Source organism: Acinetobacter tjernbergiae DSM 14971 = CIP 107465, assembly GCF_000374425.1.
Lineage (GTDB): Bacteria > Pseudomonadota > Gammaproteobacteria > Pseudomonadales > Moraxellaceae > Acinetobacter > Acinetobacter tjernbergiae.
Genome location: NZ_KB894376.1, coordinates 1 through 57,671, shown reverse-complemented (window position 1 = coordinate 57,671; position 57,671 = coordinate 1). Strand labels below are relative to the sequence as shown.

47 protein-coding genes and 1 pseudogene (1 of these 48 running past the window's edge) are annotated in these 57,671 nt (G+C 39.2%); 30 read left to right on the top strand and 18 right to left on the bottom strand.

What is annotated here, in order from left to right:
• From C502_RS0115755 to yccS, 3 genes are all read right to left on the bottom strand, one after another.
• Positions 1 to 1,345: the 5' portion of a PepSY domain-containing protein gene (locus tag C502_RS0115755; RefSeq protein WP_018679755.1), read on the bottom strand. It extends 1,193 nt beyond the left edge of the window; the window shows 1,345 of its 2,538 coding nt (coding positions 1–1,345); its start codon is at positions 1,343 to 1,345; its stop codon lies beyond the left edge, outside the window.
• A gap of 158 nt (positions 1,346 to 1,503) precedes the next feature.
• Positions 1,504 to 2,088, bottom strand: a complete 585-nt coding sequence (locus C502_RS0115750; RefSeq protein WP_018679754.1) for a YcxB family protein — start codon at positions 2,086 to 2,088, stop codon at positions 1,504 to 1,506.
• A gap of 79 nt (positions 2,089 to 2,167) precedes the next feature.
• Entirely contained in the window at positions 2,168 to 4,342 is a 2,175-nt protein-coding gene (yccS, locus tag C502_RS0115745; protein ID WP_018679753.1) for a YccS family putative transporter, read from the bottom strand.
• A gap of 143 nt (positions 4,343 to 4,485) precedes the next feature.
• On the opposite strand from yccS, the gene C502_RS0115740 reads away from it, so the two are divergent.
• A complete protein-coding gene (locus C502_RS0115740) occupies positions 4,486 to 5,703 on the top strand; it encodes a multidrug effflux MFS transporter (RefSeq protein WP_018679752.1) in 1,218 nt (405 codons plus the stop codon).
• A 20-nt stretch (positions 5,704 to 5,723) separates the two neighbouring features.
• On the opposite strand, the gene C502_RS0115735 is transcribed toward C502_RS0115740, so the two are convergent.
• Entirely contained in the window at positions 5,724 to 6,431 is a 708-nt protein-coding gene (locus C502_RS0115735) for a nitroreductase (RefSeq protein WP_018679751.1), read from the bottom strand.
• A 420-nt stretch (positions 6,432 to 6,851) separates the two neighbouring features.
• Between C502_RS0115735 and C502_RS0115730 the strand changes: the two genes are divergently transcribed.
• The 5 genes from C502_RS0115730 to sbmA all read left to right on the top strand — a co-directional run bounded on the left by C502_RS0115730 (position 6,852) and on the right by sbmA (position 13,765).
• The gene (locus C502_RS0115730; RefSeq protein WP_018679750.1) at positions 6,852 to 8,189 is read left to right on the top strand and encodes a DcaP family trimeric outer membrane transporter; all 1,338 of its coding nucleotides are present in this window, start codon (positions 6,852 to 6,854) and stop codon (positions 8,187 to 8,189) included.
• A gap of 205 nt (positions 8,190 to 8,394) precedes the next feature.
• Positions 8,395 to 9,624 carry a sodium/glutamate symporter gene (gene gltS, locus C502_RS0115725; protein ID WP_018679749.1) on the top strand — a complete coding sequence of 410 codons (1,230 nt, stop codon included), beginning with the start codon at positions 8,395 to 8,397 and terminating at the stop codon, positions 9,622 to 9,624.
• A gap of 95 nt (positions 9,625 to 9,719) precedes the next feature.
• Positions 9,720 to 11,195, top strand: coding sequence for an alanine/glycine:cation symporter family protein (locus C502_RS0115720; protein ID WP_026315822.1), 1,476 nt, complete (start codon positions 9,720 to 9,722; stop codon positions 11,193 to 11,195).
• 163 nt (positions 11,196 to 11,358) lie between these two features.
• Positions 11,359 to 12,342, top strand: a complete 984-nt coding sequence (locus tag C502_RS0115715; RefSeq protein ID WP_026315821.1) for a patatin-like phospholipase family protein — start codon at positions 11,359 to 11,361, stop codon at positions 12,340 to 12,342.
• 223 nt (positions 12,343 to 12,565) lie between these two features.
• On the top strand, positions 12,566 to 13,765 hold the full coding sequence (gene sbmA / locus C502_RS0115710) for a peptide antibiotic transporter SbmA (RefSeq protein WP_018679746.1): 1,200 nt from the start codon (positions 12,566 to 12,568) through the stop codon (positions 13,763 to 13,765).
• Between the two features lie 57 nt (positions 13,766 to 13,822).
• Here the strand turns inward: sbmA and C502_RS0115705 are convergent, their stop codons facing one another.
• The gene (locus C502_RS0115705) at positions 13,823 to 14,572 is read right to left on the bottom strand and encodes a DUF4850 domain-containing protein (RefSeq protein WP_018679745.1); all 750 of its coding nucleotides are present in this window, start codon (positions 14,570 to 14,572) and stop codon (positions 13,823 to 13,825) included.
• Between the two features lie 128 nt (positions 14,573 to 14,700).
• On the opposite strand from C502_RS0115705, the gene C502_RS0115700 reads away from it, so the two are divergent.
• The 3 genes from C502_RS0115700 (at position 14,701) to C502_RS0115690 (ending at position 17,218) form a co-directional block, all read left to right on the top strand.
• Positions 14,701 to 15,774, top strand: a complete 1,074-nt coding sequence (locus C502_RS0115700; RefSeq protein ID WP_023274681.1) for a DUF1176 domain-containing protein — start codon at positions 14,701 to 14,703, stop codon at positions 15,772 to 15,774.
• A 35-nt stretch (positions 15,775 to 15,809) separates the two neighbouring features.
• Positions 15,810 to 16,580 carry a hypothetical protein gene (locus C502_RS0115695; protein WP_026315820.1) on the top strand — a complete coding sequence of 257 codons (771 nt, stop codon included), beginning with the start codon at positions 15,810 to 15,812 and terminating at the stop codon, positions 16,578 to 16,580.
• Between the two features lie 122 nt (positions 16,581 to 16,702).
• The gene (locus C502_RS0115690; protein ID WP_018679742.1) at positions 16,703 to 17,218 is read left to right on the top strand and encodes a hypothetical protein; all 516 of its coding nucleotides are present in this window, start codon (positions 16,703 to 16,705) and stop codon (positions 17,216 to 17,218) included.
• A 697-nt stretch (positions 17,219 to 17,915) separates the two neighbouring features.
• Here the strand turns inward: C502_RS0115690 and C502_RS0115685 are convergent.
• The 6 genes and pseudogenes from C502_RS0115685 to gatC form a co-directional block, all read right to left on the bottom strand.
• Entirely contained in the window at positions 17,916 to 18,740 is an 825-nt protein-coding gene (locus C502_RS0115685; RefSeq protein ID WP_018679741.1) for a hypothetical protein, read from the bottom strand.
• Positions 18,741 to 18,857: 117 nt separating this feature from the next.
• Positions 18,858 to 18,962, bottom strand: a pseudogene (locus C502_RS19770) (hypothetical protein); the annotation flags it as partial.
• A gap of 60 nt (positions 18,963 to 19,022) precedes the next feature.
• Positions 19,023 to 19,376, bottom strand: coding sequence for a hypothetical protein (locus C502_RS0115675; protein WP_018679739.1), 354 nt, complete (start codon positions 19,374 to 19,376; stop codon positions 19,023 to 19,025).
• Between the two features lie 74 nt (positions 19,377 to 19,450).
• Positions 19,451 to 20,920, bottom strand: a complete 1,470-nt coding sequence (gene gatB / locus C502_RS0115670) for an Asp-tRNA(Asn)/Glu-tRNA(Gln) amidotransferase subunit GatB (RefSeq protein WP_018679738.1) — start codon at positions 20,918 to 20,920, stop codon at positions 19,451 to 19,453.
• Positions 20,920 to 22,398 carry an Asp-tRNA(Asn)/Glu-tRNA(Gln) amidotransferase subunit GatA gene (gene gatA, locus C502_RS0115665; protein WP_018679737.1) on the bottom strand — a complete coding sequence of 493 codons (1,479 nt, stop codon included), beginning with the start codon at positions 22,396 to 22,398 and terminating at the stop codon, positions 20,920 to 20,922. The genes gatB and gatA overlap by 1 nt, the downstream gene beginning before the upstream one ends.
• Before the next feature lie 53 nt (positions 22,399 to 22,451).
• Complete coding sequence (gene gatC / locus C502_RS0115660; RefSeq protein ID WP_023274682.1) at positions 22,452 to 22,769, bottom strand: Asp-tRNA(Asn)/Glu-tRNA(Gln) amidotransferase subunit GatC; 318 nt, start codon at positions 22,767 to 22,769, stop codon at positions 22,452 to 22,454.
• Positions 22,770 to 22,902: 133 nt separating this feature from the next.
• On the opposite strand from gatC, the gene C502_RS0115655 reads away from it, so the two are divergent.
• The 6 genes from C502_RS0115655 to C502_RS19170 all read left to right on the top strand — a co-directional run bounded on the left by C502_RS0115655 (position 22,903) and on the right by C502_RS19170 (position 27,656).
• A complete protein-coding gene (locus C502_RS0115655; RefSeq protein WP_004664594.1) occupies positions 22,903 to 23,943 on the top strand; it encodes a rod shape-determining protein in 1,041 nt (346 codons plus the stop codon).
• 17 nt (positions 23,944 to 23,960) lie between these two features.
• Entirely contained in the window at positions 23,961 to 24,818 is an 858-nt protein-coding gene (gene mreC / locus C502_RS0115650; protein ID WP_018679735.1) for a rod shape-determining protein MreC, read from the top strand.
• Entirely contained in the window at positions 24,805 to 25,296 is a 492-nt protein-coding gene (gene mreD, locus C502_RS0115645; RefSeq protein ID WP_018679734.1) for a rod shape-determining protein MreD, read from the top strand. Before mreC ends, mreD begins: the two co-directional genes overlap by 14 nt.
• Positions 25,284 to 25,844: a Maf-like protein gene (locus tag C502_RS0115640; RefSeq protein WP_018679733.1), complete on the top strand. Its 561-nt coding sequence runs from the start codon at positions 25,284 to 25,286 to the stop codon at positions 25,842 to 25,844. Before mreD ends, C502_RS0115640 begins: the two co-directional genes overlap by 13 nt.
• Before the next feature lie 48 nt (positions 25,845 to 25,892).
• Entirely contained in the window at positions 25,893 to 27,347 is a 1,455-nt protein-coding gene (gene rng, locus C502_RS0115635; protein WP_018679732.1) for a ribonuclease G, read from the top strand.
• Between the two features lie 135 nt (positions 27,348 to 27,482).
• Entirely contained in the window at positions 27,483 to 27,656 is a 174-nt protein-coding gene (locus C502_RS19170; RefSeq protein WP_018679731.1) for a PA1571 family protein, read from the top strand.
• A gap of 40 nt (positions 27,657 to 27,696) precedes the next feature.
• On the opposite strand, the gene C502_RS0115625 is transcribed toward C502_RS19170, so the two are convergent.
• Together C502_RS0115625 and C502_RS0115620 are read right to left on the bottom strand one after the other, a co-directional pair.
• Positions 27,697 to 29,082: a WS/DGAT/MGAT family O-acyltransferase gene (locus C502_RS0115625; protein ID WP_018679730.1), complete on the bottom strand. Its 1,386-nt coding sequence runs from the start codon at positions 29,080 to 29,082 to the stop codon at positions 27,697 to 27,699.
• A gap of 494 nt (positions 29,083 to 29,576) precedes the next feature.
• Complete coding sequence (locus tag C502_RS0115620; protein ID WP_018679729.1) at positions 29,577 to 30,311, bottom strand: phosphoadenylyl-sulfate reductase; 735 nt, start codon at positions 30,309 to 30,311, stop codon at positions 29,577 to 29,579.
• Between the two features lie 170 nt (positions 30,312 to 30,481).
• Here C502_RS0115620 and thrH point away from each other — a divergent pair, with 170 nt between their 5' ends.
• Entirely contained in the window at positions 30,482 to 31,099 is a 618-nt protein-coding gene (gene thrH / locus C502_RS0115615; protein ID WP_018679728.1) for a bifunctional phosphoserine phosphatase/homoserine phosphotransferase ThrH, read from the top strand.
• Positions 31,100 to 31,170: 71 nt separating this feature from the next.
• Here thrH and C502_RS0115610 read toward each other — a convergent pair whose 3' ends face one another.
• Together C502_RS0115610 and C502_RS0115605 are read right to left on the bottom strand one after the other, a co-directional pair.
• A complete protein-coding gene (locus tag C502_RS0115610) occupies positions 31,171 to 32,400 on the bottom strand; it encodes an OmpP1/FadL family transporter (RefSeq protein ID WP_018679727.1) in 1,230 nt (409 codons plus the stop codon).
• 274 nt (positions 32,401 to 32,674) lie between these two features.
• Positions 32,675 to 34,123, bottom strand: a complete 1,449-nt coding sequence (locus C502_RS0115605; RefSeq protein ID WP_018679726.1) for a long-chain fatty acid transporter — start codon at positions 34,121 to 34,123, stop codon at positions 32,675 to 32,677.
• 488 nt (positions 34,124 to 34,611) lie between these two features.
• On the opposite strand from C502_RS0115605, the gene kdpA reads away from it, so the two are divergent.
• Genes kdpA through C502_RS0115580 form a run of 5 tightly spaced genes read left to right on the top strand, consistent with a single transcriptional unit; the run spans position 34,612 to position 42,360 of the window.
• On the top strand, positions 34,612 to 36,309 hold the full coding sequence (gene kdpA, locus C502_RS0115600; protein ID WP_018679725.1) for a potassium-transporting ATPase subunit KdpA: 1,698 nt from the start codon (positions 34,612 to 34,614) through the stop codon (positions 36,307 to 36,309).
• Positions 36,310 to 36,325: 16 nt separating this feature from the next.
• The gene (gene kdpB / locus C502_RS0115595; protein WP_018679724.1) at positions 36,326 to 38,338 is read left to right on the top strand and encodes a potassium-transporting ATPase subunit KdpB; all 2,013 of its coding nucleotides are present in this window, start codon (positions 36,326 to 36,328) and stop codon (positions 38,336 to 38,338) included.
• A 9-nt stretch (positions 38,339 to 38,347) separates the two neighbouring features.
• Positions 38,348 to 38,983, top strand: coding sequence for a potassium-transporting ATPase subunit KdpC (kdpC, locus tag C502_RS0115590; protein WP_018679723.1), 636 nt, complete (start codon positions 38,348 to 38,350; stop codon positions 38,981 to 38,983).
• A 12-nt stretch (positions 38,984 to 38,995) separates the two neighbouring features.
• On the top strand, positions 38,996 to 41,644 hold the full coding sequence (locus C502_RS0115585) for a sensor histidine kinase (RefSeq protein WP_018679722.1): 2,649 nt from the start codon (positions 38,996 to 38,998) through the stop codon (positions 41,642 to 41,644).
• 11 nt (positions 41,645 to 41,655) lie between these two features.
• A complete protein-coding gene (locus C502_RS0115580; protein ID WP_018679721.1) occupies positions 41,656 to 42,360 on the top strand; it encodes a response regulator in 705 nt (234 codons plus the stop codon).
• A 52-nt stretch (positions 42,361 to 42,412) separates the two neighbouring features.
• Here the strand turns inward: C502_RS0115580 and C502_RS0115575 are convergent, their stop codons facing one another.
• Positions 42,413 to 43,873 carry a coniferyl aldehyde dehydrogenase gene (locus C502_RS0115575; RefSeq protein ID WP_018679720.1) on the bottom strand — a complete coding sequence of 487 codons (1,461 nt, stop codon included), beginning with the start codon at positions 43,871 to 43,873 and terminating at the stop codon, positions 42,413 to 42,415.
• Between the two features lie 128 nt (positions 43,874 to 44,001).
• On the opposite strand from C502_RS0115575, the gene C502_RS0115570 reads away from it, so the two are divergent.
• The 7 genes from C502_RS0115570 to C502_RS0115540 all read left to right on the top strand — a co-directional run bounded on the left by C502_RS0115570 (position 44,002) and on the right by C502_RS0115540 (position 53,366).
• Positions 44,002 to 45,066, top strand: a complete 1,065-nt coding sequence (locus C502_RS0115570) for an AraC family transcriptional regulator (protein ID WP_018679719.1) — start codon at positions 44,002 to 44,004, stop codon at positions 45,064 to 45,066.
• Positions 45,067 to 45,183: 117 nt separating this feature from the next.
• Positions 45,184 to 45,747 carry a phosphatase PAP2 family protein gene (locus tag C502_RS0115565; RefSeq protein WP_018679718.1) on the top strand — a complete coding sequence of 188 codons (564 nt, stop codon included), beginning with the start codon at positions 45,184 to 45,186 and terminating at the stop codon, positions 45,745 to 45,747.
• Between the two features lie 132 nt (positions 45,748 to 45,879).
• Positions 45,880 to 47,292, top strand: coding sequence for a glutamine synthetase family protein (locus C502_RS0115560; protein ID WP_018679717.1), 1,413 nt, complete (start codon positions 45,880 to 45,882; stop codon positions 47,290 to 47,292).
• A 291-nt stretch (positions 47,293 to 47,583) separates the two neighbouring features.
• Positions 47,584 to 48,387 (top strand): metal-dependent hydrolase, encoded by an 804-nt coding sequence (locus C502_RS0115555; RefSeq protein WP_018679716.1) that lies wholly within the window; start codon positions 47,584 to 47,586, stop codon positions 48,385 to 48,387.
• A 594-nt stretch (positions 48,388 to 48,981) separates the two neighbouring features.
• The gene (locus C502_RS0115550; protein WP_018679715.1) at positions 48,982 to 51,252 is read left to right on the top strand and encodes a hypothetical protein; all 2,271 of its coding nucleotides are present in this window, start codon (positions 48,982 to 48,984) and stop codon (positions 51,250 to 51,252) included.
• A 239-nt stretch (positions 51,253 to 51,491) separates the two neighbouring features.
• Positions 51,492 to 52,433: a YagK/YfjJ domain-containing protein gene (locus C502_RS0115545; protein ID WP_018679714.1), complete on the top strand. Its 942-nt coding sequence runs from the start codon at positions 51,492 to 51,494 to the stop codon at positions 52,431 to 52,433.
• Positions 52,434 to 52,502: 69 nt separating this feature from the next.
• Positions 52,503 to 53,366 carry a hypothetical protein gene (locus C502_RS0115540; RefSeq protein WP_018679713.1) on the top strand — a complete coding sequence of 288 codons (864 nt, stop codon included), beginning with the start codon at positions 52,503 to 52,505 and terminating at the stop codon, positions 53,364 to 53,366.
• Between the two features lie 99 nt (positions 53,367 to 53,465).
• On the opposite strand, the gene C502_RS0115535 is transcribed toward C502_RS0115540, so the two are convergent.
• Together C502_RS0115535 and C502_RS0115530 are read right to left on the bottom strand one after the other, a co-directional pair.
• On the bottom strand, positions 53,466 to 53,966 hold the full coding sequence (locus C502_RS0115535) for a hypothetical protein (RefSeq protein ID WP_018679712.1): 501 nt from the start codon (positions 53,964 to 53,966) through the stop codon (positions 53,466 to 53,468).
• 113 nt (positions 53,967 to 54,079) lie between these two features.
• Entirely contained in the window at positions 54,080 to 55,201 is a 1,122-nt protein-coding gene (locus tag C502_RS0115530) for a hypothetical protein (RefSeq protein ID WP_018679711.1), read from the bottom strand.
• A 781-nt stretch (positions 55,202 to 55,982) separates the two neighbouring features.
• Between C502_RS0115530 and C502_RS0115525 the strand changes: the two genes are divergently transcribed.
• Complete coding sequence (locus C502_RS0115525; RefSeq protein WP_023274850.1) at positions 55,983 to 56,300, top strand: hypothetical protein; 318 nt, start codon at positions 55,983 to 55,985, stop codon at positions 56,298 to 56,300.
• Positions 56,301 to 56,364: 64 nt separating this feature from the next.
• Entirely contained in the window at positions 56,365 to 57,414 is a 1,050-nt protein-coding gene (locus C502_RS0115520) for a DUF932 domain-containing protein (protein WP_018679709.1), read from the top strand.
• Positions 57,415 to 57,671: the final 257 nt, after the last annotated feature.

Below are 57,671 nucleotides of genomic sequence, written 5' to 3'. Positions count from 1 at the left end.
CTGTTCCATAGGTACTGATGAGTAATAAAACTTGTTGTGCTTGTTGTAGGTCTTGTTCAGTCAGTTGCTGAATTGGTTTAACGATCGTTGGTTGTTGTGCTTCTTGTAAGCTCGTTGCTGTACGCCAAGCGAGTTGTTCTGCTACACCTGTTTGCGATGCATAAGTAATCATCCAAGGCTTGGTATTTAGATCAATTTGCTGTGGATTGAGTGATTGACGTGCAGCAAGGGTTAATTTTTTTTGCTTACGTCGTTTAAGATAAAGCATCCAACCTGTTACAAAAAACAAAGGCATTGCCAATGAAGCCAACATCGCAATGAATTGATAAGTTGAACCAAAAAAACTACCTCGATGTACAGGCAGCATACTGCTCATGATTTTCTCATTGAGTTTTTTCTGTTCATACAGTTCAAATTTTTCGAATTTATTATCTTGATAGTTATAGATTGCTTGGTTACGTGCGCGTTCATGTTGTGGAATTGCATCGACAAAAGAAAGCTCAATTTTGGCATCATCATGCTTTGGAATATTTAAGGTGAGGCTTGAATATTCACGCCCAATTTGTGCATTTACACCGTTCCATGTGTGGGTCAGGATGGTGTTGAGTTGCTGCTTTTGCAGTTCGGGTTGTTTATCTTTGCTATGTTCATTATTTTGTTGATTCCGTTGTGGTTGTTCTACGCCCATGACGTTGAACATGCCTGCACGCCACCAATCATAAGACCAGTATAAGCCCGTACATGCGAATAATAAGTAGAACACAACCATCCATGTTCCAACGACAGCATGTAAGTCCCAAATAAAATTGCGACCTTTGAGTTTAGGTTTAATAAAAAACCATTGTTTAAAGGAGTGTTTCTTTGGAAAGCGCAGATAAATTCCACTTAAGACAAAGAAGATCAGTATCAACGTTGATGCGCCAGTAATTTGTGCCCCAAATTCACCTGCGGTCAAATTACGATGTAAACGCTGAATAAATTGCAGCGTATCACGCCCTTTAATGTCAGGTAATACCTCTGCTGTGTATGGATTAACCATCATGTTATAACCACGACGAGCACCTTCTTTTTTAATATTGACGGTTGAAGATGTGGTCGGATCTGATGCAATCGTAATGCTATTAATTTCAATCTCAGGCTGTTGTCGATTGAAATGTTGATATAGTTGGGCAGGGGTGAGTTTAGGCGTTTGAGCGACTTCAACAACATAGCTGTCTTGATTCAGCCATTTTAAAATTTGTTGATCATAAGAATAGATTGCACCCGTCACGCCCATTAAAGAGAGGATGAGACCCGCTGTGATCCCTAAAAACCAATGGATTTGGAAGAAAACTTTTTTAAACATGGTCAGAAAATAAGAAGAAAAGGAGATTCATTTAAAAATTATAACTGAACAATGGGGCGATAATATGTATGTTGTGGGTAATATTGATTATTATTATCATTAAATTAATACGGTTAAAAAAACCTCTCATCAAGAGAGGTCTTTGTATGAATAATGGATTAGATTGATTTAGCTGCGCCTACCGTTTCATTTAAATGTTTGCGTATGGTTGTGAACGGGAAATTCTTTGAGTCCATACGTTTTGGTAAAATATATGCACCTTGTTGTTCTTCACCTTTTGGTGTTTTTACCTTGAAATTCACCAAAATAAAATCAGGAGAACTGTACCATTCGTAAATGTCTTTCCAACCAATCGTTGCGGTGCCTTCTTGAAGTCCCATCTTTTGGCGCATCACAATACCATGTTGTTGAACACCTAAACGAAGTCCTTTGATTTCTTGAACAGGGAACTCATTCATTTTACGTTTTACGTACCATTCAAGACCAAATTTTTTCACAAGATAAAAGAGGATCACACCGACCATCACGATCCAACATAGGACTGTTGAATAAGTCGAATAATATTTAATGAGTCCTGCTGAAACCAATGAAAGCACCACAAGTGCAATCATAATCATCCATGCTTTTTTACTGAATTTATTGGTGCTACGCCAAATCATCAGTTGAGCTTGACGTTGTTCAACTTCAGAAACTTCGTAAGGAACAGGTTGTAGCGTATAAGCGTATAGTGTTTTGGCGGTCATAGTTTAAAAAATAAGTTTAGAACTGGGTTAAGTTTAACACCAATTGGCACTCAAAGATATTATGCCAATGGCTGATACATTAGAGAGATGCAAACTCAGTGCCATCTTCATTTGGTTCATGGCTTAAACTCTGTTTGAGCATACTTAAACGAGTTAAAATACTCAGCATGAGCGAAAGTTGTTGCAAAATGATCAAGGATTTTTGATTATTTTCTTCTTTGCGATTTAAATGCTCACGGATGGTCTGCATCATATTTTGTGCTGATAAATCAGGGACTTCATCTCTGAGTAGTGCGCCTTGGATATCATCAAGTGCTTGATCGAGCAGTGTTAAAATCTCCTGATCTTGGATTTGTTCACGGTGAGCGCCTAGTGCAGCGATATAGCTTAAAAAGGTATGGCTTAAGCAGAGGAATTCAAACGCTAGGGTTTTTTGCGTAGATTCAATATTGGGTTCTGTGGCAAGTGTAGAAATTAGTGAAGCAACCTCTGCATCAGTATTGTGCGCAGCACGTCTGACCACACGATAGTTTAGTGCATTGTTACGTCCTTGATGGTATTGCTCAACCACTTCTGCTAAGTATTTACATTGTGCTTGCAAAGAACGTTGGATTGAGCGGGGAAGTCGACGAAACTTCCAATCGGGCCAAATAAAACTGACCCCAAACCATGCCAATGCACAGCCAATCAGCGTGTCAATAAAACGAGGTAAGCCTGCTGCAAAAGCAGAACCGTCTAGATTAAAGTTAATTAAGGCAAGAATCGTAATAAAAGCTGTGGCTTGAGCATATTGTTTACTGCGAAGTTCTAAAAATAAGACGCCGCTGAGAACCAACATGACCAATTGCCCTTCGATCGAGGGAATGAAATAAATAATCGCAAGACCCACAATAATGCCCATCAAGGTTCCGACAATTCGTAAGTATAAGCGGCGTTTGGTGGCATTAAAGTTGGGTTGGCAAACAAATAGTGCGGTCAGTAATATCCAGTAGCCATAAGCAATATGCGTTACTTGAATAAATACATAACCAATAAATAAGACAATCGAGAGTCTGACAGCATGGCGAAATAACACTGATTCAGGGGTTAAATGTTGCTTAACACGTACAATGATGTCATTCCAACCTTTTAGGTCATCATCTTTTAATTGGTTTTCAGCTTGTTGCGCATTAATTAATTTTAGATTGCGTTCTGTCTCTAAATTTTGTAGTTGTGCATCAATTGACTTTAGGTTTTGGTAAAGTGCAAATAAAGCATTAATACGCACTTGATCATAAAGCCCATCTTCTCGTAGTTTTTCTAATGAAATGCGTAAATTTTCAAAGCTGTGCTTAAAGCGTTTGTTATGTACATAAGGACTACGGCTTAAAATAGAATGGGCTAAATCCTGACACGCTTTGCCTTGAATGGATAAGATTCGTTGGAAGCGAAATAAGATATCGCTGTGTTGAAAGACTTTAGCTAGTTTTTGATAATCAATATGGGCTGAGTCGGCACGTTCATGAATGTCTTGGGCGACAAAGTAATATTGTAAACTTCGGCGAGTATCTTTTTGTCCTCGGTCACCTTTTAAACGGGTTAAAAGTGACATGCGCATTTCATTAAAGATCGCCACTAATTTGCCATTTTCTAGCGCTAAATCAATCATACTTTGTTGATAGCTAGAGGGTGTCATATCGACGTCAAATAAGTTTGATTTTGCATATAAGAAGCTGCCTAATGCTGAATAGGAAGCTGAAAGTTGGTCTTGCACTTTGCGGACAGGAAAGAGCAAGAAACTAATGGTTGAGAGTAATCCGTACCATGCAGCACCGAGCACTAAAAACGTGGGTTGAAGATACCATTGTTCAAATAGATGTACACCCAACATGGTATAGACTGAGACGACCAAGCACCCATAGGCAATCGTTGCGTAACGTCGCCCTAGCGAACCCAATAAGATCCAACCGATACATGAAACAATGAGTCCAATTGCAAAAACAATTGGATAAGGAAATAACAGTTGTACCGAAGCTGCTGTGATGAAAAACCCGATATAGGTATAGATCAGATTCAGGATACGAACAGAAAATCGATCATCAATATCACTAATCGCTGCGGCAACCACGCCTAAGGTCAGTGGAATCGTCGCCAATTGAGCATTTAAAAGATATGGAACGAATGCAGTCCCTGCGAAGGCAATAAGCATACGCACGTTATACATAAACGTGGTGTTATAGGTTGCTTGTTTTAAACGCGTTAGCCAAGGATTCAAAGTTTGTCCTTTTTGTATCCGACAATCAATTTGTCATAAAGTTTGTTAACACTTTTTAGCGTATCAACAGACTCTAATATTATGCACAAATATGTTGAGGATGCTAAGCTTAGAAAATAAATAAACTTGAATAGTAGAGTATTATGCAGGCAGAGCAATCAAATCAGCGTCAGTATTCAACAGCATGGATTTTATTACTCGCTTTGTTAACAGCCCTCGGCCCATTATCAATTGATATGTATTTACCCGCATTGCCGCAAATGGCAGATGAGTTTGGGGTAAGTACACAAATGATAGCAAATACACTCCCTGCTTATTTCTTAGGATTGGCGATTGGGCAGTTGATTTATGGACCTGTCAGTGACCGTATTGGACGTAAGCCACCTTTATATTTTGGTCTCAGCCTTTATGTAATCGCAAGTTTAGCTTGTGTGTTGACAACAAATGAGTGGGCTTTGATTGCCGCACGGATTTTTCAGGCTTTAGGTGGCTGTGTCGGTGTTGTGATTGCAAGGGCTGCTATTCGTGATCGTTTGGACATGCAAGGCTCAGCTCAAGCTTTTTCTAGCATGATGATTGTAATGGGGCTTGCACCTGTTCTTGCCCCCATGTTTGGTGCATGGGTTTTAACGTTCTTTCCTTGGCAGGCGATTTTTCTGACCTTAGCAACGGTTGGAATCATCTGTTGGTTCTGTGTACATTTCTTTTTTAAAGAATCTTTGCCAGTTGAGCGCCGTTTAAAGTTATCAACCTATCAAGTGACGACACTTTATGCTGCAATCCTAAAAGATGACAGTTTTAGAGTGCCGATGTTTGCAGGTTGTTTAACAGGTGCGGCATTATTCTGCTATATCAGCTCTGCTTCGGCAGTTTTTATGGGACAGTATGGATTGTCTCAGCAACAGTTTTCTTATGCGTTTGCATTCAATGCGGCTGGGATTATGTTGATGTCTTCAATTAATAAACATCTCAATACCCGTATGGGCATTTTTCAGCGTTTACGTCTGGGTGGTTCCATTCAATGTTTTGGGGCACTCGCTGTATTTGGTACTGGGTTAATGGCAGATGCACCGTTATGGTTGTTAATGTCAGGCTTATTCTTTGTGGTGTCTGGAATTGGTTTAACAGGTCCAAATGCGATGGCTTTGGCAATGTCTCAACAAGGTGCGCGGGCTGGAACTGCGAGTGCAATCATGGGCAGTATGCAGTTTGCTTGTGGCTTGTTGGGTGGAGTAATTTTAAACTTCTTAGTTTGGAAAGCATCACTGAATATGGGCATCATGATGGTGCTGTTTACCAGTGCAGGATTGTTTGCCATTTTAAAGGTTGGAAAACAACTAAAACACAGTATCTCTGCATAGAGATACTGTTACAGAATCGTTTATTCGTCTAAAAATACCGTAAAATTTTCAACGGGTTCACGAGGTGTAATGAAGCTGTTGACGATATGATCTGGATCGGCATAACCTAAGGCAACGGTACATACTAATTCTTCATCTTCTGGGGCATCTAATACCTCTAAAACGATGGGATGAAAATGATTCCACGCTGCTTGTGGGCACGTATCTAAGCCACGTGCTTTGGCAGCAACCATGACATTTTGAATCATCATGGAAATATCCATTTTTGAACCAATGCCCATGGCTTTGTTTACTGTGAAACAGAGTGCAACAGGTGCGTCGAACAATTGGTAATTGCGTAGTTGTTGCGCAGCCATTTTTTCTTTTTCGCCTTTTTGGATTCCAAGCAAACCATAGAGTCCCCAACCATTTTCACGACGACGGTCAATAAAAGGGGAAATCCATGTTTCAGGATAATAGGCGAAAGTTTCTTGGTATTGTTCTGCAAGTTCTGGTTTTTGGAAAAGTTCAATTTGTGCTGTACAAACACGGTCAATCATTTCAGCACGTTTTTTACCCGTAATGACATATACTTTCCATGGCTGGGTATTTGTTCCTGATGGCGCACGTGAAGCAACGGTTAAAATATCTTTGATGGTTTGTGTTGCAACAGGTGTATCTAAAAATGCGCGTACAGAATGGCGTGACGTAATTGCATCATCCACATGACGGATTTGTTCCATATTCATCTTCATGTTCCTAAGCTTGTTACTTTTTCTCATGCGGTGAGACTATAAAGTAATAAAGTGGATTTGAGGATGGCTTTTTAGTCGTAGATCAAAATTTGAGTGAAATTTGGTCAGACATAAATAAATCGGTGATACTGCACGAAGACTTTATTTTTTGTTTTATTTATGTGAAAAAGAAATATATTTGTAACACAATGAAATAGAAATGATATTTATTGATACACACTGAAATCGTTATGATAATTCGAATAAAAAAATACACACAATAGTTTAAATTTATGCATAATACGCCCTTTTTTAAAATTGATTAGGCTTTTCTGACCAATAAGGTGAGAGAGGTTTTCTATGATAAGCATATTTATTTACCCAATTTTATGCTTATGTAAAATGTTGAAATATACACGAATACAGGAGCTTCTCATGAGTTTACCTCTCATCCGTAAGCCGTTCATAGTTCAGGGATTGGCGTTTACCATTGCTGTCTTAATGATGAACAATGTGCAGGCTGCAAACGAACAAGAGCAAATTCAACAACTTCGAGATGAAGTAAAAGAATTAAGGGCTTTACTAGAACAATATGTTCCACAGTCAAAACAAAAAAATGAGATGCCTCAACAAGCTACACAAACATCTGTGGCTGCGCAGAATCAGAATATGCCGAAGCAGACTGAAGTATCTCCTCAACCATCAGCTTTAAGTTTTAATTCTGCTTCAGGCGCACAAGTTCAGTTATATGGTTTTTTACGTGGCGATGCATCGTATCAAGCCAAAGGCGGCGATGGCATTTTCAACCGAATCAATAAAGTTGATCTTGAGGGAAATGAAAAAAATAGTGATCGTTTTTATAGCACTGCGACGGTGACACGATTAGGTCTCGACTTTAAAGCACCTGTTCAAGATGCAGATGTTGGTGGGAAATTAGAAGTTGATTTTCGTGGTGGTAGTAGCAATGACACGATTCGTATTCGCCATGCTTATTTAAGCTTTAATGATTGGCTATTTGGTCAAACAACATCGACATTTTTGGCAACAGATTTACAGCCAGAAATGATTGATTTTAATTCACCTTTAGGTGTGGGGACATATCGTACCCCTATGGTGCGTTATAGTGGACAATTCAATCCTGAACTTAGTTATTCGGTCGCTTTAGAAAAAGGCAATGACGACAACCGAGTGCCTGCTTTAACCTCAAAGTTAAAATATGATTTTGATGATGGCAAAGGAACAACGTCTACTCGTGTGTTAGTGACAGAGGCACGTAGTAAGGTAAATTATGATCAAAATAATAAACAATTGAGTGCTGACGATGCTGATTTAGGTTGGGGCATTGCAGTCGGTACAAAGTATAAATTTACGGATTCATTACAGGCGATGATTGATTATTCGCATGTTAAAGGCGATAGCAAATTTTTACTCTATACCAATAATACTTTTAATGTGAATCCCAATAATTTTGATTTAAATCTAAATGAGTTTGATGCGCTGACCTTCGGCACAAGCTATCAAATCACCTCGAAATTACGCAGTACACTCGCGTATGGTGCAATGTTTGCAAATGATGCGAATCAATTTGCGCAACAAGCATCTGTCGATACCACGCAGAACAAAACCTTGCAACAAGGTTGGTGGAATATGATGTATTCACCTGTGCCACCCGTTACTTTGGGGGTGGAATATATCTACGGTGAACGCAAAACCTTTAGTGGTCAAAAAGGTAAGGATAACCGTGTAGGTGCAATGGCTCGCTATAATTTCTAATCCATCTATTGTGTAGATGTAATCATCCATAAAAGCTTTACAACTTTATCAGGCATGAGTTCTCACAAGGAACTGTATGCTTTTTATAAAGTTGATTGAATTTCAACCCATTTTGAGAGTTACTATTTTAAAAGTAGGACAGTAATTTTGATTGGGCGCGATGAGCAGATTCACTTAATGGTTTAATCTGATTTAGGACAAAATTATGGATTATATTTTGCACCCGACATTTAGTTTAATGTTGGCGGTACTTGTGTTGTATACAGGGCGATTATTAAATAAAAATATCCCTTTTTTAACCAAATACAATATTCCTGAACCTGTGGCTGGCGGCCTCGTAGGCGCTATTATTTTTTATATTGTTCATTCAACGACAGGCTATACCATTTCAGTCAATAAATTGATGCAAGATACCTTTATGTTAATGTTCTTCGCATCCATTGGCTTGAGTGCAAACTTTCATAAATTAAAAGAAGGCGGTAAGCCTCTCGTGATCTTCCTGATCGCAATTTCAGGCTTCGTGGTTATCCAAAATGGCGTCGGTATGGCAGTGGCTAAACTGGTTGGCTTAGAACCATTGATGGGCGTTGTGGCTGGATCCATTGCACTGATTGGTGGCTTAGGAACATCGGGGGCATGGGGACCTATTTTTGAAACAAAGTATGGTGTAGAAGGTGCGTTACCTCTAGGGATCGCAAGTGCGACCTTTGGTATGGTCATTGGTGGTCTCATGGGCGGTCCCTTAGCTCGCTATCTGATTCGTAAACACCAACTCGCTTCACCGCTCAATACCATGCAACGCTCAGATAATAGTGCGCAACCGCTTACAGAGAGCGAGTATATATTTGAAGCACCACAAAAAGTTCGCTTAATTACTGCTGATAATGCCATTACCACGCTCGGTATGTTTGCCTTTGCTTTGGCATTTGCTGAAATCATGAAGAACTTGACCTTGGGTACAGCATTTGAACTCCCTACGTTTGTGTGGGCATTGGCAGGCGGTATTTTACTGCGCAATGTGATTGAGCTTGGTTTTAAGCGTCCTATTTTTGATCGTGCAATTGATGTGTTTGGTAATACCGCTTTGGCACTATTTTTAGCAATGGCATTGGTATCGTTAAAGCTGTGGCAGTTAACCACACTGGCATTACCTATGTTGATCTTGTTGATTGCTCAAACCATTGCGATGTGGTTATTTGCCGTCTATGTTTCGTTCAGAGTCATGGGCAGTAATTATGATTCTGCGGTATTGGGTGCAGGATTATGTGGTTTTGGTATGGGGGGAACTGCCAATGCAATTGCCAATATGCAAGCAATTACCAATGTGTATGGCCCTTCACATAAAGCCTTTTTGATCGTGCCGTTGGTCGGTGCTTTCTTTATTGATTTAGTGAATGTGGTTGTGATTCAAATTATTTTGAAATTTTTTGCCTAAATCGGATCAAAAGCCCCATGTGGGGCTTTTTTGATTCATCTATTGTTATCGTGCCTGTACTAATTGTACATGCCGTATTGAAAAGCGAATAAATGATGAATGGACAATTAAATGACACCCTAATGGCTTGGGTCAGTTTTTTTAATGACCCTTTATGGGATTTTCTAGTTATTTTCCTATTGGTGGTTGGTGTTTTCTATACGATTGCGACTAAAGCTGTGCAGATCAGAATGTTCTTTCACAGTATTAAAGTCATGAAAGGCAGCCGCAAAGGTGATAAAGATACGCACGGATTAACTCCATTTCAGGCATTTGTAACGGGATTAGCCAGTCGAGTTGGGGTAGGAAATATTGCAGGTGTTGCGATTGCGATTGCGATTGGTGGGCCTGGTGCAGTGTTTTGGATGTGGTTCACTGCGATTTTGGGGATGAGTTCAGCTTTTATTGAATCTTCACTCGCTCAACTATTTAAGGTTAGAGATAGTAAGACTCAGCAGTTTCGGGGTGGACCTGCGTACTATATTACCCAAGGTTTACGCAGTAAAACCTTTGGGATGGTTTTTGCACTCGCACTGATCTTTACCTACGGTTTTGTCTTTAACTCAGTTCAAATCAATGCCATTGCCAATGCTTCTTCACATGCATGGGGGTGGGACAAAGCAAATCTAGTTGCACACTTATGTGGGATTGATTTAGAAATCTCATGGGTGGGGCTTGCACTGGTGGTGATGGTTGCCTTGGCAATTTTTGGTGGTATTCAACGTATCGCAAAATTTGCTGAAATGTTCGTGCCTTTAAAAGCAGGTCTCTATTTAGCCGTTGCCTTATATATTGCGATTAGTAATTACGAGTTATTGCCTGGTATTTTCAAACTGATCTTCACCGAAGCTTTCCAATTTAATGCAGCAGCAGGCGGTTTCTTTGGTGCAATGGTTTCTATGGCGATGATGCAAGGCATCAAACGTGGTTTGTTCTCAAATGAAGCGGGTATGGGTTCTGCACCGAATGCGGCAGCGGCATCTGATGTAAAACATCCAGTGAACCAAGGTTTGGTACAAATGTTAGGTGTGTTTGTAGATACCTTTATTGTATGTACCAGTACCGCGATTATTATCTTAGTTTCAGGTGTTTACCATGATGCTGGATTTGTTGGGGTTGAACTGACTCAGCGTGCTTTAGAAAGCCAAGTCGGGAGTTGGGGCGGAGATTTCCTCGCAATTTTATTATTCTTATTCTGTTATTCGGCTGTTTTAGGTAACTATGCTTATGCAGAAGGAAACATGCAGTTTATTAATAATAATCCGAAAGTGATGTTTGTCTTCCGAATCTTAGTTTTGGTGATGGTTTATTTCGGTGCGATTGGTAGTGTTCCTTTAGTTTGGTCATTAGCAGATTTGTTTATGGGGATTATGGCAACCATTAACTTGGTGGCAATTTTACTATTAACCCCGATCGCACGAACCTTATTAAAAGACTACACCTCACAGTTGAAAAAAGGGATTAAAGAACCTGAGTTTAAGCTTGATCATTATCCTGAATTGAAGAAAAAAGTAGATTCTGATATTTGGTAAATGATTTAAATCATAGTTGTTGATCTATCTCAATTTAAGCTCCTTTCAAGGGGCTTTTTTTATGGAGATATTATGAATAAATGCTAAAAAAGTGATACAGCATTTCGTGTTTAATGGCGTTAAAATTAAAGTATGACATAAGATAGATATGGCAAAACGGCATATGAAACAGCTTAAATTATTGACTCTTGGACTTTCAATGGTGATTTTTGCAGGTTGTCAAACCACCTCACATTTAAGTCCTGTCGTTGAAGATGCTCAAGTACAAGCCGTTGTTCAGCCTTTTGCTGAGATCAAACAACAGCAAAAAAGACCTGTTATCGCTCTGGTTTTAGGCAGTGGCGGTGCGCGTGGGTATGCACATATTGGCGTACTCGAAGTTTTAGAACAACAAGGCATTCGCCCAGACTTTATTGTAGGTACAAGTGCAGGCAGTATCGTGGGGTCGATTTATGCCAGTGGTAAATCTGCGGCTGAGATGAGAGAGATTGCGCTTAAACTTAAAGCCAACGATGTTCGAGAGCTTAATGTCAGTTTAAAAGGTTTCTTGGATGGAAAAAAAGTTGAGGACTATGTGAATGAACAAGTACACAACATGCCTTTACAGAAAATGAAAATTCCAATGTATGTGGTTGCGACAGAACTAAAAGATGGGACTAAAACTGTATTTAATCATGGGAATACAGGGCAGGCAGTACGTGCATCTGCTTCGATCCCAAGTATGTTTGTACCCACGAAAATTCGTAATATTGAATATGTTGATGGTGGGTTGGTCAGCCCAGTACCCGTGGAAGTCGCACGTGATTTAGGGGCGGATATTGTGATCGCTGTGGATATTTTGGCGCAACCGATTCATACAGAAACCACCAATGTTTGGGGCTTGTTTAACCAAAATATTAATATTATGCAAGGACGTTTAGCTGAAGAAGAGTTGAAAGATGCGGATATTGTGATTCAGCCTGATCTACGTGAAAAAGCCCATATCTTTGATGTCAAAGGGCGTGAAATGACCATGCAGGCGGGTGTTGATGCAGCAAAAGAAAAATTGGAAAATATCCAATGGGCGATTCAAAGTAAAACTAAACAGACCGATTCAAATCAACAAGATTTAGTTTTAAAAATGAATAGCTCAACGCCATCACCATAGAAAAAATGCTTTAGTGATGATAGATGGATTGAGTGCTTAAATTCGTCTATCACGCTGACTTTGATCAAACAAATTGTAAATGCGATACAAAAAGCTATCAAAAAAATGAGAAAACGGGTAAATAACAACAATTCATTAAACTTTTTTATCAGACAAATTTAAGTTTAAGCTCATAGGATAATGCTTTTGTACAATCGCAACTCAACAAGGATTGTTAAATACGATGTTTAAATCTTTTTTCCCTAATCCACGCTTATTTTTCATTTCGGTGATTGTGTGGTTAGCTCTGAATATGCTGCTTTGGTATACAGGTGGTCATAGTTGGGGTGAATATATTGGCTTTCCTAAAGGCTATGCTGATGCTGAACTTTCGGTCGGGGTCAGCCGTTTTTGGGAATCTTCATCACTCTGGTTCTATTTGTGGTTTATAGTTGCTACAGGGTTATTTGCAGGGTTCTGGCGGTTTTTTTCTGATAACAAGTGGCAAAACTGGTCAATATTGGGATCTGCATTCATACTGTTTAATATCTGGTTTGCAGTACAGGTGAGTGTTGCTGTCAATGCTTGGTATGTTCCATTCTGGGATTTGATTCAGAGAATGTTGACCAATGGTGGTGGGAATATTGCTGATTTATATAGAGAATCAATGGTGTTTCTATATATTGCAATGGTTGCAATTACTCTTGCCGTCGTAAATTCTTTTTTTACCAGTCATTATGTATTCCGTTGGCGGACAGCAATGAATGAATATTATACTGAACACTGGCAGCAGTTACGTCATGTAGAAGGGGCAGCGCAACGTGTGCAGGAAGATACCATGCGGTTTGCTACGATTGTGGAAGATTTAGGGGTTGAGTTTGTAAAGTCTGTGATGACACTGATTGCTTTTTTACCCTTATTATTTCAGCTTTCAAAACATGTTCCTGTGATTCCATTGGTTGGAGAGTTACAATATTCTTTGGTCTGGGCTGCCATTACATGGGCAATCTTCGGTACAGTTTTACTCATGGTGGTAGGTGTTAAATTACCAGGACTACAGTTTAATAATCAAAAGGTTGAAGCAGCATATCGTAAAGAATTAGTTTACGGTGAAGATCATGCTGATCGTGCACAACCAGCAACGTTAAAAGAGCTTTTTGGACGTGTTCGCAAAAACTATTTTCGATTATATTTTCACTATACGTATTTTAATTTAACAGCCTCATGGTATGGTCAACTCGATGTGCTCTATAGTTTAGTCGTCTTATTTCCTGCAATTGCGGGGGGATTATTAACACTCGGTTTAATTAATCAGATTCGTGGTGTCTTTATACAAGTTGGGACATCTTTCCAGTATCTTGTTAGTTCATGGAAAACGATTATTGAACTGTTATCGATTCGAAAACGTTTAAAAGCGTTTGAATCTATTCTTGATAAAGATTAAGTCATTCATTAATAAAAAAGCCTGCACATAGCAGGTTTTTTTATGCCCATCTTTTTATTAATGGGTCGTATTGTAGAAATTTAGAATCGTTCCAACCACGTGTTGTTGTGATTTGTCTAAAGTGACTTTGATTTCTCTAAAGTTAAACGTGTCTTCATCCTGATATTTAGCAATGCCATGCGTTTTGTTATTTAAACTTGGAATTTGATAACTAAAGAATGCGACTTGTTTGGATGGATGTACCACGTTCAGCAATTTTTGAGGGTCTTTATAACCGCCGTATTCATATTCCATACTTTGTTTCAACAGGGTTGGAAAATAAAGAGTTGCATAGGGCATACCGCAACCAACACAAAAAGATGAGTCATATAGTTGAATTGCTTGTTTCTGATCTGGACTCATCAGTAGAGCTGATCCAGTACCATTTGCACCCGCACTTGCTTGAATATCGTTCCAGTCTTTGGGTACTAAGACGATACCAATTTCAGGAATAGCCAATAATTTAAGATGTTTCGCTTGTATGGCATCCAGTTTGAAGTCGAAATGGCAGCTTTTCGCTGAACATTGTTTAAAGTCTTTTAATAAGCCATCATCGGCAGGGTTCAGCACTGTTACGCCATAAAAGGGAACACGAACATCTTGGGCAAAGGATGCTTCGCCTAAGCTATAAATTTGGTTTTCAGTTTTACGCTCTTGCACGGTGTTGGAAAATTTAGGCAAAGTAGGTCTGAAATGGGTCACTTCTGCATGAGTGATTGATGTGAAAATAGAGAATAACGTCACGATCAGTAAGTTTGATTTTTTCATTTTAAAATGTAGCCGTTTTACGATTGATCAAAAAGGAGCATACGCTTTTATACAAGTCCATATGACTCGTGGACATAAAAAACATTTAAACTGTTGCTGACTTGAAAATAAATAGATTGTTGAAAGAAATGAAACCGATGAAAAATATAGTTCCAATTTGCTTTTTGTTTGTGATGAGTTCGACCAGTTTTGCGCAAGAAATCAAAGGCATTTCATTTTCACACCAAGACTGGGAAATTTATTGTAGCAATACGGGGACATGCCGCGCTGCGGGTTATCAAAATGAAGAAGGTCAAAATGAACCTGTATCTTTATTATTGACCCGTCAAGCAGGTGCAAAACAGGTGGTGAGTGCAGCGTTTGCACTCGCGAATTTTGAAGAGCAATCACTGCCAGCCGCGAAACTTAAAAATATTCATTTTTATATCAATGGGAAAGATTTGGGGCAAGTTGCTGTAGATGGAGCAGATTTTCCAATTATGGGGAAACTCTCGGCAAATCAGGTCAATGGATTGCTGCAACAAGCGAAACAAAAGACAGAAATTGTCTTTAAAAACGCTCATCTTGAATGGCGAATTTCTGATGCAGGAATGACTGCTGTTCTATTGAAGATGGATGATTTTCAAAAACGTGTTGGTACAGTGGGTGCATTAATTAAAAAAGGGCAAATGGATGAGTCCAAAGTCTTGGCTGTTCAACCTAAACTGGTTGTGAAACAGGTTAAAACAGCCAATAAGCCTTATCTAACCTTACAGCCTAAAACGAAACAGTATCAATCCGTATATCAGCTTTTGATGGCGGCACAGCCAACACCCAATGAAGAGGGTTTCTGTGAAGGCATCTACAATGGTGATGGGGCAGATCCTCAGCCGATCGAGCTTTATAAGCTAAGTAACAATAAAGTATTGGCGATGACTTTGTGTTGGCGAGCAGCCTATAACGAGGGTTATGGTGCGTGGGTACTTGATCAATCATTAACAGGAAAAGCGACTTTCGTGACGGAACATGCCTCTGACTTTGGTTCAGGGTTGATGGGCAGTGCGCAGAAAGGACGTGGCATCGGTGATTGTTGGTCGAGTGATGAATGGGTGTGGGATGGTCAGAAATTTGTACACACCAAAGATATGTGGACAGGCATGTGTAAAGGTTTAGCCGCAGGCGGTGTATGGGAGTTGGATCGGATTGAAGCGATTATAAAATGATGCTTTGAATATAAAAAATAGCCAAAGGAAATAAGATTTTGAATAATAAAATTAATTTGAACAGAATCATTCTAGTTGCGGCATTCAGCTGCTTCAGCACATTCATTTTTGCTGCACCCTTACAAATACTTGACTTTAAAAAAGGGCAACTCAGCCAAACGGAACAGACACAGCTATGTGAACAGGTGAAAGACTTATGTCAGCAGCGTGCGCAATGGCTTAGTTTAAAAGCTACTGACCAAAACTTATGGTTATTGTCAGATGGAAATGTTACTCAATTTGGCATCTCGGCCACTGGATTTAAATTGTTACAACAGTGGCATATTCAATTATCTCCTACGGATGAAATGGCAAGATCGGGGCAATATGTTTTTCCTAAGCTATTCCCTATGGATCAAAATCGTTATGCAATTGCCGTGATTGATACCTTTTCAGAAATGTATTCGGGTGGTGGTGCAGGAATTGAACGTGCTAGTTTTTATGAGTTAAAGGATTCAGGTCAGACACATCGTTTTATTGAAAATTATCCGTTTAGTTTTAATCGTATGATTCGGGCATGTTTCTCAGAACAAGATTATGAAAGTTCTAAAGGCAAGTGCCATGATGAGGATAGTTTGAGTTTAGATATTCGTCCAATCAAGCCGATGTTATGGCAATTTCGCTATCGTTATAGTTCTGATGTATCGCCTGCATCGGATTTGGGCGAAAAACCATTTAAGGGGAGTCGAAATCTCAATATTGATTTGAATGAAGCACCGAAGCAGCCAAATATTCCTGCAAATTGGGATTATCAAGGACAAGGTTAAGTTCGAGATTTACATTTTGCCTAAGTTTTAAGGCTTTGGGCTTATGCAATTTACAGCGTCATAACAGATGATTTGTATAGTGCGTGGTACAAAGAGACAGATTGCTTTTTGGAACTGTGTTTATGTCTCGTGCTTATACTTCTGCTCTCTGTAAATTTTCTCATTTAAGTCGTTCTATGTTAATGGCTGTGGCTGTGTTTGGCACAACCCAAGTGGCAATGGCAGGGCCAACAGTCGATCAATTGAGTGATTGTTTAGTAAAAGCCACAACGGCAGCGGATAAGACCACGGTTTTGCAATGGACCTTTAGCGCTTTGGCAGCACATCCAGATTTAAAGTCTTTTAGTAATGTCACGCCTGAGCAGAAAACCCAGTTGGATCAGAAATTGGCACAGGTGTTACAGCGTGTGATTGTAGAGCAGTGTTCTACACAAACCAAAGCTGTGATTCAGGCTGAGGGGATTCAAGCGGTTGGAGAGGCTTTTCAACAGTTAGGTCAGAGTGCAGGGCAGGATATTGTTAAAGACCCTGCGGTCAGACAGCAGTTGCAAGGCACGTTGCGTTATATTGATTTAAATAAGCTAGTCACGACTTTTTTAACGCCTGATGTGTTGGGTAAGTTTGAGTTTGGGCAATAGATAGCAAGGCTTAAAAAGAGTAAAGGCTATTAATTTGCAAGATTCAATAGCCTAAGTATTCTATAGATAGATGTAGTTGGTATTTAGAATTACTGAATAATTTGCTTTGACTATAAGAAGTAATAGCCAAATGTTGCTCTATAACCATTAGCATCGAGATAGTTCCATATGTGACTAGCAAAATTTTTCTCGTTGTTTGCACGGTTATGTCCTTTTTGATTGCCGAATTGTGGTTTACGCTTGGCGAGTGATAAGCTGAACGAATAGCAATATAACTAAACTTTTTTTACAGTGGTTCGAGTAGTTTTTTGGCAGATTTTTGTGCCTGTACAGATGAAAATGACAGGGAGGTCTAGGAAATTGGGTACACCGTACCGATTTGTGATTTCGCTATATAGGAAGTCGTACATAAAGAATGAATTTGACAGTTGAATAGTTCGTCAGTCTTCAAGTTTAGTGATAGAGAATACTTTTTGATGATCGTGTTTGATGTGCTTGTCTGTTTAAAATTTTGAAAATTAAATAATAGCTCTCTCCTTTGTCAATGGAAAGGGAACCACGCGTATCAAATTGATTACTTGACGTCCCCCTTTGAAAAAAGGGGGACTTAGGGGAATTTGGATATGGCATTTAATCGAAATAAAAGGGAGTTTATTCGTTACCGATAGTACTTAAAGCGTTTGGTATAAATTTTTCACTAAAACCTGAGAAGAAACAGACACTCATTAAAAAAGAAAATACCAGTATTTCCATCTTTAACATTTGCAAAAATAATTTCTGATGATAAGAGAACGAAACAAGCTAATCCTGCAATTACGGCAATTGTATTTCTCTCTAAACCATATAAAAAATACATAAATTTATTTGTCGCTTCCATGATAAATATGGACTGTGATTTTAATGAAACTGAGAAAAATCCACCAATTCCTGCAAACATACAACAGTAGATAACAGACAATAATATTTCATTGTTCGAGAAAAATTCCGAGTTTCTATAAACATACGAAAAACAAGCAGATATCACACCTGTTAACGTAATAGATAATGCTCCTGCTAGATAAGCTAAACGTCCCCACAGCTTGTCCTCATACTCTTTTTTTATATCATTTGTAATCTCTTCTAAAAGGTTATTTACTTCGTCTTCTTTATTTGGTTCTTGCAATATGATTACAACAGCGGAGGCTGCTCTTTGTTTATGAAGAGGATTGTCTCCTGATTTATATAAAACAGTTTTTAATTTATCGAACTTGTTTTTAACACGGTTAAATGCATGACAAATTTTTTTTGGATCGTCATCTTGCTCGGTGTAAATTAGAACCTTAATTGTTTGATGGACGGACTCTTCAGTAGTGTCGTATATTAGATATTCATTTCCCCTAGCATAAATATTTTTAATAGGGTAACCATTTAGATCAGGAACTCCAATTTTTAACGAAGCTAATGTTTCCTGTTGTTCTTTTAAATATTTTTCTGCTTCCGAAATTGTGTTTATCTCTGGCGAAATCTCTACTGATGCATTCATTTTTTGTAATAGATAAAAGATATAATATTAAAACTTAATAAAAATCAATTCAATAGTATTGTTGTAGCTTATGATAAAAAAACTGCTCTAAAGCGGGGTTTTTGAACTTAGATCAGCCTAACCAATCAATTTCTTTATTAAGGCAATCGCTTGTGCAGGGTTGGTTTTACCTTTTACAGCGTTCATCACCTCATTAACGAGACCATTAAAGGCTTTTTCTTTAAAAATTTTATCGTTAATTAATAACCACAATCATTCTAAATTTATTCTTGAAATTTAATATTAAGATGCTTTGGATTTTCTTTTTAGCTTAATACCCATTGGTAACTCTACAATTTCCCAATCAGTTAATAAACTTATGGCTATAGTCCCTCCAATTGCTACGATTAAAGCGACAATAGCCGATGCTGAGATTGCTGTTGTAGGCGCAATTGCCGAAACGGCAGCAAAACCTAGTGGGCCTGTTGTACTTACTAGAGGTATAGCTGTAATTAGACCAGCAACAGCAAAAGGTCCAAGCTTTAAGATATAATTTAGAGCTTTTAATTGAGTAATTAATTTTTTATCCTTAATAAGGATTTCATTCTCTTTATTTTGGATGGCCTGTTTTAATTCTTTCGCATTATTGACGTTCATAAGTATATTCCTAATTATAAAAACCCCACATGAAGTGAGGTTTTATCTCATAAAAACAATTGATTGGTCAATAATCAGCCAATCAGTTTTTTCATCAATTCATTCACTTGAGCTGGGTTAGCTTTACCTTTTGCAGCTTTCATGACTTGACCGACAAGACCATTAAAGGCTTTTTCTTTACCAGACTTGTACTCTTCAACCATTTTTTCATTGGCTGCAAGCACGTCTTTGATAATCGCTTCAATCGCACCTGTATCGGTTTCTTGCTTTAAGCCTTTCTCAGCAATAATGTCATCCGCAGATTTTCCTTCTGCTTCCCACATAAAGCCAAACACTTGCTTCGCGATTTTGCCGTTAATGGTATTGTCGACAATACGCGCGATCATGCCGCCTAACTGTTCAGCAGAAACAGGAGAGTCCGCCAATTCTAAGCCTGCTTTGTTTAAAGCACCTGAAAACTCACCCATCACCCAGTTTGCAGAGACTTTACCTTGCGCAGCACCGCCCGCAGCAGCCACAACCGCTTCGTAGAAGTCCGCCATTTCGCGTGACAGCGTCAACACATGTGCATCGTACTCAGTCACAGCAAAGTCAGCGATAAAACGCGCACGGCGCGCTTTAGGCAATTCAGGCAGGGCAGCACGTGCCGCTTCGATCTGCTCATCCGCAATGATTACAGGTAATAAGTCTGGATCAGGGAAGTAGCGATAGTCGTTCGCTTCTTCCTTAGAACGCATTGAACGCGTTTCCATCTTGTTTGGATCGAACAAACGCGTTTCTTGGTCGATCTTTCCACCATCTTCCAAAATATCCATTTGACGTTGAATTTCAACGTTGATCGCTTGCTCAATGAAACGGAATGAGTTGAGGTTTTTCAACTCGCAACGTGTACCAAATGGTTGGTTTGGACGACGGAGTGACACGTTACAGTCAGCACGGAATGAACCTTCTGCCATGTTACCGTCAGAAATACCTAACCAACGCACGAGCGTGTGAATGGATTTGATATAAGCAACCGCTTCGTCGACCGAACGCATATCTGGTTCAGATACGATTTCAAGTAAAGGTGTGCCCGCACGGTTTAAGTCGATACCTGACATACCTTCGAATTGGTCATGGATTGATTTACCTGCATCTTCTTCAAGATGGGCACGGGTCACGCCAATACGCTTCACAGTGCCATCTTCAAGCTGGATGTCGATATGACCCAAGCCAACAATCGGATTGTCCATCTGGCTGATCTGATAGCCTTTTGGCGAATCTGGGTAGAAGTAGTTTTTACGTGCAAATACTGAAGCTTGATCGATATAAGCATCAATACCCAAACCAAAGCGAATCGCAAGATCAACCACTTCAGCATTCAATACTGGTAATACGCCCGGCATGGCTAAATCAACAAGACTGGCTTGTGTATTTGGGTCTTGACCAAATTCAGTCGATGAGCCTGAAAAGATTTTAGACTTAGTCGCCAATTGCGTGTGGATTTCGATCCCGATAACAACTTCCCAACCGTCAATTAACTTTAACTTTTGAGCTTCAGTCATTATGCATTCTCCTCAGCAATTGCCGCACGTTTGGTATGCCAGTCTGTATTTTGTTGATATTGATGCACAATCGAAAGCAATTGTGATTCTGACCAGTAGTTACCAATCAACTGTAAGCCCACAGGCAAGTTGTCTTTATCGAAACCAACAGGTGCGTTGATCGCAGGTAGACCTGCCAAGTTCACAGCAAGGGTATAGATATCGCCTAAGTACATTTCAGTCGGGCTGAGATTTGCACCGATCTTATAGGCTGTGGTTGGTGCAGATGGCGCAGCAATCACATCGACATTTTCAAATGCTTTGAGGAAATCTTGTTGGATCAAACGACGTACTTTTTGTGCTTTCACATAGTAGGCATCGTAGTAACCCGCAGAAAGGGCATACGTCCCGATCAGGATACGACGTTGTACTTCGGCACCAAACCCTTCTGAACGTGAACGTTTGTATAAGTCCATCAAGTCCACAGGGTTTTCTGCACGGTAGCCATAACGTACGCCGTCATAACGTGACAAGTTCGATGATGCTTCCGCAGGTGCGATCAAGTAATACGTGGGTACATAAGCTTCGGTCATGTTGAGATCAATCTCAACCAAAGTTGCGCCCATGTCTTCAAGCTTTTTCAAAGATTCTTCAACACGTGCTTTTACGTCTGCATCTAAACCAGCCACATTAAAGTATTGCTTTGGAATACCAATGCGTAAGCCTTTGACTGCTGTGCCATTCAAGTTAGCAACGTAATCGTCAACATCTTTATTCACCGAAGTTGAGTCTTTAGCATCATGACCTGCAATCACATTCATCAAATAAGCACAGTCTTCCGCAGAACGTGCCATTGGACCACCCTGATCGAGTGATGATGCATAAGCAATCATACCAAAGCGAGAGACACGACCATAGGTCGGTTTTAAGCCAGTTAAGCCGCAGAATGAAGCAGGTTGACGAATTGAGCCACCTGTATCAGTTCCTGTTGCAATCGGAGCTAAATCAGCCGCAACAGCCGCAGCTGAACCACCTGATGAACCGCCTGGGACATGATCTAATGCCCACGGGTTACCCGTTGCGCCAAAATATGAACTTTCAGAGGTTGAACCCATTGCGAATTCATCCATATTCACCTTACCTAAAGTCACGAGACCCGCAGCTTTGGCTTTGGCAACGACGGTCGCATCATAAGGTGAAATGAAGTTATCCAACATTTTTGAACCCGCAGTGGTTTTAATCCCTTTGGTACAAAAAATGTCTTTATGCGCAAGTGGAATACCCGCAAGTGCATGTGCATGACCTGCTTTGAATGCAGCATCAGCAGCGTCAGCTTCAACAAGTGCTTGTTCTGCTGTCATTGTTACATAACTTTTTACTTTCGGGTCAATTTGGGCAATACGTTTTAAATAATGTTCGGTCAATTCGCGTGATGAAAATTGAGCTTGTTTTAGCCCTTCAGAGAGTTCACGGATTGATAAGCGATGTAAATCTGTCATATGAAAAATTTCTTTACATTCTAAATATAAAATATTGACTAATCGAATAGAAATTATTCAATTACGCGAGGTACAAGGTACAAGCCTGCTTCTGTTGCAGGAGCGACCGCTTGATATTCATCACGATGGTTGCTTTCACTTACAATATCAACACGTAATGGTTGTGGATTGTCAAATGGACTTTTTAAAGGCTCAACATCATCGGTATTAATGCCTTTTAGGCTTTCCATCATGCCAAGAATTTTATTTAAACTTTGAGCATATTCAGTAGATTGCGTGTCATTTAGGGACAAACGAGCAAGGTGTGCAATCGCTGAAACGGTCTGTGCATTTAAGTCCGTTGTCTGCTGAGCATCTGATGATGTAGACATAACTTTACCTAATTCAGTATCAAAAAATTGCAAAATATCGTGCGTTATAATAAGCGATTGACTTGTTCAAAGCATCACATTTCGTTAAAGTTGCCACCTTGCATCCATACAAAGTTTAATTGAGAACGCCCCCGTGATTCTAAAACGACTAATTGGCTTGTTTTCGCCGGATTTAGCCATTGATTTAGGTACGGCAAATACACTTATTTATGCACCAGGCCGTGGCATTATATTAAATGAACCGACTGTTGTGGCGATTCGTCATAGCGGTTCGCAGAAAATTGTTGCTGCTGTTGGTCTAGATGCTAAACAAATGTTAGGTCGTACACCAGCGAATATTTCAGCGATTCGTCCGATGAAAGACGGTGTGATTGCCGACTTTGAAGTCACTGAGACCATGTTGAATCAGTTTATCGGCAAAGTACATGAAAAGCGTTTATTTCCACCAGCGCCGCGTGTTGTGGTGTGTGTCCCATGTAAATCAACTTTAGTTGAACGCCGTGCGATTCGTGAGGCGGTATTCAATGCAGGCGCACGTGATGTACGTTTGATTGAAGAACCAATGGCTGCTGCAATTGGCGCAGGTATGCCTGTTGAGCAAGCATGTGGTTCAATGGTCGTGGATGTAGGTGGTGGTACCACTGAAATTGCAATCATTTCATTACAAGGTTGTGTGTATGCCGATTCATTACGTATCGGTGGTGATGTATTTGATGAGCAAATTATCAATTACGTTCGTAAAGCACACGGTTGCGTGATTGGGGAAACCACAGCAGAAACCATTAAGAAAGAAGTGGGTATGGCTGTAACTGATGGCAAAACACTTCAGATTGAAGTGCGCGGTCGTAATTTGGCAGAAGGTGTGCCACGTGCGATTACGGTCACTTCTGATGAAATTTCACAAGCGATTGCAGATCCATTACAAAGCATTGTCAGCGCAGTGAAGTCAGCACTAGAACAAACACCACCTGAACTTTCTTCGGATATTGCAGAACGTGGTATCGTGTTGACAGGTGGTGGTGCATTACTGCGTAACCTTGACAAACTGCTTGCGCAAGAAACAGGTCTACCTGTGATTGTTGCAGATGACCCTCTAACTTGTGTCACTCGTGGTGGCGGTAAAGTATTAGAGTTCTTTGATAATCCAAATCATGACATGCTTTTTGTTGGCTAAATCATAAGGACTAGGCGGTGCAACCGAATCTTTTTTCAAGACAACCGCCATCTTTTCGCTCATTTATTATTGCGGTTATTTCATGTTTGGTCGTGCTGTTTTTTGATTGGCGCATGCCTTATGTGATTCAACCAGCAAGAGATGTCTTGTACGCAGCGTATAATCCCATTTATGCGCTGGCAAGTTATCCTGTACTGTCGCGAGAATGGCTCAACCAACAAACCAAATCTGAAGCTCAATTGCGCCGTGAAAATACTGCGATGCAGGCTGAACTTCTTCAAGCACAAGTCCGTCTACAAAAACTTTCAGAACTCTCAGCGGAAAATAACCGTTTAAGAGGACTTTTGGATACGCCATTGATTATTGATGGGCGTATGCAGATCGCGGAAGTGATTGGTACAGATGCAGATCCATTACGACATATTATTATTATTAATCGTGGTTCTGTTGATCATTTAAAAGTCGGGCAAACTGTTCTTGATGATAAGGGAATTATGGGACAGTTGATTAATGTCTACCCACATAGTGCTCGTATCATGTTGTTATCCGATAAAGAACATTCATTATCCGTGCGTTTAGAACGTACAGGGATGCGTGCGATTGTATCTGGAACGGGGGATTTGGGGCAGCTTAAGATGGAGTATGTTCCCACCAGTGCGAATATTCAGGTTGGCGACAAAGTGTTTAGTTCAGGCTTAGGTGAACATTTTCCAGCAGGTTATTTAGTGGGGACTGTGTCTAAAGTCAGTCGTCATAATTCAGGTGAGTTTGCCGAAATTGATGTCATTCCTGCTGCACAGCTTGCCAGTGGGCATCATGTGGTCGTGCTGTTCTCAGAATCTTTAGCGCAGGAGCAACCTTATGCCGATCGCTAGATTGAACTATGAGAAACGCAAAGATCCACTTTGGATGATTATCGTCTCTATTATTATCGGATCAATTCTGATGGTATATCCGATGTCTTATGAGACATCAGGATGGCGACCTTCAATAATGTTAATGATCATACTGTTTTGGATTCTTTATCAACCGATTTGGTGTGGGGTATGGTTTGCTTTTGCAATCGGAATTTTTACGGATTTATTGCTAGATGCCCCGTTAGGTTTAAATGCTTTGAGTTTCGTACTCATTACGTTTGGGACGCGATATTTAATTCGTGAGCGCCGAATTTTAACCTTTGCGAATTCATGGGTTATTGCTGTAATTGCAATCGTTGCGCACATTACCTTTCTATGGGTCAGTCAAACGATTTCTGGAGCACATTTTTCAATTGCTCGTCATTGGCAACCTTTTGTAACCAGTGTATTTGCATGGCCGATTGTTTATTATTGTTTGCATAAATGGCGCATTTAATTTTAGCCTCGAGTTCCCCTCGTCGCAAAGAACTGCTACAGCAGTTAGGCTTAGACTTTGAAATATATAGTCCAGATATTGATGAAACCGTATTGCTTGGTGAAACAGTTGAGCAATACGTGGAACGCTTGGCAAGATCAAAAGCTCAGGTTGTTTTAAATCTGTTTCCCGAAGCAACTGTGATTGCAGCTGATACCAGTTTAAGTTTTGCAGGAAAAATCATTGGTAAGCCAGAATCAAAGCAACATGCGTTTGAAATTTGGATGCAGTTGTCAGGACAATGGCATGATGTTTTTTCTGGAATATGTGTGGCAACTGCTACTCAAATTTTAAGTCAAGTTGTACAAACTCAAGTCGAGTTGCAACAGTTAAGTCATACCAAAATGGAAAAATATTGGGCAACAGGTGAGCCAATCGGAAAGGCTGGGGCATACGCAATTCAAGGGATTGCAGCACAATATATTCCTCAAATTCGGGGAAGTTATAGTAATGTGGTTGGTTTACCGTTGTACGAAATAGCACAGTTATTAGAAAGCGTTAAAGTTTAAAGCAAACACTTTCGGATATAAGAATTTTTATAAAGTTTTGAGTAAATTATGGCAGAAGAATTGCTGATCAATGTCACGCCGATGGAATGTCGGGTGGCGTTGATTGAAAATGGTACGGTCAATGAGTTATTTGTTGAGCGCACGGTAAAACGTGGTTTAGTGGGTAATATTTATAAAGGTAAAGTGGTGCGTGTATTACCGGGTATGCAAGCTGCTTTTGTCGATATTGGTTTGTCTCGAACGGCTTTTTTACATATCAATGATATGGTGTGGTCACGTTCACAACCCACACCGAATGTTTTTGAACTTTTGCATCCAGGGCAGATGTTGACGGTTCAAGTGATGAAAGATATGTTGGGCACCAAAGGCGCTCGACTGAGTACAGATCTTTCAATCCCATCGCGTTATCTCGTTTTGATGCCTTATGGCAATCATATTGGTGTATCACAACGTATTGAGTCTGAAGAAGAGCGTGATCGTCTCCGCAGTATGATTGAGCGTATTCAGTCTGAACATAGCCTACCTGGTAGTGTGATTGTTCGTACAGCAGCGGAAGGTGTGGACGAATCGGCGATCGCACAAGATATGTGCTATTTGAGTAAGCTTTGGGAATATATTCAGCGTAAGCAAAAAGAAGTTTCTACACCTGAACTTATTTTTGAAGAATTGCCTTTACCACAACGAATTGTACGTGACTTGGCAAGCGATGAAACGGCAAAAATTTATGTCGATTCTCGTGAGATTCATGCCAAGTTAAGTGAGTTTGTGCAGGAATTTGTTCCTACAATTGAAAATCGTCTGATTCATTATCCGGGCGAAAAGCCACTTTTTGATTTGTATAATGTTGAAGAAGATATTCAAAAAGCGTTGCAAACGCGTGTAGCACTCAAGTCGGGTGGCTATCTGATGCTTGATCAGACTGAAGCCATGACGACGATTGATGTCAATACAGGTTCTTATGTCGGTGGTCGCAGCTTAGAAGACACGGTATTTAAAACCAATATGGAAGCGACACAGGTCATTGCGAGACAACTTCGTCTGCGTAACCTTGGCGGTATCATCATTATTGATTTTATTGACATGCAGGAACTTGAGCATCGTCAAGATGTCATGCGTCAGTTTGAGCGGATGCTCGAACGTGATCATGCTAAGACTAAAATCACGCAAGTTTCTGAACTTGGTTTGGTTGAAATGACGCGGAAACGGACGCGTGAATCTTTGGAGCATTTACTGTGTGAATCATGTCCAACCTGTCAAGGACGTGGATATGTAAAGACAGCAGAGACAGTATGTTACGAGATATTTCGAGAGATCATGCGTTATGCACGTGCATTTGATTCCAAGGGTGGCTTTACTGTTGTTGCTCATCCAGCGGTGATTGATCGCTTATTAACAGCAGAAGCCCCAGCTGTCGCGGATTTAGAACATTTCGTGGATCGGGTGATTAAATTCCAAGTTGAAAATTTATATACGCAAGAGCAATACGATATCATTCTGAGCTAAAGTTGTAACAAAATTTCGCTTAATCCTTGTTACAACTGAAATTTTACTTTCTATCATGAATTTTAAATACTAGAACCATAAAATGAGCCATAGGTACTTTGGAGTACCTTAGCAAATAATATGAGGTATATAATCATGCATGTCAGTGAAAGATTAGTGAATCACGGTTTGAAACATGTTTTAGACAGTAACCCTGTAAATACATGTTATATGGTTGATAGCCAAGGTAAAGAGGTCCAAATTACAACGGCAATGATCCGTTTAGCCTGCCATCAACTATTACAACGTTGCCGTACAATTAAAAAATAAGGGGCTATTGAAAGCCCCTTAATTCTTTTCAGCGCGATGCTTAATTTGCAACTTTCTGTTGTGGTCGATCTTGAATCACTTGTTCAAAGCGTCGAATTTCATCCTCTAAATGTGTAAGAAGTGTCTGCATTTTTGGTACAGTATTACGACACGCAATTAAACCGACTTCCAACTTGTCCAGATAACTGGTCATGGTGATGTTGAGTGCTTGGCCATCCATGACGATTGATGCTGGATAAAGCGCATCAAGTTTTGCGCCATTCCAATATAATGGTTCACGTGGTCCTGGTACATTCGAAATCACTAGATTAAATGCCTGACGTTTCGGTAACATTCCTGAAGCAATATTTAATCCCGCAGGGCCATAAACAACAGCACTGTAGTTCAGGATTTCACTCGCAGTCATACGACTAAAACGCTCTTTAGAGTTTTGTACGCTACGACGAATGATTTCTAAACGTTCAATTGGGTCTGCAATATGAGTGGCTAGGTTTGCCAAAATCATGGTAATACGATTGCTGAAATCAGAATCATCAGTACGCAATGAAGCAGGAACCATCGCAATCAAAGGTTTTTTTGGCAAACTATTTTGATTGATCAGATATTCACGTAATGCACCAGAGCAAACTGCTAATACAATGTCATTGAGTGTTACACCAAGTGTTTTAGCGATACGGCGGAAACGTTCCAACTCAAAAGATTGTGCAGCAAAACGGCGAGAAGAACTAACACGTTGGTTTAAGATCGATGGTGGTGCTTGAAATGTTGAGACATAATCAGGATTTTTCCCGATTTCCTTAAATAAGGTTTGTGAAAGTTCCTGCATCACTTTAGGTGCGACTTCACACTGTGATTTAATCGTATCCAAAACCCCTTTGATTTTACTTACAGTAGGGGCTTTAGGTGCTTTTAAACGTTTAGTACGCTTACCTTCTACACACCATAAAGGTATAACATGTTTTTCATTTGGATCTTTAGATAATGATTTTTCAATGAGGCGCATACCCGCAACGCCATCAACCATCGCATGATGGATTTTGAAATACATTGCGAAGCGATTGCCTTCAATACCTTCAATAATATCGCAAGTCCATAATGGTTTTGCACGGTCAATCAAGGAACTGTGTTGCTGTGAAATATAGACCAATAGTTCACGAATACGCCCTGGATTTGGTAACGCGATATGACGGAAATGATGATCAATATCGAATTCAGGATCTTCACCCCAGAATAATCCAGTTAGTTGATTGTTAAATGGAGGAACAGGAATACTCTTCGATTGACGGATATCTTGAACAAGATCATGTACGAATGTCGGAGATGCATTCTCTGGGATTTCAAATAAAAACAATCCCCCTACATGCATAGGTTGCTGTCTTTTCTCTAATGAGAGAAAAATAAAATCAATAGGGTGTAATGGGCGCATAGCAGATATAGCCTCTCATTGCATTTTTTATAAGATACTTGTAGGGCCTGATGACGTTTCAAGCATGCCTTGTGTTATAGGCTAAAACCACACAAACGAGGCATGAAATGCAGGCAATAGCGATGCCCTTGTCAAGTTTCATAACGAAGTTTGAGGTGGTTTTAGCCATAACCTGAGCAAAAGCAAAGCACTGCTTTGATTGCAGCGCAAAGCAAAGCTCGAGGACAGGGGATTTTTTGCCGCTACTACGTTATGCCTTATTCATTTAGAATAGCTAAATACCATAAGTCATGCCTTGTACCGTTTAAAAGAGTCCTCTGTCGCAAGCATCTGTTAAATGTCAGCAGACTCTATAATTCTTATTAGAATTATTGAACCGTTGTGTGAAGTATATATGGTTTGGTTTGGTTAAAATATGACTTTGTACACGGAAGTCAGAAAAAATAAAACCACTGATGGATCAGTGGTTTTTATATACCAAATCTGCTAGGAAATTATTTTTTCAGATTACCCGAGTGTAATCCGCACTCTTTGTGGGTTGCTTCTTCCCACCACCAACGACCTTCACGTTCATGTTGATTTGGCAGCACAGCACGGGTACATGGTTCACAACCAATTGAAATAAAGCCACGCTCATGTAAAGGGTTGTATGGAATCTCCATCATACGGATATAACTCCATACATCCGCGCTGCTCCAGTTAGCAAGGGGATTGTATTTAATCAGTTGCTTACCTTCACCAGAAAAGCCAACATCCGCTTGAACCACAGGAATTTCATTGCGTGTTCCTGGACTTTGATCTTTACGTTGACCTGTAATCCAACCATCTAGGGTTGCTAGTTTTTTACGTAAAGGTTGTACTTTCCGAACGCCACAGCATTCCTGATGACCATCTTCAAAGAAGCTGAAAAATCCTTTTTGATTGACCAATTGTTGAACTGTCGCAGATTCAGGGAAGCAAATTTCGATATTAATATTGTAATGCTTACGGACAGTTTCGATAAATTGATACGTCTCCGCATGTAAACGCCCCGTATCTAAACTAAATACACGGAAGGGTTTTCCAATACGAGAAGCAATATCAATTAAGACAACATCTTCTGCACCTGAAAATGAAATGGCAATTTCACCTTCTTGATTTAAAGCAAGTTCTAAAATTTCTCGTGGCGATTTATCTGCATATTCAGCAGCAAGCGCATCTACAAGGTCAATAGTCGGAATAACAGTCATGGATGTTCCTGGCGAAAGGCTTGGGCACAATTGTAAATCATTCTAAGCAAAGCAGTTTACTTGTCATCAATTTTATCTTGCAGAATAAAACCGTTTTATTCAACAACAGCGCAAAAATGAAAATCTTAATGGTATGATACAGCAATTTTTAATCAACATTGGATGCATTCATGGAAATCGTATGCCTAGACCTTGAAGGGGTACTTGTACCTGAAATCTGGATCAACTTTGCCAAGAAAACAGGCATTAAAGAATTAGAAGCAACAACGCGTGATATTCCAGATTATGATGTTTTGATGACTCAACGTTTAAACATTTTAAAAGAGCATGGTTTGGGCTTAAATGATATCCAAGCTGTGATTGCTGATATGGGGCCATTTGAAGGTGCAAAAGAGTTTGTTGAATGGGTACGTACACATTTCCAACTGATTATTTTGTCAGATACGTTTTATGAATTCGCGCATCCGTTAATGAAACAACTGGGTTGGCCAACGATTTTCTGTCACAAACTTGAGACAGATGAGAATGGTATGATCACTGCTTATAAATTGCGTCAGCCTGATCAAAAGCGTCAAGCGGTAAAAGCATTACATGGTTTAAATTTCCGTGTAATTGCGGCAGGTGATTCTTATAATGATACGACCATGTTGGGTGAAGCGGATCATGGTTTCTTATTTGATGCGCCAGAAAATGTGATTGCTGAATTCCCTCAGTTCCAGCCACTCCATGGTTATGAGGCGCTAAAGCAGGCGATTCGTTCTGTTTCACAGCGTAATATTCCAGAATAACGAATCCTCCCCAACCCTCCTTTTTTAAAGGAGGGTGTTCCCCTCTGTAAAAGAGGGGTTAGGGGAATTGATTAGAATTTGTAACCAATTTTCAAACCATAAGCGATGGTATTATTGTCTTCGAATTCAGCAACATAACCAGGTGTGTTGAATTGAGAACCTGATTGAGCTTTAGCATCTCCTAACCAGAAATACTTTACGCCACCAGCAATAAAGTAATTCGGAGCAGGGCTATATTGAACACCAACACCAACATTCCAATAACCTTCGGTTGGACCAAGTGTAGTTACAGGATTGCCTGCGCCTGAATCCCAACCAACAGATACATTACCTGCCCAGTGGTCATTAAGTTTACGTCCTACACCAGCATTAATTGAGTATTGATCCTCAGTATAAGCAACAAGATCAAAACCATCTTTTTTACCAGTATTTTTTACAATATCTGATAAAAGTGAAGCTTCACCAAATTTATATGGACGGATGGCAAAGTCTTTCCAATTTACCCAACGTAAATTAGCAAAAGCAACAGTATTTGCCATAATTCCAGTTTGAAAATCAAGATTAACAGATTGAGGTGTGGTGATTTCTGTTTGACCTTCAGATTTATTAATTTGAATTAAACCCGCATTTAGATCTGCTGATAGAGTCATTCCTGCAATACCATGCTTTTCATAAGCATTCATTTCATGCTTGATTTTTGCACGATATGTTAAAGATGCTTTGAGTGCAATTTCTGGAATTTGATAAGCGACACCAGCTAACCAACCAAGAGCTTCATCACGTCCAGTTTTAAAGTCATAACCACTATAAGCACTGTAACTTACACCACGTAATAATACCGTTGCATCTAATGTTTGATAAACTGCACCTGCATATATGTTCCAGTTTTGATTTGGTTGATAACCTAAAATTAAATTCAAATCTTCAGTATCAACTGTAACTGAAGTACCACCTTTAAATGGAAAAGGGCGACTTTCAATAAAGTTATTTTTGCCTTTGTATTCTGCATCAGCTCCATAAGGTTGGTCATAAATAAGGCCAATAGAGAATTTTTCGGTTGCTTGAAGTTTTAAAGCAGCGTTTGGCGAATAGTAATAATTTGCCATATCACCTGTGTCATTTTGTGAAGTATCTTTCCCCGATACATTTGGATCAAGAACTGAGACACCTGCTTCAAAATAATTGCCTGGTTGTAAAAAAGGTGCAATAGACTGACCAGAACGGTCTAATGCTGCTGCAAAAACTGAAGTGCTTGGGAGTAAGCTAAGTAAAAGAGCGTGCTGAATCGCATTAAGCTTCATTGATATTTCTCTCATATCGCTTTGTAACAATAATGTTGCGAAAAGTAACACAATTTTTTAAAGCCTAAATATTTTACAAATGTCCATAAATGAACTGATAAAGTCATGGAAATTTCTTGAGTCATGTAATTTTATATACTAGTTAGTTTAATTAATTTTATTATAAGTCATTGATTGTAATTAATTCTCGTGGAGAGTATGTTGATTTTTGAGGAACAAATTCAATTGTGAAAAAAAAGACCATCTGATGATGGTCTTTTTTTAACAGTATGGATTAGAATTTATAACCAATTTTCAAGCCGTAAGCGATTGCATTATTGCTCTTAAATTCAGCGACATAATCTTCTCCGCCTGATTGAGCGCCAGTTTGAGCTTTAGCATCGCCTAACCAGAAGTATTTCACACCACCAGCAATAAAGGTTGCTGGAGTAGGGCTATATTGAGCTCCTAAACCTACATTCCAATAACCTTCTGTTGGGCCTAATGTTGTTACAGGGTTACCAGCACCAGAATCCCAACCTACAGAAACGTTACCAGCCCATTGCTCGCTAAGTTTACGCCCTACACCTGCATTCACAGACCATTGGTCATCTGAATATTCAACAAGGTTGAAACCATTTGGCTTGCCTGCAACTAAGCCTGCACCGCCGAGCACTTTCGAAAGTTCACCAAATTTATAAGGTTGGATTGAAAAATCTTTCCAATTTACCCAACGAACATTAGCAAAGGCAACGGTATTTGCCATAATGCCTGTTTGGAAATCAAGGTTTACAGATTGAGGTGTCGTAATTTTAGTTTTCTTGTCGGCAGATAGTGCTGAAAGTTTAGTTGGGTCAACACCTAAACCTGCAAGTACATTTGCTAAACCAGGGAATGCTAATAACGAGAGATCTTCTTTAATATTCACATTATGATCAATTTCTGAACGATAAGTTAAAGAAGCTTTGAGTGCAATTTCTGGAATTTGATATGCAGCGCCTGCTAACCAACCAGTACCTGTTGTTTCTTTGATATCTGCATCATAGCCATTGTAAACGCTATATGCTTCACCACGAAGGTTTACATTACCTTTTACAGTTTGAATTACAGGACCAGCGTAAAAATTAAGGTTTTTATTTGGTTGAAAACCAAAAACCATAGAAAGGCTCTGTGTATCTACTTCAACTTGAGTGCTATTTGAAGAGGTGCTTGAACCAAGATAGTTTTTAGCCGCATTTAAAGCACCAGCTAATTGTTGAAATTTTGGGCTACTTTGTACTTGAGCTTTAGCAGCTGCAATTGTTTGCGCATTTACAGGTTGGTTATTAGCTTGTAATAGGGCAATCGCGTTTTTTGTGACGATACCATCAATAGATTTTGCTGATAATACACCGTCATTAGAGTTTGATACAAAAACGTTATCACCCGTATATTTTGCATCAGCACCAAATGGTTGGTCATAGAGTAGACCAAAAGAGATATTGTCAGTAAGCTGAAGCTTTACTGCGGCGCTTGGGAACATGTAATCATCACCCATATCGCCAATTTCACGTTGAGTTGCAGTTACACCTGCTTCTTTCCCCTCAACAGTTGGATCTAGAACCGAAAGACCAGCTTCAAAATAGTTACCTGGTTGTAAAAAGGCAGATATAGACTGACCTGAACGATCTAATGCTGCTGCAAATACTCCAGTTGCAGGCAGCGTCGCTAAAATCATGGCAGTGCTAAGATGTTTTAATTTCATTTTAAATCTTTCCTTGAACTTCAAGATTTTTTAGGTAGAGAAGCTATCATTGCTAAGCCAAATCATTTACCACACATGATTTGCTATAACTTCATGTAACAAAAATACCATAATTAAAATAAGAGTAAATATTCTAAATGAACTACCCAGTACGATTGATGACATGAAACAGGATAAAAATAATGCTATTTATGTTGGTGTATATTTCTATTTTTACTGGTAATATAATGATAAATATAGATTATTAACTAAAAACTAGCGTGTTATTTTTTTGCATTTTTTCAAAAAAAAAAATTCCTAAGGTCAAAGATTTTTTGTAAAAAATACATTTTTTTTCTTCATATTTAAAAAATCACTCAATTTTTAGCGATTTAAGATCCATTTTAAGTAAGTTTACGCAAAATTTACGCCTCTTACTTTTTTCAATATAGAGAATTTACGCTCTCAATTTCCATACTAAAGCTGACCTATTTTAAATGGCATATGCTATGTGGGAATTTATTTCAGTATTTATCCTTTCATTGCTGTTGGCTTATCCGCTAGGACACTATCTTGCGGATGTAATGCAAACCAAACCAATGAAAAGTGACAGCTTCTTTAAGTGGATTGAACAACCAATCTACGCTGTTCTAAATGTGAAGCAAGTGGGCATGAACTGGCGGCAATATCTAGGTGCTTTTGTTCTGAGTAATGTTCTACTGCTTGGGGCGAGTGTTACTATTTTAATGACACAGGCATGGCTACCATTGAATCCTGATCATATTCCGAATATGAATTGGGACTTGGCTTTACACACCACCATTTCATTTCTGACCAATACCAACCAGCAACATTATTCAGGACAGGCTCAACTGTCCTATCTGTCACAAATGACGGTAATTGTGGGGTTGCAATATTTGTCGCCAATTATGGGACTTGCCTTATTAGTCGCTATGTTAAGAGCATTATTTTTACAATCAGCTCAACAACAAGACCTAGATCAAAACAAATGGAATCGTATTAATCTGGGTAATTATTGGATGGATATCATTCGACCACTATTTCGATTTTTCATTCCTTTGGGGTTTATTTTTTATTTACTGCTCACTTTTCAAGGTGTGCCAGCAACCTTATCTACGGGGCCAACAGCGCAAGTTTTAGAGCAAAGCACAGAAGTCAAAACTCAACATATTCCACTTGGCCCTGTTGCACCGATGGTGGCAATTAAACAACTGGGTAGTAATGGTGGTGGCTGGTATGGCCCAAACAGTAGTGTGCCTTTAGAAAATCCAACACCACTGTCCAATGTGATTGAGATGATTGCGATTTTACTGATTCCACTTTCTGCGGTGTTTATGGTGGGGCGTTTTATTCAACGCAAAAAACTGATGTGGATGATTTTTGGCAGCATGTTGTTGATGTCACTTTCTTCAACGCTATTGACCCTGTGGGCTGAAAAATCTTCGCTCACTCCAAATACTGCTTTGATGGAAGGGAAGGAAATGCGTTTCGGTGCTGATGCATCGGCATTGTGGGGAAGTTTGACTACACAAGTCAATAACGGCTCTGTGAATATGATGCTTGACTCTGCCTCACCACTGACGGGATTGGTTGAACTGTGCAATATGTTGATCAATGCCATTTGGGGCGGCATAGGGTGTGGTTTATTACAGTTCTTTATTTACCTATTTTTAGCGGTATTTATCGCAGGTTTGATGACAGGGCGTACCCCTGAATTATTTGGGCGAAAAGTTGAAGTCACTGAAATTAAGTTATTAGCGCTGGTGATTCTCTTACAACCTGTGGTGATTCTTGGTTTGACTGCGATTGCAATTGCATTCCCATCAATGACAGGAAATTCAAATCCAGCATTTCACGGTATTAGCCAAGTGTTTTATGAGTATGTCTCTGCCTATGCCAACAATGGTTCGGGTTTTGAAGGTTTAGGTGATAACACGCTTTGGTGGAATCTGAGTGCGAGCGTGGCGTTATTAGCAGGGCGTTATAGCGTGCTGATCATTCCAGTCTTAATTGCAGTCAGTTTAGCAACCAAACCGCAAGCAGCCGAAAGCAAAGCTTCTTTACAGATCGAATCTCCAACCTTTGCCCTGACTTTAATCGGGATTGTATTGATTCTGACCTTATTGCAATTCATGCCCGTGTTGGTGATCGGACCAATTGCTGACTATTTATCGATAAAAGTTTAAGCGTGGAGCAAGCACAATGAAACATTCAAATGCGACACAACAGATGGATATCTTGAATAAAGAAATTATTCAGCAAACTTTCCATAAATTGCTGCCTCAACACGCGTTTAAAAATCCAGTGATGGCATGTGTCTGGGTGGGAACAGTTTTAACCCTTGTTGCCACTTTGATAGGAAATGCCAGTTTAGGTTTTGGTTTAGCCCTAAGCTTGATTTTATTGGTCACGGTCTTATTTGCCAATTATGCCGAGGCGGTGGCAGAAGCCAAAGGTCGGGGACAAGCTGCATCATTACGTCAGGCGCGTGAAAATTTAACTGCAAATCGTATTCTCGATTTAAATGCCATCCCGACAGTGATTTCTGCAAACCTACTCAAAAAGGATGATTTAGTCATCGTCAAAGCAGGTGAAATTGTTCCTGCGGATGGTGAAATTATTCAGGGTTTTGCGACCATCAATGAATCAGCTGTTACAGGTGAATCTGCGCCTGTACTGCGTGAAGCCAATACTGACCGTTCAGGCGTGATTGGTGGAACCAAGGTGCTGTCCGATGAAATTATTATCCGAGTCAGTAATGAAGCAGGGCATAGCTTTTTGGATCGTATGATTGCATTGGTTGAAGGCGCCAACCGTCAAAAAACACCAAATGAGATCGCGTTGAGTATCTTACTCAATATTATGACCATCACCTTTATTGTGGTGGTGCTGACTTTACCTGTTATTGGATCAATGGTCGGGATCAAAATCAGTATGGTTTTGCTGATTGCCCTATTGGTCTGTTTGATTCCAACTACGATTGGCGGCTTGCTGCCTGCAATCGGTATCGCAGGGATGAACCGCGCTTTAAAAGCCAATGTCTTAGCAAAATCAGGGAAAGCGGTTGAAGTTGCGGGTGATATTGATGTGTTGCTCTTGGATAAAACAGGCACGATCACCTATGGAGATCGCCAAGCCACCGCTTTTTATCCATTGGCAGGTGTGACACCAAGTGAGTTACGCCAAGCAGCAATGCTGACTTCTTTTGCTGATCCAACGCCTGAAGGGAAGTCGATCATCAGCCTTGGGAAAGAGTTAGGTGAAAGCATCCAAGAGCCGAAAGATGCCGAGTTCATTCAATTTAGTGCCTCAACACGTTTATCGGGTGTGGACTTAGCGACAGGGCAAAAGATTCGTAAGGGTGCTGTCGATGCCATTCTTAACTTTACCCATCAAGAAATCAAAGACAACATTGAGCTTAAAACTCGTGTAGAACAAGTGGCTTCTAAAGGTGCAACACCACTTGTGGTGGCTTCAAATCACAATATTTTAGGGGTGATTGAACTGTCGGATGTGATTAAGCAAGGCATTAAAGAACGCTTTGCACTGTTACGTGAGATGGGCATCAAAACCATTATGGTCACAGGAGACAATCCATTAACCGCGGCTGCGATTGCTGCCGAAGCAGGGGTGGATGACTATATTGCAGAAGCGAGACCTGAGGACAAATTGGCGTGCATTCGTAATGAGCAAGCAGCAGGAAAATTGGTCGCAATGGTGGGTGATGGTACCAATGATGCACCTGCCTTGGCGCAGGCAGATATTGGTTTAGCCATGAATTCGGGTACCCAAGCAGCCAAAGAAGCAGGCAATATGGTGGACTTGGATTCCGATCCGACCAAATTGCTAGATGTAGTGGAAATTGGTAAGCAGCAATTGATTACTCGTGGCGCATTAACCACTTTTTCGTTGGCAAATGATGTCTCTAAGTACTTTGTGATTTTACCTGCGTTATTCGCCGTGGCGATTCCACAACTTGGGGTACTGAATATTTTGCAATTGAGTAGTCCAAGCAGTGCAGTAATTTCTGCATTGATCTTTAATGCCTTGATTATTCCAATGTTGATTCCATTGGCACTCAAAGGCGTTCAATTCAAACCTGCCAGTGCGCTGCAATTGTTACGCCGTAATATGCTGATTTACGGTGTAGGTGGTGTGATCTTTCCGTTTATTGTGATCAAGCTGATTGACCTTGTTGTGTCATTGTGGATTTAGGAGTGACATATGAATACTTTATTGAGTCATGAGCAATTGAATCAACAGGACTTAGCATTATCTAGTCAAGGACATTCAGTCCTACGTCCGAGTCTTGGTTTGATTGTGGTTGGTTTTTTCATTGCAGGCATGTTGTACGCTACAGCAAGTGTCTCGATTGCGCAGTTGATCTTTCCCAAACAAGCCAATGGTAGTGTGATTGAACTGAATGGTAAAATTATTGGTTCAAACTTGGTAGGACAAAACTTTGTTAGTGAACAATATTTTCATGGACGACCAAGTGCGGTAAGTTACAATGTCGATGGCATGGCAGGCAGTAATCTGGCAATCTCTCATCCTGATTTACAAAAACAAATTAAAGAGCGAACAGTGCAATTCGCCCAGAATAATCATATTACTGAGCAACACGTGCCGAATGAGATGGTGACGGCTTCAGGAAGCGGAATCGACCCAGATATTTCACCTGAAAGTGCTTTATTACAGGTGAAACGCGTGGCACAGCAACATCATTTACCTGAGCAGCGAGTGCGTGATTTGGTACAACAACAAATTCAGCCTGCACAATTCGGCGTCTATGGGCAAGCGCGGGTCAATGTGCTACAGCTAAATTTAGCCTTAGATCAATTGTCATCGACCACACGTTGATAGAGCGTAATTATGCAGATCGACCGTAATAACAAAGCAGATGCATGGTTGGCACATAGTCAACGTGAACAATCTGGACGTTTGACCATTTTCTTGGGTGCAGCACCTGGGGTAGGGAAAACCTATGCCATGCTGACCCGAGCGCATGAATTGATGCAACAAGGGCAGCATGTGGTGGTCGGTGTGGTGGAAACTCATGGTCGATCTGACACCGAAGCTTTGATTCAAGGGTTGAATGTTATTGCAAGGAAGCCTGTGGAATATCAGGGGCGAATGTTGAATGAGATGGATCTCGACCAAATTCTTAAATTAAAGCCTCAAATTGTGCTTGTTGATGAACTTGCACATCGAAATGTTCCCAATAGTCGGCATGAATATCGTTGGCAAGATGTCAATGAGTTGTTGGATGCAGGCATTGATGTCTATAGCACCTTAAATATTCAGCATTTGGAAAGCCTCAATGATGTGGTTTTTCAAATTACGGGGATTCGGGTCACTGAAACTGTCCCCGATGCACTACTTAAACGTTTGAAAGATATTCGACTGGTTGATTTACCTGTTCCTGAATTATTAGAACGGATGAATCATGGCAAGATTTATTTCGCCGATGTTGCCCCCCATGCATTACAAGGTTTTTTTAAAGCTGCAAATTTGACAGCGTTACGTGATCTGGCAATTCAAACTGTTGCAGGGCAGGTCGATATTGATTATCGAGAAAAATTTGTTGCGCAAGGGCAGATTATTCCGATTCAAAATCATGTCATGTTGGCGATAGATGGTTCTGAATTCTCTGAAGATTTGGTGCGCCGTGCCCATCGGATTGCAGAAAGGCGCAATGCAACGTGGAGCGTCATTTCAATTCAAAAAAGTAAGGTTGAAACGACCCAAGCCTTTGCAGTGACGAAGGCTTTTAATCTAGCGCGTAAGCTTGGTGCAGATACCTATTTGCTGTATAGCAATCATATTGCATCGACCATTTTACAAGCGGCTTATGATTATGGTGCATCTAATATTTTGCTCGGTAAAAGCCCTCAAAAATCGCTATGGCAACGCCTATTTTCAGATCATATTGCCGATCAACTGTTAGAGAAACAGCATCCTTTTGAAATCACCTTTGTTCAGCCTTTGAAAGCCAAAAATAGTGAAAAGCGTTTGCAGAAAGATCTGGCTCATTCATCTTGGCTGGAACAAGGTTTGGCATTTAATCAACGTGAAGTGTTTGAAAGTATTATCATTGTATTGCTAGGATTGATTGTGGCTGCAATCAGTGATCATTTTATTGGGTATAGTGATTTAGCCTTAATTTTTATTGTGACTGTATTATTGGTTGCGATACGCGCACGCATGTTGATTACGATTATCAGCGTATTCATCTGTTTTTTACTCTATAACTACTTTTTTATCGAGCCTCGCTTTACCTTTATGATTAGTGCTGAACGTGGGGTGATTACCATTATCACGTTCATTGTCTCAGCTTTACTGGTCGGGCGTTTAGCCAACCAATTACGCGCTCAGGTGCTTAGCCTACGTGCTGCAAATTCAGTGTCGTTACAGTTACAAGAATTAGAGCGCAAGCTATCGACCTGTGTGGATATTGAACAGGTGTTAAATGTCGCCAAACAACATTTGGAAACTTCATTAAATGCCACGGTTTGGTTAAAAGTTGAAAATCAGTCTTTAGGTGATCCATCCGTCTTAAATGAAAAAGATCAAATTGCCGCAGATTGGACGCAGAAGAATGCGAAACCCTGTGGACGTTTTACCAATACGTTGACCAATTCTGATTGGTGGTTCATTCCGCTGAATTTAGTGAAAGAATATGGCGTGATTGCAATTCGTTTTCATCAAAATGCTCAAACCATCAGTTTTGAATTGCAACGTTTAACTGAGTTGATGATTGAAGATATTGCGCAAACTGTTGCTCGGGTTCAACTCTCGTTACAGTTGGAAAACTCTCGTGTGGTGGCTGAAACGGAAAAGCTCCGCTCCGCCTTGCTGTCTTCGGTATCGCATGATTTACGTTCACCCTTAGCCGCGATGATTGGTTCAGCAGATACGCTTAAATATTATGGTGAACAGATGCCTGAAAGTGATCGCCATGAATTATTAGACACCATTCACATTGAAGGGGAACGATTGGATCGTTATATTCAAAACCTGTTGGACATGACTCGTTTAGGTCATCAGGGGTTGACTTTAAGCCGTACTTGGATCGGTGTGGATGAACTGATTGGCTCGGCAACTCAACGGCTTAAACGCTATCAGCCTGAGGTCAAAATTGAGGTTGCTTTGGCGGAAGAACTTCCTCAATTGTATGTGCATCCTGCTTTGATTGAACAAGCCATTTTTAATGTCTTGGAAAATGCAGCCAAGTTTTCACCAGATAATGTTCCGATTGAAATAAAGATTCAGCAACAGGAACAATTTCTGCAAATTGACATTATCGATCAGGGGGGCGGCATTCCTGAAGATGAACGTGAACAAATTTTTGATATGTTCTATACCATGCAGCGTGGCGATCGCGGTAAAACAGGTACAGGTTTAGGACTTGCGATTGTCAAAGCCATTATTGGCGCTCATATGGGCAGTATCGAAGCTTTTGCTGGAACAGATGGTCAAGGCACCTTAATTCGCATACGATTACCGTTACATCAGGGTTAAAATTATTATTTATGCCGCAAACAATCTATCCGAATGCATCAATTTTAATTATTGATGATGAACCTCAAATTCGAAAATTTTTAGACATTGCTTTACGTGCGCAAGGTTATCAGGTGCATGTTGCTGAAAATGGCATGAAAGGCTTAGAAATTTTGGCAACACGGGGTGCGGATTTACTGATTTTAGATTTGGGTTTACCTGATATGGAAGGACAGCAGGTGTTGACCGAGATGAGACAGTGGTCAGATATTCCTGTGATTGTGTTGTCTGCACGTCCTGATGAAAATCAAAAAATTAAATTGCTCGATGCAGGCGCGAATGATTATGTGACCAAACCGTTTAGCATTCAGGAATTATGCGCTCGTATTCGAGTGATGTTTCGCAATAAACCACAACAGTCTGAACAGAACATTGTATTTGATGATGGTCAATTATCTGTGGATGTGGCTGAGCATATGGTGACGTTTGCTCAGGAAGAAATTGTCCTCACCAAAAAAGAATTTCAACTATTAGCACTATTGATTCGTCATCAGGGGAAGATTGTTACGCAAAAGCAAATTATGACCGAGTTATGGGGCATTAGCCATGAAGAAGATACCCATTATCTTCGAATCTTGGTGAAAAAACTCCGTACCAAAATTGGAGATTCTGCGGTTACTCCAAAATATATTTTTACCATTGCAGGCGTGGGGTTACGTTTCCAAGGACAATCCTAAATTGAAAATAAAAAGAGAGTTTGCAAAACTCTCTTTCTGACGAATAAACCGTTTATTTTAAGTTTGGATCGCCTTTTTTCAAAAAGAAACTCAAAGCAAGTTTTTGCACCCAAGTGCCGTAAGGTGGATAGAATAATTGCGTTGGGAAGAAGCGATGACGAGCAAAAACTGTTTTCGCATGTGATAGCTCACGGAAGCCTTCCTCACCGTGATAAGTTCCCATACCAGAGTTACCAATACCACCAAATGGTGCATCATGGTTGACCACATGCCAACCCCAATCATTAATCGTAACACCACCTGAATGAGTTTGTTTTAAGATGTGGTCACGTTCAGTTGAATCATGAGTGAAACAATAGAGTGCTAGAGGTCGTTCACCTGCTTTGATATAGGCAATTGCATCATCAAGGCTATCGTAAGCAACTACGGGCAATACTGGGCCAAACAGTTCTTCTTTTAGAATACGCATATCGGGTGTGCAATTCAGTACAATATGTACAGGCATACGACGTGCATCTTTGTCACGATCATATTCTGCACAGGCAATAATTTGTGCGCCTTTGGCTTTTGCATCGTCTAGGATTTCTAATAAACGTCTGAAATGGCGATCATTGACGATAGAGGTGTAGTTAGAATTATTGCTGATATTACTGCCATACATCGCCGTAAAATTCTTTTTGCATTCTTCTGCAAATTGATTCACTTGTTCTTTCGGCACAAGCGCATAGTCAGGTGCAACGCAGATTTGCCCACAGTTAGTTGCCTTGCCATGCAATATACGTTTAGCTGCATCGGCTAAGGGATAATGTCGACTGACAAGCGCAGGGGATTTACCACCTAATTCTAATGTGACAGGCGTTAGGTTTTCTGCTGCTGCACGCATCACCACTCGACCAATTGCAGGTGAACCTGTAAATACAATATGGTTAAAAGGGAGTGATGTGAATTGTGCAGGATCAAGAATTTCTTCACCGAAAATACAAACTTCATCTTCAGTAAAAACTTCAGCCAGCATACGTCTCAGCACTGCATTGGTGGCAGGCGTAATTTCGGGCAGTTTAATCATGACTCGATTGCCAGCAGCGATTGCCGCAACCAATGGCCCAAGTGCTAAATAGACAGGGAAGTTCCAAGGAACAATCACGCCAACGATGCCTTTCGGTTGATATTGGACAGCGAGGCGATTTGATAAAAATAGTAATTCAGTATGGCGTTTACTTGGTCGCATCCATTTACGTAAATGTCGAATGGCATGTTCTGCTTCCAACACAGAGCCTAATAAATCCAATAATTTAGATTCATCGAGTGATCGAGAACTAAAGTCACTATTGATGGCAGCAGCGATAACATCTTGGTAACGAATAATTTGTTTTTTAAGTTTGAATAATTTTGTACGTCGAGCATCGAGATCAGGATAAGGATTCGCATCAAAAGCAGCACGTTGTTGGGCGAATACCATGTGCATATGTTTGGTTGCCGAATCGCTAAATTCCTGCGAATGAGAAAGTGTCATTGTTGCTCCTTCCATGCTTATGGGTAGAAATAGACTTTATGATTGATTGAATTTTTAGTCGATGTTAAATTGAGACAACAAAAAGTAATTTAGTGCCATTATCTACTGACCGAATGGATAAAGTGAAAATGCCTAAACAGAATATTGAGCAAAATATCTATATTGAAGCTCGTTATGATCATACGCTATTCGGTCAGGGCACGCCTATACTCGGTTTAACCAGTCTGTTTGATGAAATGCAGAAGCAAGGATATTCCATCGCTCAGATATTGGACGGTACGGGTATTGCGCATGATGCGCTGACAAGTGCGACCACAACAATATCTCAATATCAAAAGTTGAAGTTATTTCAAAATATCCAATCCTTGTCTAAAGATCCATTGATTGGGCTTCGGGCAGGGCAAAAACAAAAATTATCAGATTTCGGGGTGTATGGTTATGCACTTTACTCTTCCCGCAATTTTCAACAAGCCGTCGAACTTGGCATTCGTCATATCAAATTAGCCAGTCCAGTATTACAAAAATCATTTTATATACAAAATGATGCTGCAATTTTTGAAGCTAAGGAAATTATCGCTTTAGGACATTTATTGCCATTAATTTGCGAGTTCTGGTTTAGTTCAATGCAAACCTTAATTCAGTGCGTACTTGAAGCACCGTTTCAGGCTAAAAGGTTATTACTACCTTATCCAGCCCCTGAATATGCAGATGAATATCAAAAGGTGTTTGGCTGTGTTGTGGAATTTGATGCAGAGGTGATGCAATGGCATTTCGATTTAGCATGGTTAGATGCGCCTTGTCCAAATGCAAATCCGATTACCGCAGATATGTGTCAATCCTTTTGTGAGCGGATGCTGGGAGATGAGAATGATGAAGAATCTGAACTGATTAAAACGATTCGTCTTATTTTCTTGGATAGCGTTGGCAATTTTCCAACTGCTCAACAGATGGCAGATCAATTGCATTTATCCAAAAGAACCTTATATCGTCGTTTAGCCGATCTGAATGTGAGTTATCAAGACATCTTGGATAGCACGAGAACACGTCTTGCTGATGAGTATTTGGCTGCAACGACATTAAGCATGGATGAAATTGCCGAAAGACTTGGTTTTTCAGATACTTCAAACTTTAGGAAAGCTTATCGCCATTGGACAGGGAATTCACCTAATCAACATCGTAAAAAGTTTGCTTAGTTTGGTGTAAAGCGCGGCATATGATTTCAAAAATAGGATTTTGACTACTACATTAATAATTCTTTCATGATCAGCTTATATATTGCGACGAGTTAATCTAATAAAGATAAAGATGCAATGATCTTCGAAAGCTTAAACATCTATTTGTTTGATTGTATCAACTCGATTGCAACTCAAAGTCCTGTTTTAGATAGAATTGCCATATTCACGGCACATGATTTGAATACAGTTTTTATATGTTTTCTCTTGTTCTTATTGGTTTTAAAATGGAAGACCTATAATTTTTTATTCGCTAAAACACTTTTAATTGTGTTGCTTTCTTTAATCCTGAGTGATTTAGCTGAAATCTTCTACCATCATCCACGTCCGTTTGAAATAGGACTAGGTCATCAACTTATTGGGCATGGTCCAAGCTCATCATTTCCCAGTCAGCATACCCTAACCATCACAATCATTGCCTTTTCATATTGGTTAGCAGGTTTTAAGAAGATTGGTGTATTTGGTATTTTTGTCGGTATGGTCGTTGGTTTATCAAGGATTTATGTTGGGGTTCATTTTCCATTTGATATCATTGGATCTTTTATTATTGGTTTGATGTTGGTTGTATCTGTCAATTATATCGTGAAGGAATTGACTGTTAGAATTCGTAAAATTACATCGGTCAGTGCTTATGATGCTTAACAAAATTCTAAATGGTTACTTAAATTTTACGTTAAATTTATACTGAGCTTAGATATGTTTATATTATCTTAACGTTACATATTTATAAGCATAAATTATCCTATTCATAACAATATGAACTTGGTTTAATTTATGAATGCTGTCTTTGTAGAGTTGAATCAGCTATTAAATTTTAATAATGCGATTAATCAATCAAATGAGCAAAAATCTGAAAATATTATGCTCGATAAGGGATTGTTTTTAGAGGAAGTAGATCATTATTTAGAAAAGTATCCAAATACACAACATATTGATATTTATTTGTATGATCTGAATGGACATCTACGAGGTAAAAGAATTGATGTCAAATGCTTAACACAATTGGTCAAAGCATGTTATTTACCCCTTTCTATTTATGCGATGAGTCTAAATGGAAATGTGATAGAAGAAACAGGATTAGGTAAATTTATTGGTGAACCAGATCATTTGTGTCAGCCTATTTTAGGTTCATTGCAACCTTGTGCCATTGAGCCTGAAACCAATGCCCAATTACTATTGACGATGAAAGATGCTCATTATCAAGATTGTTTGATTGAACCTCGTAATATTTTAAAAAAAATACTTAAACAGTTACATGAAAGAAATTATCGCCCTTGTATCGCCGCAGAAATAGAATTTTATTTACAACCTTTAAATGGGATAGAAAAGGCTGAAGAGACGACAACACAGTGCTTTGATATTCATCTCTCTGATACACATCAACAAATCTTGGATGAGATTGAAGCTATCGCTAAACTACAGAATATTATGATTACAGGAATTATTTCTGAAGCATCTTCAGGGCAATATGAGCTTAATCTGCAACATACATGTGATCTTTTAAAGTTATGTGATCAGATTATGTTGTTAAAACGAACCATCAAACAAATTGCACATAAGCATGGATTTCGCGCAAATTTTCTTGCCAAGCCAGATCTATTAAAAGCGGGCAGTGGCATGCATTTTCATATGAGTTTGCTTGATCAAGATCAAAACAATATTTTTAGTTCTTGGGAAGATGAATTATCTCAAGATCTCTTAAAAGTCATCAGTGGTTTGCTATGGTTAATGCCAATTTCGATGGCAATTTTGGCACCCAATTTAAACTCTTTTAGACGTTTTAAAAAAGGTCATCATGTTCCCTTAGAGGCAAGTTGGGGACTGAATAACCGTAATGTGGCTATTCGAATACCATGCTCTGATCAAGAAAATCAAAGATTGGAATATCGTGTGGCAGGAGCAGATTGTAATCCTTATCTGAGCATTGCTATGATTTTGATCGGCACACTTTATGGTTTGACACATCAATTAGAAGTACCGAAACAAAACAATCAACTTACCTTCAAATCTAAACATTATTTATTGCCAATTGAGCAAATGGAAGCTTTAAAATTATTTAAAAATAACAAGATACTTGCAGAATATTTAGGTAAAGAATTTATGGAATTATGGTGCACAGTAAAACAAGCAGAACATCAAAGCGTTCATAGTCAAATCACATCAATTGAAAAGTCTTGGGATATTTAGGAGCATCTATCGTTTTATCTAGTCTTGATTTAGCAAATAACCGCTTTAAGGTCACAAAATATCTTTATGGGACAAATTGAGAAAATACATGAAAAACAAATTGACAGCATGAATAGTAGATTATAATTTAATCATAGTTCTAATTTGGAACTAAGTAGGAATTTATATCTAAGATTGTTCAAGGGATGAAGCAGCTCTTGTCGGTTTGCTGTTGAATATATGATTTCTTGATGGTCTTGTTAATGTAGTTAAAGCTGTTTGCGCTTTAGTTTTAGGGGAAGGAAAGCCATAATGTCACATAATACAATTACGGTGCGCCAAACGCAGTTTAAACCTGAGAAAATCAAAGCGCACTATACTGAATCTACGCTAATGTCACATTTTCTCACAGCATTATCTATGAGCTTTCCACAGGGAGAACGTTTTTTTGTAGAAACTGTTCGTAATGTGCGTGATCAAATTCATGATGAACAATTACAAAAAGATATTTCAGGTTTTATTGGTCAAGAGGCACATCATGCCCGCGCTCATGAACAATTTAATCAATTGGTGCAAAGCAGCGAATATCATTTAAAAAAATTTGAAAAGGCTTATGAGCAGGAGATGATTCGCTTACGGACTTTGAGTCAACGCCGTCAATTGGCTGCAACGGTCGCACTTGAGCATTTTACGGCGATGATGGCAGGTTATATGCTTCAATATCCGAATGTCATGTTTAAGGGTTTATCTGAAAATATGAAGAATCTGTGGCTTTGGCATGCTGTTGAAGAAATTGAACATAAACACGTAGCGTTTGATGTATATCAGCAGGTTTTTGCTAATCTACCTCAGCGTCGCAGAAGTATGCGAACAATTACAGTGGGGTTTATTAGTAGCACGATCGTGATGACCAGCGACCTTGTCTGGCAAGACCGTAAAAATACTTTATATTCACCAGCACAACTTTTAAAAAATGCTCAAACGCTTTTAGGGTTGACACAAATGATGTGGCGTTTACTGCCTGATTATTTAGCATTCTATAAAGCTAGTTTTCATCCATCTAAGATTGATCAACAGGATTTATTGATAAAAGCTAGAGAGTTGTTATCTTCTTAAATGGCTTATATTTAATTTAAAATCAATTGTTTATAATTTTATACATTGAGTAATGAATTGGTTTATATCCAAATGGTGCGCTCAGCGGGACTCGAACTATAAGTTTATTTATTTGAATTATTTGATAATTATTTATGCGGTAATGGTCTGTTACCGCATTATTTACCGTAAAATAATATGATTATCCACTAGTCTTTTCTCGGAGCCTTAATTTGGTAAATAATTATTAGCTTGATTTAAATCATTATAACAAAAAATAATTTTTAAATGGACTGGTTATCTTTGGAGTAACTAATGCTTAAAGATGAATTGAACTTTTCTTCGATTTGTTTCAAAAGTCAAACTGAAAACTAATTATAAGCCTAATTCCCGCATTCCTTGATCTGTCAATCCAAACTTTCTTTAGTTCAGTGCTATTGTCTTTTTGCTGAATTTTAAACTCAAGGAAAAACTAGGCATATGTGTAATTAGTAAGAATAAAATATATTTTTTTTGAGATGATATGATGTGATTAATAGGATTCTAATTCATTGTTTTTTATTTTTAATAATTGTATATTCAATAGTTTATTGTTATTTTTTTTTTGAATTTAATATGTATATTAATAAAATGGATGTGTTTAAGCTATTCAGACTGCGGACCCATCACTCATATGCGGAATTGTCACAAGAAGAGCAGGATAGAACGACCTTTTTTAAGGAGTCTGTTGAGGTCTTGGAAAATTACTCCAAATTCATAGAGGATGTTTTAGGTGAAAAAAGTTCGGTATTAAAAGAATTCGAACTGAATCATAGAAATGAGGATGGTGATTTTGGTAAGGATGCTTATCAATATTTTGATCAGCTTAAGATCTTGCCAATGTTCATTCCAAGATTGGGTTATAAGTTAGGTCAGGATATTTTTCCCTCTGGGCTATTTGAGTTTTTAGTAAAAATAAAAGGTAGTGAAAGCTCGTATTTTTTGGATAAATCGCCTAAGCAAAATTTCTCTCCTAGACAAATAAGAAAACTAATGAATTGGATTAAGGGGAGTAAAAGAAGCATTTCTTGGAATGGAGTTGCTGATGATAAAATATGTGTAAGTGAGTTATATAGGCTATGTAGTTGCTTTGATGAAATCATTGCATATCATCAAAATATAAGAATTTTATGTCTAGATATTCGACTTAAAAACAATCATACAGATAATTACGAAAACTTTGATGAAGATTTTAGACGTATTAATTGGGGGTATGCGGGTAAAATTCATCATTATTTGAATGACTTCCCTGATTTTTTACATGGGTTTTTTAAATATGAAAATGATCATCAGCATGGCTTGAATTTACATTGCATCTTATTCTTTGATGGGAAAGGTAAGCTAAGCACAAAGGCTAAAATCGAGCAACTAAAAGAAAAAATTATACGAGATAAGTTTGAAACAGGCGTAGAGATTAGCGACTGGTTAGCAGAATCCAAGAAAATCACTAAGCAGGATTTCTCAAAAATTTCATCTCATCAGCAGGAACTTATCCAGCAGTTCAAATCTTGGATTTTGGGTTACTATGCTTATATCGATAGAATTATAAAGCTGGACTATAAAGATAGCCAAAATGAATCTTTGTCAATCAATGGTATCTTTTGGAAGCAAGATAGATCTGAGCCTTTTGATCCTCATGAGGCATACCGTAAGCATATTGAATTTTGGCAAAAACTCATTGAAGGCAATAATTCACAGAAAGTCTGGCAATACCAAAATCTTGATCAGGATGCAATTGAACGAATAAAAGTTACCGAACTTGTTTATAAGGAATACGCAAAATCGGATACAAGATTTACAGACTTGGCTGAGGTTGGGATACGCCTAGAGATTTTTATTGAAAACTTATTGGTTTCTAATGGAGGTCTTTTTGATTTCCCACGTCAATGGAATGGGTTTAATCCTTTAACTAAGGATGAGCTGACTTATTCGATCACTAGATCCTGCCAACAATATTTCAGTCTACTTGATGAGCAAGAAAAAATTAAGAGATTATTCGACTACTCATCTGATGGCATGACGAGTTTATTCCTTACAAGTAATGCGATACAAATCAGATCATTTTTTTCAAAAATACAAGATGGTGGTAAATTTAATTTAGATTTACAAAAAATCGATGAGTTAAATATTAAAAGTCTAGCATTGAAAAAAAGATATCAAGTGCAGACTTTTCAGGATGGTAGGCTTCAGATACGGACCAATCAAGTTTCTCAAAATTTTAATAAAGTTGAGGCAAATATTGTTCAGCACAAAATCTGTGCGAGACGTTATGTAACAGCAACTGATTATATCGATCATCTGTTTACGCAAGATCTAGTGGTGTATAGGGTGCAATTTAGATTGGAAAAATACAGGAGTGGCTTACTTCAAGAGGAGTTTTCCAAGCTTTTTACCAGTTTTGTACGTTTTGCTAAACGATCCAAGCCGCTTTCGATGGGCGTAGGATATTTAGGAAGCTGGAATATTGGTTATGAAAATAGGATATTTGCTGATGTATTATTTTTCTTTCCCAGAACAAAAATTAAGCAACTCGATAAAGTAGGGGAATCTATAGTAGAGTATTGGGATAGATTTCTTTATAAACACATACAAACTAAAATTAATTGTGAGCCTCAAGATATTATCAATAGTTCGAAGTGGATTGAGATATTTTTATCTCAACCAGAATTTAATTCAAAATTCGTTATATTTGATGCTAAGAACAGAAAAAAGCAAAACCTGTTCAAACAAACGGTCATCAAATATTTAGCCTACAATGAGATTTTCCAACCAAGACCAGTAGTCCCTATTAGGAAGGTATTAATCAAGGGGTCAAAGGTAAATATTGAAAAAAGTGCTAAAAACTAACTTTAGCTTATCCTGATTCAGTATTTTCATTTGGTAAAGGTAAGGTCAGCATCTCAAACTATTGTCGAATGGTTCATCACTCTTAGCAGGTTATTAAAGTTATTATATCTATTATTAATTATATACTTATCAACATCTTATTCTATTGGTGATTGATTTTTTACTCATATATATGCGGCATAATTAATAAATTACAGATCAGTCAGTGATATGAATCCTAACATGATGAGTATCACGACATGAATTTGACTACATTTCTTTGGAATGAATCTAGTATTTGTACTGCGATAGAAGACTTTGTTTACGATGTCTGTTTTGAACAGATGAGTGAACAACAATTCAAACAAACATTGAGTACATTATATGAAGCCTTTCAGTATTTCTATTCAGCACAGCTTCACTACACTGTATCCATCCAATATTTTATTCAGTGTAAGGATTGGGTTGATCATTTTCTGAATGGGCAATCTACATCACAGATTTTAAATTTTAATATTCAACAGGTTCAAACCCTATGTTGTGTACTCAGTCAATATAAACATGATTATTGGAATGAGCATGCTCGTTTTATTCAGCAAGAAGAGCAGAATCGAAGGTCACTGCATCAGTATTTGACTAAACTCATGACACATTATTCTGAGCTGTTATTTGTACGTGTCGATTTGGGCTATCTCAAAGAGCAACAGGTTTATATTGGTATCGAGAATGTTCAACAGCATATGAACATTTTAAGAAATCGTATAGCCAATCAAGATGGATGTTTCATGGGATTACAAGGCTATGCATGGGCATTAGAGCAAGGTGTAGATAAAGGCTATCATTGCCATTTATTGCTGATTTATGATCCATCAAAACGACAGAAGGACTGGTTTCTTGCTGATCAAGTTTGGCAAATGTGGAACAGTATTACGGGTAATATAGGCGTGCACTTTAATTGTAATACTACGGAATATAAGCAGAACTTTATGCGGAATGAACGCTTAGGGGTAGGACCTATTCGATGCGATAACCCCGTGGAAGTAACGAATGCCTTGAATGCTGCTATGTATCTGGTCAATCCTGAAAAGTATGCACAGCATTTACGAGCAAAGATACCGTATATGCGTAGCTTTGGTACAGGTCAATTTGAAGTGCATTGGCGTAGAGGTGTTGCTCAAACCTTGCAGATATGTGGATTTTAAGTCAAATAACAATTAAAAAACTACGGCACTCCTAGTGATATGAACAAATAACCTAGGATGTGTTTTCTCATGACGACCTACAATGAAGCTCAAACCTTTTGTGAAATTGAAAAATTTATCAAGGATGTGGTAGATGACCAAATCAGTTGTGAACAATTCAAGCAACAAATTGTTCCTCTAATTATCAAGTCTAGACGTTTTTTTATTGCTGGTTATGACTATGTTGATTCCATTATTATTTTTAAGCTAATTGAACGAGCCTTGTTTCAAGCCAATAAATATAGATTGTATGAAAATATTCGTGACCTGCCCGATCATGTGATTGAGTTGATGATCGCTGATATCCAGTCAAAATCTGAATTGATACAGCATGGACATCAATATGACCAAAAGCAGAATAAAGCTGAAACGAAAAAGGTCGAACGCTTTTTATTAGATACCATGCAATACACAGATTGCTTAATGATCTTTCCAATGCGGTTGAGTATCAGGGCAGATGTATCGTCATTAGCATTTCACGAATTTGAATGTTATGTCTATGCCTTGTTTAGAGAGGTCAGGGCAAGGGAGATCAATTTATTCCGTTGCATCCATTCAGTGATCTGGAAAATGAAACATCATCCTGATCGGGGTTACTACCTCCAGATATACTTCATTTATGCAGGACAGGCACAGGACACGACTTTATCTGACCATGCCGATAAATTGGCAGCGAAGTGGGAAGAACTCAGTAATGGTTATGGTGAAGCCTACATTGAAGAACAAGCCAAGAAAGGTTGGTCAGTGAATTGTCAGGATGACAGACAGATTCAACGTACCTTGCAATTGCTCAAGAGTGATTTCAATGCGAATAGTAAAAATCATTATTTAAGGGTGATGCGAACTCGTCGCAAGATTTTTGATTGTGAACGCATTCCTTTAAAGTTGAATTAGTTTTGTTCAGAAAAATCAATTGAGTTGTAGTTCAAAAGTGGTCTAAGAAAAACAATGCGCTTAGACCACTAATCCACTGAAGCATGAATGGGCAAATGCCTAAAAATTATAGGTATAGGTCAAGCCACTGCTGGTCGTGATGGTCACTTCACGCACGTATTCAGCTGAACAGCCTAAGTAGACCTTTGCCACAGAACCATAACGCATATTCTGGTAATCGTAAGTACCTTTACTTCTACAATTCCCACGGTTGATTAACACCCCTGTAATGGTGGTTGGAGCATCGTTCAAGGACATGATGTTTAACAAATCGCTATAGCCTGTCATGGAGTATTGTGATTCTTCACGACGAACACGGACTTCAAACTGTTCTTGTACATTGGGTTCAGTCACTTCCTCTGCATTATATGGCTCATCTTCCAGAAATGATTTATCAACGGGTGGAAAATCATCTTCGGATTGATGAGTCGTTTCAGCGGTACTATTCTCACTTGTTTGAGTTTGGGTATCTTTGGGCTTTGGTGCATCATTGCCTGAATTACATGCGCTTAAAGTCAGCAGCAACACACTGGATAAAACAACAGATGGAATAAAATTCATTACACATGCCTATATTTAATTGAATGTTGTGATCTACAGGGTTGGGCGAAAGCCCAACTCTGTTTATTTAATTTTTAGATAAATCAATTTTTTGCTTTTTATAAAAGTGGGAGTCATTCACTGATCTTTTTAAATACCTTCTCGATCGGCGTGTAGTTTTCCAAGCTAAAATCAAAAGGAATTGGCTTTTTCAGTGGCACATCAAATTTCTTTAATGGCGCATTTTCTATGCCGTTGAAATGTTTGCGTTGAAAGGACATGGTACTTGGTTCAAGGATTGCGATTGGCTCATTTGCAGAATCAGCTTGAGTAATGTTGGTTTGATAAATGACTAAGCTATCTAATTCCAATTTATGGTTATTGAAGTTAAAAATATAACCGACATATTTTTGTCCACCAGCCGTAATGATATTTTGTGCTAACTCTGGCGTGGATGGAGCTGTGAAATTCACAATAAGATCAGATGCGAAATTCATGTTCTCAAAATGTAATTGTTTCGAGTCAGCATCGTAATAAACAAAATTATCAATCGGACCCTTCGGTCGATCATTGGGTGTATAGCTGCTCGGCATGAACTGGCTTTGTGCAGACGTAGCATTTAAACTGAGCTCTAAAAGTTTTAAGTCATAATTTAGATGGGCATTTTTAGTATCCAGTTCTTTTTGAAGTGTTTGAATACGTTGTTGATATTGTTCAGTACTTTCAAATTGATCTTTTTGTGGTGGAATGACCTGCATTGTCGATCTTATATAATTGATAGCTGTATCATGAGCTGCACGCAAAGAATAGTCATCACCTAAAGCAAAAGTGAATGCTGGAAATTGTTGACCTGTATGTCCAATCACCAAAACTTGATTGTTTTTTAAAGCTAGTACATTTCTTAAATCATTGAGAACAGTTTGGAAGTTTACACAGTTTGCACAATAGTCAGCCACATCCGAATTTTCAGCAAACATCTGCAAGCCAGAGATAGTTTTATACGGTGGATAAAAGGAAAAGTACCCTTCATCTTTGATCAATTCCTGAAAGCTTTCACCTGTTTTGGTAAGCGGAGGGGTAATTTTATTTCGAGCGATAATCAAAGGAGAAGAAGCAGCCTGTGCAGGGGCAGCATCATTCAATGACATTTTTTCAATCTTTTGAGTAAGTTCTTTATTTTCTACATCATCTTGTTGTGGTTTTGAGCAGCCGACCAATGCAAGGCTGGTGAGCAGCGCAATTGAAACGTATTTCATCCTATTATTTCCCCATCCAATATTTTTAAAGTTTTTAAAATGAATTATGAAATTGACTGTAATTTCAAATATATTCTGCTCGGCTGTCATAGGCTCTAGCGATGCTGTTACTGAGCACAATAAGGACAAGCCAAATAAGCTGTGCAATGAATTCCATGATTTTTATCCAGCACAAAACACCACTGACCAAAATGGATGCAGCAGTTAATTGATGGCTTGAATCAGTTAGGACACAGCGAAAGCGTGCGATAAATGAATTGGAATGAAATGCCTGAGAGGCGGAGAAAGTGCAGGGGAATAAAGCACAGTAAATTGCGTCATGGTTGACTCCTTAGGTATTAAGAAGTTCTACCGAATCACTGTCAATTGATTATGGTGGCAGAACGAAAGAGGGTTGACAGACTGAACCTAAGAATCAGCACACCCGAAGGTGTCCCCCTCCCGTTCTACCGCAGAGGGAGCACGAGAACTCACACCAAAAGAAAAATATCTTTTAGTGCACTTAGGAAACGGTCTGTCAAAACCGACTGACAATGTAGGTCAGCCCTTGCATCATAATCGTTGCCAAAAAACAGGTCAATTGATCTGTTTAAGCATCATCCAAAAATTGCTTAAAACTGATGATAAAAAACGCATTCTAAAAAAATACAAATACATAACATCTAAATGAGAATGGTGTTTCTCTATTCGAGACCGCACCAATACATGCTTCAGCTACATCGCAATCATTTTGCCTGCTTCCCCAGCAGGCTTTTTTTATTTATTTACAGGAAATACCACAATGAGTTTGCCATGTCCTTATTGCCAGTCTAGAGAGACGGTAATGCTTGAATCAACCCAACATTTACCCAGTACCTCAACCAATAACCCTATCTCCAATAGTGTGATGTCACCGATGGCACTTGCCACTTTAGGGGTGAGTGTTTCTAAAAGTCTAAACATTCCTCCAATTGCAGGCGCAATCGTTGGGGTACTGATTGGCGGTATCTGGATGTTGATCACTGAAGATGAACAGCAACAACCGTTACACCCAACTTATCGCAGACAGTACTACTGCAATCACTGTGACCGCAGCTTTAGCCCGAATTTACGCAATTAAGCATTCAGCAAAATTCATAAACCGAACCTTTTACCCATTTAAAAATGATACAGGAATTATTCTTATGGCACATTTAGTTGAAACCATGGCATTTGTAGGACAAACCCCTTGGCACGGCTTAGGTAATCAACTCACCCCAAACCAACCCATCGAGGTCTGGGCACAGCAGGCAGGCATGGATTGGCGAATAGAATCTTCGGATGTCAGTTACATGGCTCAGAATGAAAAGGGGCAGAGCATTATTATGCCTTTTGAAGAACAGCGTGTTTTATATCGTTCCGATAGCCATGCACCATTATCCGTGGTCAGCCAACGCTTTCAGGAAGTCCAGCCGATGGAAATCCTACACTTCTATAAAGACCTGACTGAGCAATCGGGCTTTGAACTGGAAACCGCAGGCGTGTTGAAAGGTGGTAAGAAATTCTGGGCATTGGCACGAACAGGACAAAGCTCAGCTTTGAAAGGAAAAGATGTCAGTAATGGCTATATTCTTTTAGCGACAGCCTGTGATGGCACACTGGCAACCACGGCACAATTCACCAGTATTCGAGTGGTGTGTAATAACACTTTGGCAATCGCTTTACGTGGTCAGCAAGGTAGTGCAGGCGTAGTCAAAGTCCCTCACAGTACCAAGTTCGATGCTGAAAAAGTCAAACAGCAATTGGGTATTTCAGTCCGTGCATGGGATGAGCACATGTATGAAATGAAGCAACTCAGTCAGCGTAAAGTGACTCAACAGGAAGCTGCTGCTTACTTTGATGCGGTGTTTAACAACACCAACTTGAGTATGGCTGAGCAAGATGAAAGCATCATTCAGTTCTATCGCAATGCAGCGATATCTCATCAAACTAATCCATGCAAAGCAGACAATAAAACTGAACCGAATGGACGAGCCATGTCGAAAGTCATGACCATGTTTAACGGACATGGGCGAGGTGCAGAACTGAGTTCAGCCAAGGATACAGTCTATGGATTACTGTGTAGTATCACCGAGTTTTGTGACCATGAACGTCGAGCGATGAGTACCGATCATCGTCTTGATTCAGCTTGGTTTGGAGCAGGCGCAGCGATCAAGCAACGAGGTTTGGAACAAGCACTACGAATGATTGCTTAAATTCAGTTTCAGTTAAGCCTTCTACATTAGCCTAAGCATACGGTAACACCGTACAAGCACAGCAACACCTTTAGCCACATTTCCAGATGTGGCTTTTTTTATGCCCAAAATTTAGCTTTTACGATTTTACTCATACAGGAATAGTTACAATGAATAGTCATACTCAAATTCAAAACACTTTAAACCATCCACCTTTACAACCTTATTCACCAAACCTGAATCCACCCACCCAACAGCTTGAGGTGGGAACTCGAACT

Bases quoted from the DNA above. Each gene is read 5' to 3' on its own strand.
- kdpC (WP_018679723.1), top strand. From the start codon at position 38,348: ATGAATACTTTATTGAGTCATGAGCAATTGAATCAACAGGACTTAGCA.
- C502_RS0115565 (WP_018679718.1), top strand. From the start codon at position 45,184: ATGATCTTCGAAAGCTTAAACATCTATTTGTTTGATTGTATCAACTCG.
- C502_RS0115620 (WP_018679729.1), bottom strand. From the start codon at position 30,311: ATGACTGTTATTCCGACTATTGACCTTGTAGATGCGCTTGCTGCTGAA.
- C502_RS0115580 (WP_018679721.1), top strand. From the start codon at position 41,656: ATGCCGCAAACAATCTATCCGAATGCATCAATTTTAATTATTGATGAT.
- C502_RS0115685 (WP_018679741.1), bottom strand. From the start codon at position 18,740: ATGAATGCATCAGTAGAGATTTCGCCAGAGATAAACACAATTTCGGAA.
- C502_RS0115520 (WP_018679709.1), top strand. From the start codon at position 56,365: ATGGCACATTTAGTTGAAACCATGGCATTTGTAGGACAAACCCCTTGG.
- gatB (WP_018679738.1), bottom strand. From the start codon at position 20,920: ATGACTGAAGCTCAAAAGTTAAAGTTAATTGACGGTTGGGAAGTTGTT.
- C502_RS0115585 (WP_018679722.1), top strand. From the start codon at position 38,996: ATGCAGATCGACCGTAATAACAAAGCAGATGCATGGTTGGCACATAGT.
- kdpB (WP_018679724.1), top strand. From the start codon at position 36,326: ATGAAACATTCAAATGCGACACAACAGATGGATATCTTGAATAAAGAA.
- C502_RS0115735 (WP_018679751.1), bottom strand. From the start codon at position 6,431: ATGAATATGGAACAAATCCGTCATGTGGATGATGCAATTACGTCACGC.
- C502_RS0115525 (WP_023274850.1), top strand. From the start codon at position 55,983: ATGAGTTTGCCATGTCCTTATTGCCAGTCTAGAGAGACGGTAATGCTT.
- kdpA (WP_018679725.1), top strand. From the start codon at position 34,612: ATGTGGGAATTTATTTCAGTATTTATCCTTTCATTGCTGTTGGCTTAT.
- thrH (WP_018679728.1), top strand. From the start codon at position 30,482: ATGGAAATCGTATGCCTAGACCTTGAAGGGGTACTTGTACCTGAAATC.
- gltS (WP_018679749.1), top strand. From the start codon at position 8,395: ATGGATTATATTTTGCACCCGACATTTAGTTTAATGTTGGCGGTACTT.
- C502_RS0115555 (WP_018679716.1), top strand. From the start codon at position 47,584: ATGTCACATAATACAATTACGGTGCGCCAAACGCAGTTTAAACCTGAG.
- C502_RS0115610 (WP_018679727.1), bottom strand. From the start codon at position 32,400: ATGAAGCTTAATGCGATTCAGCACGCTCTTTTACTTAGCTTACTCCCA.
- C502_RS0115720 (WP_026315822.1), top strand. From the start codon at position 9,720: ATGAATGGACAATTAAATGACACCCTAATGGCTTGGGTCAGTTTTTTT.
- C502_RS0115740 (WP_018679752.1), top strand. From the start codon at position 4,486: ATGCAGGCAGAGCAATCAAATCAGCGTCAGTATTCAACAGCATGGATT.
- C502_RS0115575 (WP_018679720.1), bottom strand. From the start codon at position 43,873: ATGACACTTTCTCATTCGCAGGAATTTAGCGATTCGGCAACCAAACAT.
- C502_RS0115625 (WP_018679730.1), bottom strand. From the start codon at position 29,082: ATGCGCCCATTACACCCTATTGATTTTATTTTTCTCTCATTAGAGAAA.
- C502_RS0115530 (WP_018679711.1), bottom strand. From the start codon at position 55,201: ATGAAATACGTTTCAATTGCGCTGCTCACCAGCCTTGCATTGGTCGGC.
- C502_RS0115570 (WP_018679719.1), top strand. From the start codon at position 44,002: ATGCCTAAACAGAATATTGAGCAAAATATCTATATTGAAGCTCGTTAT.
- C502_RS0115730 (WP_018679750.1), top strand. From the start codon at position 6,852: ATGAGTTTACCTCTCATCCGTAAGCCGTTCATAGTTCAGGGATTGGCG.
- sbmA (WP_018679746.1), top strand. From the start codon at position 12,566: ATGTTTAAATCTTTTTTCCCTAATCCACGCTTATTTTTCATTTCGGTG.
- C502_RS0115675 (WP_018679739.1), bottom strand. From the start codon at position 19,376: ATGAACGTCAATAATGCGAAAGAATTAAAACAGGCCATCCAAAATAAA.
- C502_RS0115640 (WP_018679733.1), top strand. From the start codon at position 25,284: ATGGCGCATTTAATTTTAGCCTCGAGTTCCCCTCGTCGCAAAGAACTG.
- gatC (WP_023274682.1), bottom strand. From the start codon at position 22,769: ATGTCTACATCATCAGATGCTCAGCAGACAACGGACTTAAATGCACAG.
- mreD (WP_018679734.1), top strand. From the start codon at position 24,805: ATGCCGATCGCTAGATTGAACTATGAGAAACGCAAAGATCCACTTTGG.
- C502_RS0115705 (WP_018679745.1), bottom strand. From the start codon at position 14,572: ATGAAAAAATCAAACTTACTGATCGTGACGTTATTCTCTATTTTCACA.
- C502_RS0115750 (WP_018679754.1), bottom strand. From the start codon at position 2,088: ATGACCGCCAAAACACTATACGCTTATACGCTACAACCTGTTCCTTAC.
- C502_RS19170 (WP_018679731.1), top strand. From the start codon at position 27,483: ATGCATGTCAGTGAAAGATTAGTGAATCACGGTTTGAAACATGTTTTA.
- rng (WP_018679732.1), top strand. From the start codon at position 25,893: ATGGCAGAAGAATTGCTGATCAATGTCACGCCGATGGAATGTCGGGTG.
- C502_RS0115535 (WP_018679712.1), bottom strand. From the start codon at position 53,966: ATGAATTTTATTCCATCTGTTGTTTTATCCAGTGTGTTGCTGCTGACT.
- C502_RS0115545 (WP_018679714.1), top strand. From the start codon at position 51,492: ATGAATTTGACTACATTTCTTTGGAATGAATCTAGTATTTGTACTGCG.
- C502_RS0115700 (WP_023274681.1), top strand. From the start codon at position 14,701: ATGAAACCGATGAAAAATATAGTTCCAATTTGCTTTTTGTTTGTGATG.
- C502_RS0115715 (WP_026315821.1), top strand. From the start codon at position 11,359: ATGAAACAGCTTAAATTATTGACTCTTGGACTTTCAATGGTGATTTTT.
- C502_RS0115550 (WP_018679715.1), top strand. From the start codon at position 48,982: ATGTATATTAATAAAATGGATGTGTTTAAGCTATTCAGACTGCGGACC.
- C502_RS0115605 (WP_018679726.1), bottom strand. From the start codon at position 34,123: ATGAAATTAAAACATCTTAGCACTGCCATGATTTTAGCGACGCTGCCT.
- gatA (WP_018679737.1), bottom strand. From the start codon at position 22,398: ATGACAGATTTACATCGCTTATCAATCCGTGAACTCTCTGAAGGGCTA.
- C502_RS0115560 (WP_018679717.1), top strand. From the start codon at position 45,880: ATGAATGCTGTCTTTGTAGAGTTGAATCAGCTATTAAATTTTAATAAT.
- C502_RS0115690 (WP_018679742.1), top strand. From the start codon at position 16,703: ATGTCTCGTGCTTATACTTCTGCTCTCTGTAAATTTTCTCATTTAAGT.
- C502_RS0115540 (WP_018679713.1), top strand. From the start codon at position 52,503: ATGACGACCTACAATGAAGCTCAAACCTTTTGTGAAATTGAAAAATTT.